57 protein-coding genes and 1 other annotated feature (1 of these 58 running past the window's edge) are annotated in these 56,342 nt (G+C 63.0%); of the genes, 28 read left to right on the top strand and 29 right to left on the bottom strand.

The features are described 5' to 3' along the window. The 4 genes from GRI65_RS14700 to GRI65_RS14685 all read left to right on the top strand — a co-directional run. Positions 1-493: the end of a sulfotransferase family protein gene (locus GRI65_RS14700; RefSeq protein ID WP_160757349.1), read on the top strand. 785 nt of this gene lie to the left of the window's left edge; only the last 493 of its 1,278 coding nucleotides appear in the window; its start codon lies beyond the left edge, outside the window; the stop codon is at positions 491-493. A gap of 262 nt (positions 494-755) precedes the next feature. Beyond that, positions 756-1,298, top strand: coding sequence for a hemerythrin domain-containing protein (locus tag GRI65_RS14695; RefSeq protein WP_160757348.1), 543 nt, complete (start codon positions 756-758; stop codon positions 1,296-1,298). A 143-nt stretch (positions 1,299-1,441) separates the two neighbouring features. After that, a complete protein-coding gene (locus GRI65_RS14690; RefSeq protein WP_160757347.1) occupies positions 1,442-1,876 on the top strand; it encodes an ion channel in 435 nt (144 codons plus the stop codon). A gap of 121 nt (positions 1,877-1,997) precedes the next feature. Next, a complete protein-coding gene (locus tag GRI65_RS14685) occupies positions 1,998-2,267 on the top strand; it encodes a hypothetical protein (RefSeq protein WP_160757346.1) in 270 nt (89 codons plus the stop codon). A gap of 240 nt (positions 2,268-2,507) precedes the next feature. On the opposite strand, the gene GRI65_RS14680 is transcribed toward GRI65_RS14685, so the two are convergent. The 9 genes from GRI65_RS14680 to GRI65_RS14640 form a co-directional block, all read right to left on the bottom strand. After that, positions 2,508-2,924 carry a hypothetical protein gene (locus GRI65_RS14680; RefSeq protein WP_160757345.1) on the bottom strand — a complete coding sequence of 139 codons (417 nt, stop codon included), beginning with the start codon at positions 2,922-2,924 and terminating at the stop codon, positions 2,508-2,510. A 46-nt stretch (positions 2,925-2,970) separates the two neighbouring features. Next, on the bottom strand, positions 2,971-3,438 hold the full coding sequence (locus GRI65_RS14675; protein WP_160757344.1) for a hypothetical protein: 468 nt from the start codon (positions 3,436-3,438) through the stop codon (positions 2,971-2,973). 73 nt (positions 3,439-3,511) lie between these two features. Further along, positions 3,512-4,609 carry an OmpA family protein gene (locus GRI65_RS14670; RefSeq protein ID WP_160757343.1) on the bottom strand — a complete coding sequence of 366 codons (1,098 nt, stop codon included), beginning with the start codon at positions 4,607-4,609 and terminating at the stop codon, positions 3,512-3,514. Between the two features lie 90 nt (positions 4,610-4,699). Beyond that, complete coding sequence (locus GRI65_RS14665) at positions 4,700-7,186, bottom strand: protein kinase domain-containing protein (protein WP_160757342.1); 2,487 nt, start codon at positions 7,184-7,186, stop codon at positions 4,700-4,702. A 44-nt stretch (positions 7,187-7,230) separates the two neighbouring features. Then, the gene (locus GRI65_RS14660; RefSeq protein ID WP_160757341.1) at positions 7,231-7,800 is read right to left on the bottom strand and encodes an ECF-type sigma factor; all 570 of its coding nucleotides are present in this window, start codon (positions 7,798-7,800) and stop codon (positions 7,231-7,233) included. Positions 7,801-7,924: 124 nt separating this feature from the next. Continuing rightward, positions 7,925-8,374 (bottom strand): hypothetical protein, encoded by a 450-nt coding sequence (locus GRI65_RS14655; protein ID WP_160757340.1) that lies wholly within the window; start codon positions 8,372-8,374, stop codon positions 7,925-7,927. 54 nt (positions 8,375-8,428) lie between these two features. After that, positions 8,429-9,589: a Yip1 family protein gene (locus GRI65_RS14650; RefSeq protein ID WP_160757339.1), complete on the bottom strand. Its 1,161-nt coding sequence runs from the start codon at positions 9,587-9,589 to the stop codon at positions 8,429-8,431. A 232-nt stretch (positions 9,590-9,821) separates the two neighbouring features. Then, positions 9,822-10,391 carry a hypothetical protein gene (locus tag GRI65_RS14645; protein WP_160757338.1) on the bottom strand — a complete coding sequence of 190 codons (570 nt, stop codon included), beginning with the start codon at positions 10,389-10,391 and terminating at the stop codon, positions 9,822-9,824. 235 nt (positions 10,392-10,626) lie between these two features. Then, the gene (locus GRI65_RS14640; RefSeq protein ID WP_160757337.1) at positions 10,627-11,568 is read right to left on the bottom strand and encodes a DUF5996 family protein; all 942 of its coding nucleotides are present in this window, start codon (positions 11,566-11,568) and stop codon (positions 10,627-10,629) included. A gap of 263 nt (positions 11,569-11,831) precedes the next feature. Here GRI65_RS14640 and GRI65_RS14635 point away from each other — a divergent pair, with 263 nt between their 5' ends. Beyond that, positions 11,832-12,245 (top strand): response regulator, encoded by a 414-nt coding sequence (locus GRI65_RS14635; RefSeq protein ID WP_160757336.1) that lies wholly within the window; start codon positions 11,832-11,834, stop codon positions 12,243-12,245. On the opposite strand, the gene GRI65_RS14630 is transcribed toward GRI65_RS14635, so the two are convergent. Then, a complete protein-coding gene (locus GRI65_RS14630) occupies positions 12,242-13,318 on the bottom strand; it encodes a sensor histidine kinase (protein ID WP_160757335.1) in 1,077 nt (358 codons plus the stop codon). The two genes, GRI65_RS14635 and GRI65_RS14630, sit on opposite strands and share 4 nt — an antisense overlap. Positions 13,319-13,629: 311 nt before the next feature. Here GRI65_RS14630 and GRI65_RS14625 point away from each other — a divergent pair, with 311 nt between their 5' ends. The 4 genes from GRI65_RS14625 (at position 13,630) to GRI65_RS14610 (ending at position 20,464) form a co-directional block, all read left to right on the top strand. Continuing rightward, positions 13,630-14,229, top strand: coding sequence for a TetR/AcrR family transcriptional regulator (locus GRI65_RS14625; RefSeq protein ID WP_160757334.1), 600 nt, complete (start codon positions 13,630-13,632; stop codon positions 14,227-14,229). A 227-nt stretch (positions 14,230-14,456) separates the two neighbouring features. Next, positions 14,457-15,779: an efflux RND transporter periplasmic adaptor subunit gene (locus tag GRI65_RS14620; protein ID WP_160757333.1), complete on the top strand. Its 1,323-nt coding sequence runs from the start codon at positions 14,457-14,459 to the stop codon at positions 15,777-15,779. Positions 15,780-15,830: 51 nt separating this feature from the next. Continuing rightward, positions 15,831-19,019 (top strand): efflux RND transporter permease subunit, encoded by a 3,189-nt coding sequence (locus tag GRI65_RS14615; protein ID WP_160757332.1) that lies wholly within the window; start codon positions 15,831-15,833, stop codon positions 19,017-19,019. Positions 19,020-19,030: 11 nt separating this feature from the next. Beyond that, a complete protein-coding gene (locus tag GRI65_RS14610; protein WP_160757331.1) occupies positions 19,031-20,464 on the top strand; it encodes an efflux transporter outer membrane subunit in 1,434 nt (477 codons plus the stop codon). 132 nt (positions 20,465-20,596) lie between these two features. Here the strand turns inward: GRI65_RS14610 and GRI65_RS14605 are convergent, their stop codons facing one another. Beyond that, positions 20,597-21,220, bottom strand: coding sequence for a TetR/AcrR family transcriptional regulator (locus tag GRI65_RS14605; protein WP_160757330.1), 624 nt, complete (start codon positions 21,218-21,220; stop codon positions 20,597-20,599). A 111-nt stretch (positions 21,221-21,331) separates the two neighbouring features. Here GRI65_RS14605 and GRI65_RS14600 point away from each other — a divergent pair, with 111 nt between their 5' ends. The 3 genes from GRI65_RS14600 to GRI65_RS14590 are packed head-to-tail and all read left to right on the top strand — an operon-like array spanning position 21,332 to position 25,860. Continuing rightward, complete coding sequence (locus GRI65_RS14600; protein WP_160757329.1) at positions 21,332-23,707, top strand: TonB-dependent receptor; 2,376 nt, start codon at positions 21,332-21,334, stop codon at positions 23,705-23,707. 22 nt (positions 23,708-23,729) lie between these two features. Continuing rightward, positions 23,730-24,602 (top strand): alpha/beta fold hydrolase, encoded by an 873-nt coding sequence (locus tag GRI65_RS14595; protein ID WP_160757328.1) that lies wholly within the window; start codon positions 23,730-23,732, stop codon positions 24,600-24,602. A 43-nt stretch (positions 24,603-24,645) separates the two neighbouring features. Then, the gene (locus GRI65_RS14590) at positions 24,646-25,860 is read left to right on the top strand and encodes a spinster family MFS transporter (RefSeq protein ID WP_232844206.1); all 1,215 of its coding nucleotides are present in this window, start codon (positions 24,646-24,648) and stop codon (positions 25,858-25,860) included. Positions 25,861-25,999: 139 nt separating this feature from the next. Here the strand turns inward: GRI65_RS14590 and GRI65_RS15460 are convergent, their stop codons facing one another. The 7 genes from GRI65_RS15460 to GRI65_RS14555 all read right to left on the bottom strand — a co-directional run bounded on the left by GRI65_RS15460 (position 26,000) and on the right by GRI65_RS14555 (position 34,858). Beyond that, on the bottom strand, positions 26,000-27,880 hold the full coding sequence (locus tag GRI65_RS15460; RefSeq protein ID WP_160757326.1) for an alpha/beta hydrolase family protein: 1,881 nt from the start codon (positions 27,878-27,880) through the stop codon (positions 26,000-26,002). 271 nt (positions 27,881-28,151) lie between these two features. Then, the gene (locus tag GRI65_RS14580) at positions 28,152-29,018 is read right to left on the bottom strand and encodes a universal stress protein (protein WP_232844205.1); all 867 of its coding nucleotides are present in this window, start codon (positions 29,016-29,018) and stop codon (positions 28,152-28,154) included. Further along, on the bottom strand, positions 29,018-30,502 hold the full coding sequence (locus GRI65_RS14575; protein WP_160757372.1) for a SulP family inorganic anion transporter: 1,485 nt from the start codon (positions 30,500-30,502) through the stop codon (positions 29,018-29,020). Before GRI65_RS14575 ends, GRI65_RS14580 begins: the two co-directional genes overlap by 1 nt. Before the next feature lie 95 nt (positions 30,503-30,597). After that, positions 30,598-30,650: a sequence feature (sul1 is cis-regulatory element that is thought to sense ions involved in sulfur or methionine metabolism; They are found in Alphaproteobacteria), on the bottom strand. 8 nt (positions 30,651-30,658) lie between these two features. Continuing rightward, positions 30,659-31,618 carry an NAD(P)/FAD-dependent oxidoreductase gene (locus GRI65_RS14570; protein WP_332872669.1) on the bottom strand — a complete coding sequence of 320 codons (960 nt, stop codon included), beginning with the start codon at positions 31,616-31,618 and terminating at the stop codon, positions 30,659-30,661. Between the two features lie 41 nt (positions 31,619-31,659). Next, entirely contained in the window at positions 31,660-32,778 is a 1,119-nt protein-coding gene (locus GRI65_RS14565) for an ATP-grasp domain-containing protein (RefSeq protein WP_202391363.1), read from the bottom strand. Beyond that, positions 32,775-33,986, bottom strand: coding sequence for a tyrosine/phenylalanine carboxypeptidase domain-containing protein (locus tag GRI65_RS14560; protein ID WP_160757325.1), 1,212 nt, complete (start codon positions 33,984-33,986; stop codon positions 32,775-32,777). The genes GRI65_RS14565 and GRI65_RS14560 overlap by 4 nt, the downstream gene beginning before the upstream one ends. After that, on the bottom strand, positions 33,983-34,858 hold the full coding sequence (locus GRI65_RS14555; RefSeq protein ID WP_160757324.1) for an N-formylglutamate amidohydrolase: 876 nt from the start codon (positions 34,856-34,858) through the stop codon (positions 33,983-33,985). Before GRI65_RS14555 ends, GRI65_RS14560 begins: the two co-directional genes overlap by 4 nt. Positions 34,859-35,181: 323 nt before the next feature. Here GRI65_RS14555 and GRI65_RS14550 point away from each other — a divergent pair, with 323 nt between their 5' ends. The 3 genes from GRI65_RS14550 (at position 35,182) to GRI65_RS14540 (ending at position 37,908) form a co-directional block, all read left to right on the top strand. Then, the gene (locus GRI65_RS14550; RefSeq protein ID WP_160757323.1) at positions 35,182-35,787 is read left to right on the top strand and encodes a CDP-alcohol phosphatidyltransferase family protein; all 606 of its coding nucleotides are present in this window, start codon (positions 35,182-35,184) and stop codon (positions 35,785-35,787) included. Positions 35,788-35,876: 89 nt separating this feature from the next. Beyond that, the gene (locus GRI65_RS14545) at positions 35,877-37,115 is read left to right on the top strand and encodes a potassium/proton antiporter (RefSeq protein WP_160757322.1); all 1,239 of its coding nucleotides are present in this window, start codon (positions 35,877-35,879) and stop codon (positions 37,113-37,115) included. 328 nt (positions 37,116-37,443) lie between these two features. Beyond that, entirely contained in the window at positions 37,444-37,908 is a 465-nt protein-coding gene (locus tag GRI65_RS14540; RefSeq protein WP_160757321.1) for a hypothetical protein, read from the top strand. Positions 37,909-37,928: 20 nt separating this feature from the next. Here GRI65_RS14540 and GRI65_RS14535 read toward each other — a convergent pair whose 3' ends face one another. The 10 genes from GRI65_RS14535 to GRI65_RS14490 form a co-directional block, all read right to left on the bottom strand. Beyond that, positions 37,929-39,188, bottom strand: coding sequence for a lipopolysaccharide biosynthesis protein (locus GRI65_RS14535; protein WP_160757320.1), 1,260 nt, complete (start codon positions 39,186-39,188; stop codon positions 37,929-37,931). Beyond that, complete coding sequence (locus GRI65_RS14530) at positions 39,185-39,994, bottom strand: NTP transferase domain-containing protein (protein ID WP_160757319.1); 810 nt, start codon at positions 39,992-39,994, stop codon at positions 39,185-39,187. The genes GRI65_RS14535 and GRI65_RS14530 overlap by 4 nt, the downstream gene beginning before the upstream one ends. Before the next feature lie 57 nt (positions 39,995-40,051). After that, the gene (locus GRI65_RS14525) at positions 40,052-40,768 is read right to left on the bottom strand and encodes a sigma-70 family RNA polymerase sigma factor (RefSeq protein ID WP_160757318.1); all 717 of its coding nucleotides are present in this window, start codon (positions 40,766-40,768) and stop codon (positions 40,052-40,054) included. Beyond that, complete coding sequence (locus tag GRI65_RS14520) at positions 40,765-42,837, bottom strand: flagellar biosynthesis protein FlhA (protein ID WP_160757369.1); 2,073 nt, start codon at positions 42,835-42,837, stop codon at positions 40,765-40,767. The genes GRI65_RS14525 and GRI65_RS14520 overlap by 4 nt, the downstream gene beginning before the upstream one ends. Positions 42,838-42,899: 62 nt before the next feature. Next, positions 42,900-43,790: a lytic transglycosylase domain-containing protein gene (locus tag GRI65_RS14515; RefSeq protein WP_202391362.1), complete on the bottom strand. Its 891-nt coding sequence runs from the start codon at positions 43,788-43,790 to the stop codon at positions 42,900-42,902. Positions 43,791-43,852: 62 nt separating this feature from the next. Further along, positions 43,853-44,212: a flagellar protein FlgN gene (locus GRI65_RS14510; protein ID WP_232844204.1), complete on the bottom strand. Its 360-nt coding sequence runs from the start codon at positions 44,210-44,212 to the stop codon at positions 43,853-43,855. Then, positions 44,209-44,499, bottom strand: a complete 291-nt coding sequence (locus tag GRI65_RS14505) for a flagellar biosynthesis anti-sigma factor FlgM (protein ID WP_160757317.1) — start codon at positions 44,497-44,499, stop codon at positions 44,209-44,211. The genes GRI65_RS14510 and GRI65_RS14505 overlap by 4 nt, the downstream gene beginning before the upstream one ends. 74 nt (positions 44,500-44,573) lie before the next feature. Next, complete coding sequence (locus GRI65_RS14500; RefSeq protein WP_232844203.1) at positions 44,574-45,104, bottom strand: flagella basal body P-ring formation protein FlgA; 531 nt, start codon at positions 45,102-45,104, stop codon at positions 44,574-44,576. 25 nt (positions 45,105-45,129) lie between these two features. Next, positions 45,130-45,579, bottom strand: a complete 450-nt coding sequence (locus GRI65_RS14495; RefSeq protein WP_160757316.1) for a hypothetical protein — start codon at positions 45,577-45,579, stop codon at positions 45,130-45,132. Further along, positions 45,576-46,229, bottom strand: coding sequence for a MotA/TolQ/ExbB proton channel family protein (locus tag GRI65_RS14490; protein ID WP_160757315.1), 654 nt, complete (start codon positions 46,227-46,229; stop codon positions 45,576-45,578). The genes GRI65_RS14495 and GRI65_RS14490 overlap by 4 nt, the downstream gene beginning before the upstream one ends. A 195-nt stretch (positions 46,230-46,424) precedes the next feature. Here GRI65_RS14490 and flgB point away from each other — a divergent pair, with 195 nt between their 5' ends. Genes flgB through GRI65_RS14425 form a run of 13 tightly spaced genes read left to right on the top strand, consistent with a single transcriptional unit; the run spans position 46,425 to position 56,007 of the window. Continuing rightward, complete coding sequence (gene flgB / locus GRI65_RS14485; RefSeq protein ID WP_160757314.1) at positions 46,425-46,772, top strand: flagellar basal body rod protein FlgB; 348 nt, start codon at positions 46,425-46,427, stop codon at positions 46,770-46,772. A 14-nt stretch (positions 46,773-46,786) separates the two neighbouring features. Then, on the top strand, positions 46,787-47,179 hold the full coding sequence (gene flgC / locus GRI65_RS14480; RefSeq protein WP_232844202.1) for a flagellar basal body rod protein FlgC: 393 nt from the start codon (positions 46,787-46,789) through the stop codon (positions 47,177-47,179). After that, positions 47,179-47,463, top strand: a complete 285-nt coding sequence (locus GRI65_RS14475; RefSeq protein WP_160757312.1) for a flagellar hook assembly protein FlgD — start codon at positions 47,179-47,181, stop codon at positions 47,461-47,463. Before flgC ends, GRI65_RS14475 begins: the two co-directional genes overlap by 1 nt. Positions 47,464-47,485: 22 nt before the next feature. Then, complete coding sequence (locus GRI65_RS14470) at positions 47,486-48,301, top strand: flagellar hook-basal body protein (protein WP_160757311.1); 816 nt, start codon at positions 47,486-47,488, stop codon at positions 48,299-48,301. A 5-nt stretch (positions 48,302-48,306) separates the two neighbouring features. Then, positions 48,307-49,050 carry a flagellar basal body rod protein FlgF gene (locus GRI65_RS14465; protein WP_160757310.1) on the top strand — a complete coding sequence of 248 codons (744 nt, stop codon included), beginning with the start codon at positions 48,307-48,309 and terminating at the stop codon, positions 49,048-49,050. Between the two features lie 28 nt (positions 49,051-49,078). Beyond that, positions 49,079-49,867 carry a flagellar basal-body rod protein FlgG gene (gene flgG / locus GRI65_RS14460; RefSeq protein ID WP_160757309.1) on the top strand — a complete coding sequence of 263 codons (789 nt, stop codon included), beginning with the start codon at positions 49,079-49,081 and terminating at the stop codon, positions 49,865-49,867. A 14-nt stretch (positions 49,868-49,881) separates the two neighbouring features. Next, entirely contained in the window at positions 49,882-50,550 is a 669-nt protein-coding gene (locus tag GRI65_RS14455; protein WP_160757308.1) for a flagellar basal body L-ring protein FlgH, read from the top strand. A gap of 14 nt (positions 50,551-50,564) precedes the next feature. After that, positions 50,565-51,662 (top strand): flagellar basal body P-ring protein FlgI, encoded by a 1,098-nt coding sequence (locus GRI65_RS14450; RefSeq protein WP_160757307.1) that lies wholly within the window; start codon positions 50,565-50,567, stop codon positions 51,660-51,662. Between the two features lie 5 nt (positions 51,663-51,667). Next, positions 51,668-51,991, top strand: a complete 324-nt coding sequence (locus tag GRI65_RS14445) for a rod-binding protein (RefSeq protein WP_160757306.1) — start codon at positions 51,668-51,670, stop codon at positions 51,989-51,991. 3 nt (positions 51,992-51,994) lie between these two features. Then, positions 51,995-53,332, top strand: coding sequence for a flagellar hook-associated protein FlgK (gene flgK / locus GRI65_RS14440; protein ID WP_160757305.1), 1,338 nt, complete (start codon positions 51,995-51,997; stop codon positions 53,330-53,332). Positions 53,333-53,336: 4 nt separating this feature from the next. After that, positions 53,337-54,254, top strand: coding sequence for a flagellin N-terminal helical domain-containing protein (locus GRI65_RS14435; RefSeq protein ID WP_160757304.1), 918 nt, complete (start codon positions 53,337-53,339; stop codon positions 54,252-54,254). A gap of 21 nt (positions 54,255-54,275) precedes the next feature. Further along, positions 54,276-55,139, top strand: a complete 864-nt coding sequence (gene motA, locus GRI65_RS14430; RefSeq protein WP_160757303.1) for a flagellar motor stator protein MotA — start codon at positions 54,276-54,278, stop codon at positions 55,137-55,139. A 1-nt stretch (position 55,140) separates the two neighbouring features. After that, positions 55,141-56,007: a flagellar motor protein MotB gene (locus tag GRI65_RS14425; RefSeq protein WP_160757302.1), complete on the top strand. Its 867-nt coding sequence runs from the start codon at positions 55,141-55,143 to the stop codon at positions 56,005-56,007. 116 nt (positions 56,008-56,123) lie between these two features. On the opposite strand, the gene GRI65_RS14420 is transcribed toward GRI65_RS14425, so the two are convergent. Next, on the bottom strand, positions 56,124-56,342 hold a 219-nt coding region (locus GRI65_RS14420; RefSeq protein ID WP_160757301.1), incomplete at its 5' end, for a hypothetical protein.

Here is a 56,342-nt window from a genome sequence, read left to right as displayed (position 1 = left end):
GGTTCCCCAGTTTGCCGAAGATTTGGGCAGCCTGCTCCGGGTCTTTCCCGATGCACGCGTTATCCATGCGACGCGCGACCGCGATGCGGTCGTTGCCTCGTCATCCTCGCTCGTGCGCAGCCAAATGATGCTGCAGTCTGAGCGCGTTGACCCCCGCGGGGTTGGACGGGAGTGGTCGCGCAAAGTCGCCCTTCGCATGGAACGTACCGAACGGGCGCTTGCCACGGCCGATGTGCCCCGGATCGAGGTAGCCTATCACGACGTCGATCAGGATTGGCGCAAAGAAATCGCTCGGATCTATGCAATGCTAGGGTTGCCGCGGTCGCATAGAACCGAGGAAAAGATGGGGCGATATCTCCGCGCCAGCGCGAACGGTCCGGTCCGCCGGCACCGCTATGATCCCGCGGACTATGGTCTGCCGGCACGCCGCCCCAGCTTTCAAAACCCGGCTGGCCCTGCAAATCAAGGCGGACGATATCCAGCGACAATATAGGTTTCGTGGCGCTGATCGTGGGACCGCTCACTCTGCCCGATCCGCTTGCCGATCCGTTAGTCCGGGCGAGCAGGCCCAAGTGAAATGATCGGCCACAAGAGCTAACTAATATCAACGGAACTGCGGCCAGCACCAACCATTAATTCAAATGACAATCCAAGAAGGCCGGTGATCACTGGCCACCGCGAGATCGAACGTTGAAAGGAGCAAAGGATGTCATTTCTGGATAGAATTGCCGCAGCCGTCACCCCTGCTGCGTCGGATGAGCAACGCGCTGTCGGATGAGCAACGCGCTGACGCTCGCCGCAAGGTCGAAGAACTTGCCGCTGGCGAAAACTGGCTAAGGATGATCGTGGACCAGCACAAGCGCATCGAAGCGCTTTTTGAACAGGCGAAGCAGGCCCATGGTGCCTCGACCCGCGCGCAAATTGTCAAACAGCTGGCTACCGAGCTGACTGGTCATGCTTCTGCCGAGGAAACTGTCGTTTATCCGATCGTGGCGGAAGACAGCGGAAAGACCCATGCAGGAATGGCCTATGAAGAACACGCCATGACCAAGATCCAATTGGCCAAGCTCGAAAAAATGGATCCGCTCACGCCGGAATGGGACGAAAAGCTCGAACATATCCGCGGCGCTGTGGCGCAGCATGTTTATCAGGAAGAAGATAGCTGGCTACCGGATCTCGTCGAGAACACCTCCTCGGAGGACAAGGCGCTGCTCAATCATCGCTATGCGGAAGAATACGGCCGCTATTGCGGCGGGGTAACGGCTGAACCCGGTTCCACGTTCGCTCAGCGAATGTGAATAAAGACCGTCTAGGGGTCGGCAACGTCGGCCCCGAATGGCCTGCCGCGCCGATTCCCCCCCCCTTCGGCGCGGCAGTGCCCGACCATCCATTCCTTGAACACATCGAGCCGGGTTGAAGGACCAGGAAGATTTTGCCGCACATGACCGACAATGAATTGACCGTTTTATCGTGGGGCATTGGACTGTTGTTTGCTTACGGTGCATTTCACATGGCCGGCCTCGAGCTGATCCGGCGGGCCAAACCGAAGCAAAAAAAACACCGGCACCTTGGATTGCTGTTCACTTTCTGGGGTCTCGCAATCTTACACCTGATCGAGATCGCGCTCGCAGCACTCTTGCTTGCGTACCTGCTATCATTCCCCGAGAATGGATCGCTGACCGAAGGCTTTGGAAGTTCTGCTGCAGATTTCCTGTATTTTGCCGGGGTCTCCTTTGCGACCTTGGGCTACACGCAACTGGAGGCACACGGAGCGATACGGCTGCTCGTCATGACGCTATCGTTGAGCGGTTTCATGCTGATCACATGGTCCGCCACGTTCATCTACACGATTTGGGGCGAGAGCTTCCGGGACTAGTTATAAGCCTTGGTACGATTGGCTGGTTGGTGCGAAGTTGGTAATTGGTCTGCGATCGCCTGGCGAGCAAGGACACTAAAATCGTCCTGCTTCGCTCAACTCAACCACAAAGGACATCCTCATGCGATCACGTCGTGAACAGGCCCGCCGCGATTTCAAGAGGATGTTGCTTGTCATTCTCGCTATCAGTGTAGTTATGGTTTTTGCAGTTTTGTGGTGGATGAGCACGCAAGGCGAACTGAAACTGCATATGGTAATCGCCACCATCATAGGGGTGTTCGTGTCGGTGTTGCTCGGTACCGGACTTATGGCTTTAGCCTTCTTCAGCGACAAAAGTGGTCACGATGATGACGTGACCGGCGCGACCCGCGACAGAGACGAGACCAAGTAGCCGCGATCCCGAGCGGCAGGATACGAAGCCTCCCGGAGGCGGGACCCGCTGGCAATTCGAAAGTTGGATGCGCGAAGCTATCGGGCTAATGGGCAAGACAGCCTTATTAAGCGCGCATAGCCGTAGGAAGCCTGCCGATCTAGCCAAGCGTAAGGCTGGCATCTTCGCGTGCGAATTGCTCAGGGTGCTGGCGGTTGCCTGCTGCGCTGATGCAGGCGTGGCGAAACAGGTTCGTCCCACCTATGCGGCGCAGGTGCCGCGTTCCCAGTAGGCCAGGCCATAGGCCATCTTCAGGACCATTGCGTCGGGGTCGATGGATTCAATGGTGAAGTCGAAAAAGCGCAAGGTCGGGATGATCTTCAGGTGACCCTCTTCGATGGTGTAGGTGCCGGGCTTTTCAATCTCCGTCTCCGGATTGACCTGATAGAGCAAGGTGCCATCATCCGAGAAGATGTAGGACATCATTTCATCGCTTCGTTCATCCCCCATGACATTGTGGGAGTAGCACCAGCCGCCTTGCAGATAGGCTGGCGTAAGCGCCGCTGCCGTGTCACCCTCGGCCAGGGAAACGGGCGAGGCCTGCTCGCCGCCTTCGGCACCGCCTTGACCGCAGGCGGCGAGCAGAAGGGCGGAAGGGAAAATTGCGCGCGAGATCATGGCTTGTTTCCTGATTTGGAGAGAGTGCTGGAAATTCGAACGCGGCCTATTGGCCCGATGCGTTTTCGACGCTGATCACCAGTTCGCGGCCGGTAGTCGCTTCGCTGACCGTGATCACGATTGTACCATGCCCGTTCCCGCGAAACATCAGCCGCCCGGGTTTGGGTTTCCAGGGTTCATAGGGTTCATAATTTGCCGCCGTCATCTTGGTTGAAATTGCTTCCGCGAGGGCTGCGCTGCTCATCTGCGTGATACCGCGCAGCACATAGGTGTCCGCCACAGGAGATATTTTCTGGCTCTGGCGCGGCTCGAAATCATCGGGCAACCAGATATCCGCCGGCATCCAGGACATGTCCTTCGGCAAGAAATCGGGGCTGTCGTCGGCAACGAGCGGGGCCTGCATCGCGGTGGCTCCAGCGGCTGGCGAGCTCGCTCCGTCGTGCGCCTCGTCGGCTTCATTACACGCTGCCAGCACGCACATTGCCGCAAACGGCGCCAAGATCAGCTTATTCACAATCGAATCCCCCAGTATTTAGATGATGCCTGTATCTCAGAAAATTGATGCCTGACCCGACACGCCGGCCCGGTCACTGCCTGACCAGCATCACGCGACGGTTGTTAGCCCGGCCATCGGCAGTACTGTTGGTGGCGATGGGCTGCTCGCTGCCCATGCCAACCACGCTCAGGCGATCCGGCGCGACCCCGCGGCTGATGAGGCTGTTGCGAACGCTGGTTGCCCGGTCCAGCGACAGGCGCCGGTTGCGGCGGGGATCGCCCGTGCTGTCGGTATGCCCAATGATCGTAAGGCGAAGCTGCGGCTGTAACCTCATCAGCGCCTCGACATTGTCCAGGGCAGGATCGGATTCCGGCTTCAGCGCATAATTTCCGGTGTCGAAATAGATGCCCTGCAGATTGATCTGCCCGTCCCGTTCCAGATCGGCAGCCATGGCCGAAGGATCGACGCCGACCATGCCCACATCCATATCTGCAGTTTCCAGAACGTGGATGTTGGTTCGCCCGAAACCGGACCCCTCGCGATAGACCAGGATCGATACATAAGCTGTGCCGTTATTATACTTCAGCTTCCCGGTGAAATACCGCACATCCTGGCCATAGGCGGTCATACCATTGTACTTGCGGATATCACCCATCCAGTGGACGATGCCGCCTTTGTCGTAATCAATCCGGAAGCCCCGCGCTGCCAGAGCCGACTTGTAATTGCGCTCCAATTCCAGAGTGGAGCGGCCCTCCGGGTTGCGGTAGAGCAATTTCGTGAGACGGCCTTCCACGCGCTGGACCACAGCCTGCCTTTTCTGGTCCATCCCGATCACGCGGTTGTAATCGGTGAAATCCTGACGATCCTCGCGTTCGAGGACCGAACCTTGGTAAGGCGTGATCAGCGGATGGTCGCCCTTCCCCCCACCACCGCCGCCGCCCTCGCCGCCGCCGCTAGCCGACTGTTGGCCGGTCCCGTTCGGGCGGCAATTGCTGCCGTTCAGTGCACAGCGCGCGGCATCGCGTGCCTCTTGCTCGACTTGGCGCTCGACTTCGCTCTGGACCGCATTCTTCACTCGCTTGAGCAAGTCCTGCGCCGAGGCATTCGAAGGCATGATCATGGCCAGGCCCGCAGCTGCGAGCAACGGTTTAACGAACGCGCGCCAGCTGAATGTGACGTGGGTGTGCATAAGACAGGGTTCCTACCGATGGTCGAGCCGCTTCTGGATCGTCAGCAGGATAAACGTGGTCCGGCAGCAGAACCCGCCACTTCGCCGCCATCAAAGACCCAGTGCTGCCCTTCTGCACGGTTCGATATACCTCGGCAGGACCGGTGTGGTCGACGCCGCGAGTGTCCGGCTGGCGGTTTGCACGAACGGCCGCGCCAGCGCTGGCCGGCCTTGTCCGATCAGTGCGATCCCGACCCGGCACCGGGCTACTTCGGTGGCGAAATGTCCTTGCGGAAAGGCGACCGTCAGGATCGACAAGGCGCGGACGGCGTCGGCCTGTGCCTCGGCGAAACGGGACTGTGCGATGCGCATTTCCGCGCGGGTCAACGAGGGGAACGCTCGCCGGGGATGACCGTCAGGCAGATGCGCGGCGAAGATTGCATCGGCCCGGCCCAGGGCGCTCTCGGCAGCGGCAAACTGACCCGCCTGGACCTGCGCGGCGCCGAGATTTTGCAGGACTTCCCCCGCCTCCAGCGAATTCGGCCCGGATTTTTCCGAGGTCTGCCCGAGGAGCAGCCGGAATTGCGCGACCGCCTCCCCGATCCGGTCGGTCTCGGCCAGCGCGGTCGCAAGGTTATTTCGATGCGAGATGTTCCGCGAATATCCCGGGCCGAAAGCTTCGATCGAAAGTTCGAGTGCCTTGCGGTGGTGCCGGATCGCGAGTTCCGGCTGGCCGCGATCCTTGGCCAGGCGGCCAAGATCGGAAAACACCAACGCCAAGCGCGGGTGGCCAGAACCGTATTTGGCCATAGCCAGCGCGAGCGCCTGGTCCAGCTGGATTTGTGCAGCATCATGTTCGCCGAGGCCGGTGAGACTTCGCCCGAGCCCTGCGCCAGCTTCCACTTGGGCGGATATCTGGCCCAATTGCTGCGCCAGAACCATGGCCCGGGTGAACAGGACGCGCTGGCGTTCCCAGTCACCCTCATGGCTCCAGGCCAAAGCCAGCAGGGCATCGAGGACGTGCCGGTCCGGTACGGCAATTCCGCCGAGCAGCGACATCGCCCGTTCAACGGTATTTCGCCCGCCTGCCGCGTCATCACCGAGGGTTTGCAGATATCCCTGGAAAGCCAGCGCGGAAACGTAATTGCTGGATTGCGAGCCGGAGCGGCGGAGGATCATCGCAGCGCTGTCTGCCGCCAACGCCTGGGCACCCGGCAAATCGTCGGCGCGGTGGTGGGCGCGCGCTGTCCAGCCAATCAGGTCGGCAACCAGCTCGGGGTCTTGCGACAAATTGAGCCGTGCGTCTTCGAGCGCACTATCCAGCATCTTGAGGGTTCCGGCAGGCTGCGGTCCGGCGGCGTCGAGTTCGAGGGGATCGGCCCGCCGGAACAGGTTGAGCAGCATCGCCCGCCCACGTTCCGCGCGGTCGGTGGCAGCAACCGCGGCATTGCGCTGCCGTTCGATTTCGCCGGCATAGATTGATGCCGACACGCCCCAGCCAATCAGGCCAAGCACAGCCGTGAGAGCCAGCGTCGCAGCCATCCGATTGTTCCGGATCACCCGGACGGCGCTTTCCATGCGGCTGTCCGGAAGCGCCATGACCGGCCTTTCTGCGGCAAGGTTGCGCAAGTCAGCGGCCAATTCCGCGGCCGACGCATATTGCGCGGAAGTACCGCTTCCCAGCGCCATCCTGACAACCGCCGCATGTCTCGGTTCGGCGGTGCCGGAAGCCAGAATTTGCTGCAGGATCAGGCCGAGCTGATAGATGTCGCTGGCAGTGGTCATCGGTATGCCCGCGCGTTGTTCGGGGGATGCGATTGCCGGCGTCACCGCCAATGCGGCCGCACCGGTTCCGTTATCGTCAAGCAATTGGGCAATGCCGAAATCGAGCAGTTTGATGCTGCCGCTTTCCGCGACGACCACCACGTGATCGGGCTTGATATCGCCATGCAGGATCAACCGGGCATGGGCTGCCTGAAGCGCATCGGCAGCCTGTGCCATCAACTCAAGGCTTGCGGAGTTTGCCAGGCCCTCACACCACACATTGATCGGAACGCCGTCCACATGTTCCATGACCAGCCACGGCGCGCCGGTTGCCGTTTCGCCGCCATCGATGATCCGTATGAGGCCGGGATGGTCGAGGCTCGCCAGAACCCGCCGTTCACGCTTGAACAGATCCAGCGCGTCGGCGCCGAGCAGCGATGCGCGCATGATCTTGAGCGCGGCCTTCTGGTCATAGCGGCCATCGTCGCGCTCGACCTCGTAAACCTCGGCGAGGCCGCCCGCCCCGATGCGCCGGATCACCTTCCAGGGCCCGTAATGTCTGCCGATCCGCACATCCGCAGCATCCTTGTCGCCGGTTCGGGTATCAGGAAGGAGGTTGGCAAAGACGGTGTCGCGCCGCCGCCCGAGATCTTCGAACAGCCGATCCGCCGCCATCGCTCGCTCGAGCAGCAGGCGGGTGCGCATGCGGAGTTCGGGTTCCCCTGCAAAATGCCGGTCGATCCACCCTGTTTGGTCGCCTTCGGGCAGGGAAAGCGCGAAATCGAAGGCGGAATCCACCTTCGTCCATTCGGAAAGATTCACTTCCTGCGTCATCGTACCGTTTCGGTCGTTCCCGTTAATTCATGCGTCCATCAGTCCTAACGCGGCCCCGGTGCATCATCCGCCACGAAATGCTCCGCGAGATACGTACGGGCGCGCGTCCATTGCCGCTCCACCGTGCGGACCGAACGGTTTAGCGCTTGCGCCGTTTCCTCCACTGTCAGCCCTGCGAAGAAACGGCATTCCACTACCGGTTCAAGCTCGGGAGCATGGGCCGACAGCAGCGCAAGTGCCTCGTTCACCGTCACGATCGAATCGAAGGTGGCCGTGTCGGCGACCAGGTTTTCGTCCATCTGGACATGCACCGCGCCGGCGCCTCGCTTGTCTGCCAGTTTCCGCCGTGCATGATCGACCAGGATCTGGCGCATGGCCCGCGATGCGGTTGCCAGGTAATGATTGCGGTCGGCGTAATTCGACCCTTCAGAAGTGGACAATTTGAGCCACGCTTCGTGCACGATCATGGTGGTGTTGAGCGAGGGGGTCGAGGTTTGCCGGCTGAGCTGCCGGGATGCGATCCGGCGCAGGGCATCGTAGGTTTCGGCCAGCAATTCTTCTGACAAGTCCAGACGGCGCCCAACGGCTTCGTCATCTGCCCCGGCTCTCGCCATTTACGCTGCCCCCATACGAAAACCCGGCGCGCCCCCGCTTACCGGATGGCCATCAGTCCCCGTATGCCGCCCCTATGGCAAGTGATTTCGTCCCATCGCAGCCACCGAATAGGTGTAAAATGCGCTATTTCTCCTGTTCGATGAGAAACATCTGAATACTGGTCTCTCCTTCTGCGGCACCAGCGCCGATCAGCACTGAACCGTCATCGACTTCGGGGCCGCTGAAACGCAGCAGCCAGTAATTTCCCTGTTCTTCATCAATAATCGAAAAGCCCTGTTGCGGCAGAATACAGCGGTAGAAGCTTTTGATTTCCTCGATATCGGACATCGAATGCGCGACGATCTGGTAATTACGGCTCGCGAACTCGGGCGGAGAACCGCTTGACTTGTCGTCCAGAACCGCCCCGGCGGGCAGCATGATCGAATTCGGGAAACCGGCAATTTCCGCGGCAGGCCCCCCGGCGCAGATTACCGCCGCAGTTTCATTCGCCACAATCTTGTCGGGCACGGCACAGCCACCGGCGATCAGGGTAAGTGCAGGCAAGCCGGCGAACCCGTAAAGCAAAGTTTTCATAGTCCCGAAGCCCTGTTTCCTGAAAATGTCGACGGTATGAAATTTCGCCCGGGCTTATTCCGCCAGGCGTTCAATACCGGCGATGTCGACCCGCGCTGCCAAGCCCTTGATCGCTTCGAAACTCTCCGCATCGCCCTTCACACTCAGGATGAACCGGCCCCCGAACGTGGTGGAATATTCGCCCCGGCCCGACACACTGTTCCACTTCTCGGTCACCATTTGTCCATTTTGGGTGCGAGTGCGCTCGAAGCCGGTCTCGGTTTCCTGTTCGTTCTGCACGTTGAGCGCTGCCCCCATCCCCGCGAACGCCCCGGCGGCCGCCAGATCGATCAATTCGACTTTCACCGTCCGGTCACCGCCTTCATAGGTCGCGCCGACCTGGGAGCCGCCGATGCCGCCTGTGCCCATGCTGGAGCTTTCCAGCGTTGTTCGCGAGTAATTGCCGAGCGTCTGGGGCAGGAACGCCTTCAGCCGGGCCGCGTCAATCGGAGTTTCCTGCGCCTTGGTTGCGGCGGCTTCCATGTCCCTGCCAGCCTGTTCCAGCTTGCCAAGGTCGATCGACCCGACGCCGGGGACGCTGACCGATCCGCCGGAAACCACTTCCGTCCGATCCGGTGATCCGGAAGAGAAGATAGCGGAAACAGGCGCGAGGACTGCCGCCGCCGCCAGATTGACGACCAGCACGGCAAGCAGGATCACCGCTGTGCAGGCGAGAGCCTTCTCGCGCGGGACCTGCATCAGCGGGGTCAGGCCGAGATACACCAGATAGAGGCTGTAAAGGCCGAGCAGTCCCAGCACGCCGAGCCCGGGAATCAACTGGAAGATGCCGCTCAGCCACGCCGCGGTGGATCCGTAGATCGCCAGCTTGAAGGCGGCGTTACGGTTCGCGTGACCGTCAAACTTGGTCACCACGAAATCGGTCACAAAGGCGATGATCGCCACAGAGATGAGGGACAGGAGATATTGGCTGATCCCGGCCCCGAGCGATGCGGTGAAGCCGGGCCGGTAGCTGAACCCGAGGGCGCCATAGCCAAACAGTGCCGAACGCAGGAACTGGGCAATCGCAGGAATCGCCGCAAGAATTGCCGCATAGCCGAGAAACATCCCGGCGATGGAGGTTTTCTCTGACGAGATAACGGGCCATTCCTCGCGCGGTTTCAGAACGATTGCCTTCGCCCGCGCAACCAGACCCCGATGCACCAATGCCTGATCCATCAGAGCTGTCCTCGTTCCGCGGCGGAAGCGGTGCCAGCCTGGGGCGCCGCGAACGACGGATCAGCGAAATCGCGACCATTTAAAGCGAGCATCAGCTTGTCCTTCCAGATCCAGGTTCCAATCCCCGCATCAGAAATACGGGCAATCCTGACGCTCCTTGGACAAAACCTGCGGATTACCAGCGATCACTCCAGAGAACGCAATGCGGTCGCGAAACCCGCCATGTCCGTCGTCATGCCGCGAGCGCGTAGCGGGCGGCACCGGGCGAGCGGCACATGCGTTTGTTGGCGGTCGTCTCCTCACCTCCGACGATGATCACGTCGCTTACCGTGATGCATTCAAGACCGGCCCCCTGGTTATCGTCGCGCGCCACAACGGTGGAGCTTCCCGAGACGTCCTTGCGCGTGCTGGAGGTCCAGCCGGCGGTCGAACCGACGACCGTGTCGGAGCCAGTCTCGCCGCCCCGGGTTGCGATCAGGGTCGCTTCGGCGGCCTGCTTCTGCTCCTCCGGATCGAGGCGGCAGGCGATCGCATTTGTCAGTTGGTCCGAAACCTCCGACATCGGCAGCCAGCGCGATACTCCTGCATCACTCGCCACATTCCTGGCGACCTTGCCAAACACGCTGCCCAGCAGCGACGAACCAATGCTCTTCTTCTTACCCTTGGGGCAACCGTCGGGCGCTGCCTTGCCGTTGCTCGAAGCTGGGGCAAGGCTGCCGAGGCCGCTGAACTGTGCTGCCGCCGGAGTTGCGGCGAATGAAAATAATGCGGCTAACGCTATGGATCTGAGTGTGTAACTCATCGATTGACTGGCCACGAATTTCCTTCCGCCGTGTTCGTCAAATGCAACCGGCTTGCGGAACGACCCTTGAGTAATTTCGCTACGAAGCTTGGGTGGAATTTGCGTTGGTGAGCCGGCTCTTACCGCCCAGCCAGGTAAACGCGGTCGGAATGGAGAAACCGCCACACGGTTTATCGTGAAATGCTCGCTCGACGTCTTTACGAGCGCCCGGATAATTAGGCGGAGTGGCTGAAACCTATGCGGCGTCGGCCGGGCGGACAATCGCGGGTTCGCCCAAACCGCACTCCAGAATGTCCCTGTCCCAACGCCCCAGATCGGCGGCGGCATCGTAAGTGGATTGCAGGAACGCCAGCAATGCGGCGTCACCATCTTCGGCCGATTGAACGGCTTCGTAAGGCAGGACGAACTCCGACAAGCCTTCGTGCCAGAACGCTGCATCCGGCCGAACCGACGCGGAACTAAAACCGGCCGGCGCCGGGTAGGCGTAAGCATAGAAAGCCGGGTAATCCAGGCCGCCGCCGCCAGGCCAAAATCCTGCTGAAGAGACTTCGCGATCATAGGCTTCCTGAGCCACGTCATCCGGCAGGGCCGGAACACCTCCGCCATGCAGGGGCGCGCGGCGTCCCGAAAAACGGGTAACAGCCATGTCGAAACTGCCCCAGAACAGGTGAACGGGGCTGCATTTGCCCAGGAATGCGGTACGGAATTTGTTGAACGTACGGTCTATGGCCACGAGCGCCTGATGAAAGTCCTGCACGGCATTGCGGTCATAAGGGCGGTCCCGATGATCTTCGCTGAACGGCACCGGATCAAGCACCTCGTTCGGGCTGCCGTCAAAATGCGGTGTGCCGCCGAGTTCGGCGACCATGCGCCTGAAGCTGCCGTGAAATTCCGCGACCGTCATCGGTTGCAGAGAAAAGGAAGCCTCGCGGCCATCGCCACTATTTCCGATAACCCGGTGGTCGAGGAAGTCGAACAGGATCTCGATGCCTGGTCCGTCGGGAATGATCGAGGAGGTCAATCCGCGCGGCCGCACATAGAAGGTGGCATGCCACGAATGGTTGAGCCACGGCGTGTGGGCGAGTCGGTACTTGCCGGCAATCTGGAGATAGAGATGCAGGGCGGAACCCGTATCCCGCCAGGGGAGGTACTCAAGTTTCGGCCATTTCGTGCTCATCTGCTGGTCCTGCCTTCGAAGTGAAAATCAACCGTCCGCCAATGGGTCCTCATTCGTGATTCCGTGCTGAATTGTGTCGGCACCAGATAGATGTATCGCCTGACAACGCCCCCGTCGAGGTGACGCAGCCATCAACCGGTTGCGCCATTCCGTGGCATTCCCGACTGTCCGTCCCCCGAACGGCGACAACTGGTTAACACCATTTGGAACCGTAAGCTGCCGGCTACGTTCCCAATGCACGCGCGATCACCTAAGCAAACGATATGAGGCCAATGACCACATCCATCCTGATTGTTGAAGACGAGTTTCTGATCGCTTTGGAAATGGAGGAGGTCATCAAGGAACTGGGCTATCTGTGCGCGGGAATCGCGGACGATATGCAATCTGCAATGGAAAAAGCGTCGGATACGATCGATGTCGCACTGGTCGACGTCAATCTCATGGACGGCGCTACCGGTCCGATAATCGCCGAAAAGCTCGCTTCCGAGTTCGGCATCGAAGTGATCTTCGTGACCGCCAACCCGACGCAGCTCGGGGACGGCGTTCGCGGTGCGATCGGAGCTCTCGAAAAGCCGGTTGATCTGACGATCCTGCAGCAGGTGCTCGATTATGTCCTCGCTTTGCGCAAGGGCAGAAGCGTGGCCCCGCCCGAGTGCCTGCGTCTGTTCGAGAGCTAAGCTGCTTGTTCAAGCCTGTCGCGTTTGACTTCCATCACCAGCTCCATGCCGTCAGCAGTCCAGGTCCGTTCATAGTGTCCGCCAAGCTGCTGTCTTATCGCCAGGTCAATCAACCGGCTTCCGAACCCCGATGTGGGCTCCGCGTCCAGCACGGTCGGTGAGTTTCGTTCGGCCCAGGCAATTCGCACGGTTTCCTCGTTAGCGGAAAGGTCGAGCGTAATGCGCCCGTCCGGGACCGATAACGCGCCGTATTTCATCGCGTTGGTCGCCAACTCGTGGAAAATGAGCGCTACCGGTGTCGCGGCTTTGCTGTCGATGGTGATGTCCGGTCCGCCGATCTTGATCCGCCCCTCGGAATAAGCGGGATAAGACCCGAAGATTGTCGCCAACAGGGAGGAAAGCGTCACATCGCCTATTTGAGGGCGCGACTTCTCGCTGTGCGGGCGGACGAATTCGTGCGCTCGTCCCAAGGCTGAAATTCGGCCCTGCAGATCTTTGGCGGCGTTCTGGAAGCCCTTGTTGGCCCGTGCCGTCAGGCTGATCAGGCTCGAGACGATTGCGAAGATGTTCTTGATCCGGTGGCTGAGTTCCTGGCTCAGGATCTCGTTCTGGAGCGATGCCTGCTTCTGGTCTTCGATATCGGTGCAGGTACCGATCCAGCGCTGGATTGCCCCATTCTCGTCCAGGACGGGCAGTGCGCGCCCGATCATCCAGCGATATTCACCCGAGCGATGACGCAGCCGATATTCGACTTCGTACGGTTCGCCCGTACTCAGACTGTGGCTCCACTTTTCCCACGCGTCGGGCTGGTCTTCGGGGTGAAACATCCCCGCCCAGCCGTCGCCATCTGTCGATCCCACGGTAACGCCGGTGAACTCGTACCACCGTGCGTTGTAGTAATCGTGCGATCCGTCGGACAAGGTCGACCAGACCATTTGCGGCATCGTGTCAGCAAGCGCGTGAAACGCAGGACCTGCCGATTGAAGTGCGTGTTCGCGTGACAGCGGAAGCATGTCCGCAGCCGCCTTGTGCCGTGCGTCGAGCTGGAACCTGGTAATAGGTTTGGAATTCATGGACTGTGTGCGACCTTGAAAAGGGAAACGTGCCCGCAACGCTTAGGTTTTGCGGCGTTCGAGATTAGCCCGGCCAAGTGGCGATAATGGGGCGAAAAAGAACATAAAGAACTGGCGTGACGGGGAAACTGGACAAGGTCCTAGCAGTAAATTTCGCTCGCATATACTGTGATTTATAGATCAGCCGCTGCGTCAGTCGCGGTTTTCGGGTAACTCTGCGCTTCGGGCAGCACGGCCGCGGTTCATTCGAGCCTGCAGGTCCGGACCCAGACCGCCTTGCAAACACGGATGGATGTTCTATACTCCTCGGTATGGAAAAGATTGCAACAAGGGGCCGCCCGAGAGAATTCGACAAGGATGAAGTTCTCGGGGCCGCGCTCCAGGTATTCTGGCAGAAAGGCTACGAAGGCGCGTCGCTTTCCGATCTGACCGATGCCATGGGCATCACCCGCCCCAGCCTGTACGCCGCGTTCGGTAACAAGGAAGCGCTTTTCCTGCAGGCCTTGGACCGATACGAAAAGGATAAGCTGGCCTATATCGGCGAGGCGGTTGACGCGTTGACAGCGCGCGCCGTTGCCGAGAACCTGCTGCTGGGCGCGGTCGAAGTCGCCACCGGGGGCGAATCCCGCGGCTGCATGGGCGTAATTTCCTCGGTCGCGTGCCAGAGTATCGAACCATCCATCCGGGACGATGTGAACAGCCGCACCGAATCGGCGCGGAACCTGATCATCGAGCGGATGCAGCGTGCGATCGATGCGGGCGAATTCGTCATCGATGCCGACGCAGCCGCAATGACGCGATACCTGCTGGCAATCATGCAGGGAATGTCGGTCCAGGCCCAATCGGGCGCTACTCGCGAGGAACTCTTGCAAGTGGCTGAATCGGCACTGCTTTCTTGGCCTTCCCGGTAACCAGTCTGCCGGTTGCGGGAAAATAAATACCAAGCGGTACATAAAAATCGCTTGACCTGAACCTCACATTACATACTTAGCGGTACATATTAACGGTTGAGCCGGTTCGTCCGGTTCTGCAAGGCAGGTCCCTCGCGTCCGGTCCGTCAGATTACCGTGTGTTCAACCTCGAAAGCGCCGCGCTTCCGGGAACGATGCCGCTTGGCATGTGAAGGTCAGGGATTACCATGTTCGAAACACCATTCGATCGCTATAATGATGCAGCGACGGCCGAGCGCCGGGAGCAGGAGGCGCTCGAGCCGACCGGCGACCATGACGGTGCCGGTGACCAGCCGGATGCGCCGAAAACATTGCGCCGCTCAGTCCTCTGGACGGGTGCTCTGATTATCCTGTCGCTGGTTGCTGCATGGTGGCTGTTCGCGGGGGGCACACCCTCCCCCGCAGCGCTTCCCCTTCCGGTCGTCACCATTGCGGAGCCGTTGCAGCGCGAGATCACGGAATGGGATGAATTCGTTGGCCGCTTCGAAGCGAGCCGCAGCGTCGAGATCCGCCCGCAGGTGAGCGGGCAGATCACCCGCATCCACTTCACCGACGGTCAGTACGTCCGCCAGGGCGCACCGCTCTTCACCATCGATGCCCGGTCCTATGGCGCCATGCTCGCCGAAGCGAAGGCTGAGGCCGCAAGAGCCGAGAGCGCACTGGCGCTGTCGCGTGATAATCTTGCCCGTGCGGGGCGCCTCGTCGCCGAAGACGCGATCGCCGCGACCGAGATCGACCGACTCAAGGCCGAAGTTCGTAACAACGAAGCCAGTCTCGCGGCGGCCCGTGCCCGGGTTTCGTCACGTTCGCTGGACATGAGCTTCACCACCGTTCGTGCGCCGATCTCCGGCCGCATCTCGGATCGCCGCATCGATGCGGGCAATCTCGTTTCCGGGGGAGGCGGCGCCGAGGCCACCCTGCTGACAACGATCAACGCGGTGGACCCGGTCTATTTCGAGTTCGCCGGGTCGGAAGCCCTGTTCCTCAAGGCGCGCCGGGAGGGCCTGGACAAGGGCACCCCGATCGAAATCCGCCTGCAGGACGAGACCGAATACACGTGGCAGGGCACGCTCGATTTCACCGACAACGCGCTCGATAGCGCCTCGGGGACAATCCGTGCCCGTGCGGTTGTGACCAATGGCGAAGGCTTTCTGGCACCGGGCCTCTTCGGGCGCATGCGGCTGGCGACCGGGGGAACGCATCAGGCGTTGCTGGTGCCCGACACCGCGGTAACCACCGACCAGACGCGCAAGTTGCTGCTGGTTGTGCAGAAGGACGGAACGGTTGCGACCAGGACCGTCGAACTGGGGCCGTTGATCGGCAATCTGCGGGTCGTGGAACGGGGACTGAAACCCTCCGACAAGGTCGTCATCGAGGGCGTCCAGATGGCCATGCCCGGCCAAAAAGTTACCGCCAAGCAGGGCCGCATCACCGCCGCAAGCCCGGACGTCGTTTCAACTGCTGCCGCCCCGAGGGTGTCCCGCGCCGCATCGGCGACCCTCGCCAAGTAGCTTCGCGCTCGAAGTATCCGCCAAGCGCCAATTCACGCCCGGAGTGCGTCCATGCAAATTTCCCGCTTCTTTATCGACCGACCGATCTTCGCCAGCGTACTCGCGGTGCTGATCACGCTCGTGGGTGCGATTTCCTACTTCTTCCTTCCGGTGAGCCAGTACCCGGACATCGTTCCGCCGACGGTCACCGTCACCGCCGCCTATCCGGGCGCGTCGGCGGAGACAGTCGCCGATACCGTGGCCAATCCGATCGAACAGGAAATCAACGGCGTCGACGGGATGCTCTACCAATCGAGCGAATCCACCGGCGACGGACGGATGACGATCACCGTCACCTTCGCTGCGGGGACCGACCTGGATGAAGCGCAGGTGCTGGTGCAGAACCGCGTCGCGATTGCCGAAGCGAGGCTGCCCGAAGAAGTACGGCGGCTGGGCATCGTTACCCGCAAGACCACGCCGGACTTCCTGATGGTGGTGAACCTCGTTTCGCCCGACGGTTCGCTCGACCGCGAGTATATCTCCAATTACGCGCAGACCCGCATCAAGGACCGCCTGGCACGGCTCGAAGGCGTCGGCGATGTGCAGTTGTTCGGCCAGAGGGAACTGGCGATGCGCGTCTGGATCGATCCGGGCCGCGCCGCTGCGCTCGGACTGACCGGGAGCGATGTGGTGCAGGCGCTGCGGGCGCAGAACGTCCAGGTCGCCGCCGGCACCCTGGGCCAGCAGCCCAGCCCCGACAGCGCCTTCCAACTGAATGTCGAAACGCAGGGCCGCTTCACCGACCCGGCACAATTCGGACAAGTCGTTCTCCGGACTGATGACCAAGGCCGCCAGATCCATGTCAACGATGTCGCCCGGGTGGAAATCGGTGCTGCGGATTACGCGACCTCCGCCTATTTGAACGACCTGGATTCCGTGATCCTGCCGGTTTTCCAGAAGCCGGGATCGAATGCACTGGCCGCCGCCGAAGGCGTGAAGACCGCCATGGACGAATTGTCGGCCTCCTTCCCGCAAGGGATGGAATACCGGATCGTCTACAACCCGACCGAATTCATCTCGCAAAGTATCGACGCGGTGCTGCACACGCTGCTCGAGGCGGTGGTGCTGGTGGTGTTGGTAATAATCGTCTTCCTGCAGAAGGCGCGGGCCTCGATCATCCCGGTGCTGGCGATCCCGATTTCGCTGGTGGGCACTTTTGCCGTGCTCGCGATGCTCGGATACTCACTTAACAACCTGTCGCTGTTCGGGCTGGTGCTCGCCATCGGGATCGTGGTCGACGATGCGATCGTGGTGGTGGAGAATGTCGAGCGCAATCTCGAGGCGGGGTTCAGTCCGCTCGAAGCCGCACGGCGGTCGATGGACGAGGTCGGTTCGGCGCTGATCGCAATCGTGCTCGTGCTGTGCGCGGTTTTCGTCCCGACACTTTTCATGGGCGGCCTTTCGGGCGAATTCTACAAGCAGTTCGCGGTGACGATTTCGGCGGCAACCGTCATTTCGCTACTGGTGTCGCTCACGCTGTCGCCGGCGCTTTCGGCGCTCCTGCTGCGCCCGCACCAGAAGCTGCCCGAGAACGCGCCCCGTTGGCGCCGGGTGGCCGAGCGAGCCGGTGACGCGTTCAATGCCGGTTTCGAGCGTTTCAGCGAACGCTATGCTCGGTTAACGCACAATCTTCTCGGCATGCCCCGCCGGATGATGGGGGCGTATGTAGTCCTTATCGCCGTGACCGGACTGACGCTGGCGGCGACGCCGACCGGCTTCATCCCCCAGCAGGACCAGGGGTACTTCGTCTCGGTCATCCAACTGCCCCCTGGCTCCGCCACCACCCGCACCGATGCGGTGATGAAGAAAGTCGCCGAACGCGTTCTTCCGATTGAGGGAATTAAAGGCGTAGTTATGCTGTCTGGCTTCGACGGGACGACGCAGACGCAATCCGCCAGTTCGGCTGCGGCCTACTGGGTGCTCGACGAATTCGGCGATCGGGACGGCGAGGGCCAGTCGGTCGATGAACTGATCGCTAAAGCCCAGGCCGCGACAGCCGATATCAACGAAGCGCGCCTGATGATCGTCAAACCACCGGTGATCCAGGGTATCGGTTCGGCGGGCGGTTTCCGGATGATGCTGAAGAACACTTCCGGCGAGGGTTACCGCGCCATGCAGGACGTCGCCAACGCGGTCATCGCGGAAGCAAACCAGCAACCAGCGCTCGCCGGTGTCTATACTTTCTTCGACACCGGGACGCCGCGAATTCGCACCGATATCGACCGGGAGAAAGCGCAGATGCTGGGCGTCGCGCCCGGCGATATCTTCGACACGCTGTCCGTCTACCTCGGCAGCGCCTTCGTGAACGACTTCAACCTGCTGGGGCGCACCTACCGGGTGACCGCCCAGGCGGACGGCGATTACCGCAACGATGTCAGCGATATCGGCAACCTCTATGCGCGGTCGGGCAACGGTTCGATGGTTCCGCTCGCCTCGGTCGCGACGTTTACCGACACCACCGGCCCCTACCGCGTGTCGCGCTACAACCTCGCCCCCGCCGTTGCGATCGACGGCGATACCGCGCCCGGCGGATCGACCGGCCAGTCGCTGACCGTGATGGAAACGGCCGCGGCCAGGACGGTACCCCAGGGTTACTCCACCGAATGGACCGGTATCGCCTACCAGCAGGCCGCCACCGGGAACACTGCGGTGTATGTTTTCGGCCTGGCGGTGTTGCTCGTCTTCCTGGTGCTGGCGGCGCAGTACGAAAGCCTGATCATGCCGCTGGCGATAATCCTTATCGTGCCGATGTGCCTGCTGGCGGCGATGATCGGGGTGAATTTGATGGGGATGGACAACAACGTCCTGACCCAGATCGGCATGGTCGTCCTGATAGCCCTGTCGGCGAAGAACGCCATCCTGATCGTGGAATTCGCCCGGCAGGGCGAGCACCTGCACGGCCTGTCGCCGGTGGACGCCGCAATCGAGGCGGCACGAACCCGTCTGCGCCCGATCCTGATGACGAGCTTCGCGTTCATCCTCGGGTCGGTGCCGCTGGTCCTTGCCACCGGCGCCGGTGCCGAACTGCGGCAGGCGCTGGGCACGGCGGTTTGTTTCGGGATGCTGGGCGTAACCGGCTTCGGCCTCCTGTTTACGCCGACATTCTACGTCGTCTGCCGGGCTCTCGGTGACCGGATCGCCGCATTTCGCGGCCCATCCCGGCGGGACACGTTGCCGCATCCTCTCCAGCCCGCCGAATAAGGATCCAGGCCATGGCTAACCGTATCTCCCTGCTCTCCGCCGTTGCCGCGCTCGCCCTTTCGGGGTGCGCGGCGGGGCCGGATGGTGTCGCATCCCTCCCCCAATACTCTGATGCGACCTCCGGCCCCTTCCTTTCCGCCGAGGCGGGTCTGACTACGCCCAGTCCCTTGCCGGACGAGTGGTGGCGCATGTACCGCGACCCCGTGCTCGACGGTCTGGTTGTCGACGCGCTGGCCGCCAACACCGATATCCGCCAGGCGGTGGGCCGGATCGACCGCGCACGCGCCGCCTTGCGCAGCGCGCGGTCGGACCGGCTGCCGCAGGTCGGGCTGAACTCCTCCTCCACCTACGGCCAGACTTCCCAAAGCCAGACCGCGCCCGGATCGGATCGCCGCGGCGCAAGCTTTTCTGTCGGAGCGGACCTCGCCTACGAGGTCGATCTCTTCGGACGGGTAAGCAGCAACGTGGACGCCGCCCAAGGCGACGTCGCCACTGCCCGGGCCGATGCCGATGCGGTGCGGGTGATGGTGGTCGCCGATACGACGCTCGCCTATGCAAACGCCGCCAGCGCAGCGGCACGGATCGAGGTCGCCCGGTCGATCGTCGAATTGCTGGACAGCAGCCTCCGCCTGACCCGTTTGCGGCACGATGCCGGGATGGCCGATGGCCTCGCGGTAGCCCGGATCGAAAGCCTGCGCCAACAGCGCGCGGCGGCGATCCCGGAAATCGAGGCGGAACGCAGCGCCGCCCTGTTCGCATTGGCTACCCTGACAGGCCGTGCTCCCTCCCAGCTTCCTGCAATATCGGGCGAGCGTTCGCTACCGCTGGAGATAACCACCCCGCTGCCGGTGGGTGACGGCGCCCAATTGCTGCAGCGCCGGCCGGACGTTCGCGCGGCAGAACAGCGGGTTCTTTCCGACAGCGCACGCATCGGTGTGGCGCGCGCCGATCTTTACCCGCGGATTACCATGGGCGGATCGGTCGGGACGTCCGCATCCAGCCTGGGCAATATATTTTCAGGGGGCGCGCTTGGATTCCTGCTCGGACCGCTGGTCGAATGGGCGTTGCCAAACCGCGAACCGGTTCGTGCCCGGATCGACGCAGCGGAGGCCGATGCCGACATCTCTCTCGCAGCGTTCGACGGCACCGTGCTTGTTGCCATACAGGAAACCGAGACCGCGTTGTCGAACTATGCGCGATCGATCGAACAACGGCGCGCGCTCGTTTTGGCGGTGGACGCGGCGGTGCGGGCAGCGCGCATTACCCGGGCGCAGCACCGCGAGGGCGTGATCAATTCGCTCGATACTCTCGATGCGGAGCGAACCATGGCCGAGGCCCGCGCCGCGCTTGCCGATCAGGATGCCCGCGTTTCGGAGCGCCAGATAGCGGTCTTCCGCGCACTCGGAGGCGGGTGGAGCAATGACGGACCGGGTGCAGGCGCATGAAGGCGCCCGGATGGTGGGGCCGCCACGCGGACGCGGTCTACTTCGGAGGCTTCGGGTTCCTCGCGGCAGCGATGCTGCTTGGAATGAATTTCGCCGGCATCTTGTGATAGCCGGGCAGACCGAGTGCGGAAATTACCGCCTTGAGGCGATACCTGTCGCCAGCATCGCGTTGGCGGCCCGCGAAACTTCGGTGTGGTCGGCATCTGCACCCCAGACGCTGAAGCGAAGGCCCAGGAACACGTTCATCCCCATGATCGCCCACGCTTCGACTTCGCCGATGTCGGGGCGCAAGTCACCGGACTTGATACCTTCCGCCAGCCTTTCCTCGATGCGCTGCGCCGTGCGTTCGTAATGCTCGCGGTAGCTTTGCGGATCAACGAATTCGGCTTCGTCGATGATCCGGTAGATTTCCTTGTGATCCCGCGCGAATTCGAGGAAGGCCGCCAGCGCTGACCGTTCCGCATCCAGCGCCGATTGATTGGGCACCAGCGCGAGCGCCGCGCGCTCCTTGACCGCGTCGCTCAGTTCCTGAACCAGCGAGCGGAAGATTTCGTCCTTGGAATCGAAATAGGTGTAGAAACTGCCGAGCGCCGTACCGGCCCTGCCGGTGATCCCGATGATCGACGCGTCGTGAAATCCTTTCTCGCCGAATTCCGCGGTCGCCGCATCAATCAGCTTCTGCCGCGTTCGCCGACCTCGGTCGGTTCTCGGCTGCTTTGTTGTGGGCCGTTCGAGGGCGCTTGTCCGGGTGATCATGAGGTATTTCTATACACGCAATCGCCGGGTTGCAATAAAGGAGTTGAATAGTGATTCAACATGCAATAAACCGGTCGCATTAGAACGATAATGTTCGATGGGAGATGATGGATGAACGCGATTTTCGCTTTGAAGAGCGGTACCAGCAAGATCGTACTCGGCACTGCGCTGGCTTTTGGCAGCTGCCTGACGCAGCCGGTCCTTGCGCAGGAAGCGCCGGCCGAATTGCCGGATGCCGTGGAAACCGACGACGGCGAAGGCATGATCATCGTTACCGCCCGCCGCCGTGAAGAACGGCTGATCGATGTGCCGATCGCGGTCACTTCCATTTCCGGTGAACAGCTTGCGCAGCGCGGCGCGCTCGACATTACCGATGTCGCCCAGTCCGTTCCCAACGTGACACTGGAAGCCTCCCGCGGGACCAATTCGACGCTCAGCGCCTTCATCCGCGGCGTCGGCCAGCAGGACCCGGTTTCGGGCTTCGAGCAGGGCGTCGGCATCTATCTCGATGACGTCTACCTCAACCGTCCGCAGGCCGCCGTCCTTGATATCTACGATGTCGAGCGCGTCGAAGTGCTGCGCGGGCCGCAGGGCACGCTTTACGGACGCAACACCATCGGCGGAGCGGTGAAATACGTCACCCGCCAGCTGCCACAGGAATTCGCGCTCAAGGCGCGCGCGACATACGGCACCTATAACCAGCTGGAAGGCGTCGTGACCACTTCGGCCCCGATCAGCGACCTCGTTCGCGTCGGCGGTTCGATCGCGCGACTGACCCGCGACGGCTTCGGCGAGAACCTCACCACCGGCCTCGACAATTATGACAAGGACCTTTGGGGTGCGCGCGCCAGCCTCGAAATCGGCGGCTACGGCGAACCCGGACTGATCCGCATCACCGGCGACTATACCCGCGACAAGAGCAATCCGCGCGGCGGACACCGGTTGATCCCGGGCCTGGTTTCGGGCGCACCGGTCCTCGACGATGTTTACGATACCCGCGGCGGGCTGAACGATCCAGTCCAGGATATCGAAGCCTACGGTCTTGCAATGAACGTTTCGCTGGAACTGAGCGAAGCGCTCACATTCCGCTCGATCAGCGCCTGGCGCAAGGATGACACGGCGACCCCGATCGATTTCGACGCACTTCCCGCGGTCGATCTCGACGTGCCGGGCCTCTACCTCAACGAACAGCTGAGCCAGGAAGTACAGCTGCTGTATGATGACGGCGGGCCGCTACAGGGGCTGCTCGGTTTCTACTATCTCGACGCGAAGGCCGACACCCTGTTCGATGTCCGGCTGTTCACGACAGTGGCCGGCCTGACCGCGTTCACGCAGGCTGAGGTCGATACCGAAACCTACGCCGTGTTCGGCGATTTCACGTTCGATTTCTCCGAACAGCTGAGCGCATCGCTCGGCGGACGGTACACCTGGGATGAACGCACCGCCGATATCCTTCGCCAGAATTACGTCGGCGGCGGTTCGCCAACCTTCGGCGGTCTCGGCATCGCGGCCGGTGCCCCGGCCACAAATTTCCAGGGCAGCGCCAAATTCAAGAAGTTCACCCCTCGCGCTTCGCTTAGCTTCAAGCCGACCGAAGATCACAATTTCTATGTGAGTTACTCGGAAGGCTTCAAAGGCGGCGGCTTCGATCCGCGCGGAGTTGGCAGCAACGCACCCGCCGCGATCCCCGGGCGGCCCACCGACGCCGAGATAACCGACTTCCTCAGCTTCGCGCCGGAAAGCGTCAAGAATTACGAGATCGGCTATAAGGGCAATCTGTTCGACGGCGCGCTATATGTCGCGGCCGCCGCATTCCGGATGGACTATACAGACGTCCAGATCCCCGGGTCGGTTGCATGCGAAGTTGCCGGACTGCCCAGCTTCTGCGGGGTAATTTCCAACGCCGGTGAAGCGCGGCTGCAAGGTCTCGAGCTGGAAGCGACCGCGCAACTGGGCCGCGACGTGCTGGCAGGCGGGGACCGGCTAACCCTGTCGGGGGCACTTGGCTATATCGATGCCGAGTACAAGGAATACATCACCAACATTGGCGGCATTCCGACCGACGTGGCCGATTTCCGCGAGGTGCAGAACACGCCGACCTGGACCGGAAATGCCGCACTTTCCTACCTCACCCCGGTCGGCGCGGGCGATCTCGCGCTGAACACTTCGGTTTCCTACCGCAGCAAGACCTTCCAGTTCGAACTGCCCAACCCCTACATCGACCAGAAGGGATATGCCCTCTGGGACGCCAGCATAGTCTATAGCGCTCCGGGCGATGTTTGGAGCATCGGGATCTTCGGCAAGAACCTGCTCGACAAGCAGTACAAGACGTCGGGCTACACCTTCATTGCCGCCAACGCGGTTACAGGCGAAATCCCGCTCGGAGCGACCGGTTTCCCGATACCGACCTTGGGCCCCGAGGGGACGTTGACCGCATTTTACGGCAATCCCCGCCAGGTGTTCGTGACTGCGACGGTCCAGTTCTGAACGCGTCCCGCCGGGACTCCGAATGACTGGATATCGTGAACACCGTTACGGCAGTGCCGACCAGCGCCTGACCCTGTTCGCCCGGGGTTACCCGGGCGAACAGGCCGGCGCTCCGGCGCTGCTGCTGATGCACGGACTGACCCGCAACTCGGCCGACTTCGAGGCGCTTGCGGACCATCTGGCGGGCAAGTACCGCCTTGTCGTTGCCGACCAGCGCGGGCGCGGATTGTCCGACTACGATCCGGAACCGGCCAACTATCGCCCGGACGTCTATGCGAAGGACATGTGGGCTCTCCTCGACAGCCTGGATATCCGCCAGGCCGGGCTGATCGGAACGTCGCTCGGCGGGCTGATGGCGATGCTGATGGCGGCGACCGAACCCGCTCGGGTCCGCGCGATCGTGCTGAACGATGTCGGCGCTGAATTGATGGAGGAAGGGATCGAGCGGATCAGGTCCTATGCCGGCCAGGACACACCGATGGCCAACTGGAACGACGCCGCCGATCGGTGCAAGCAGATCAACGCCGCCGCCCTGCCGGACCTCGGCAATGAGGACTGGCTGGCCTTCGCGCGCCGCACCTGCGCCCAGCAAGCGGACGGCACCATCGCGTTCAATTACGACCCGGCGATCTCGCAGGAATTCGGCAGCGACGCGCCCGATCCCGAACCTGCCGATCTGTGGCACGTCTGGGACACGATCAAACAGGTCCCGGCTCTGGTTTTGCGAGGGCAATCGAGCGACGTCCTGTCGCCGGACACCGTGAACGAAATGCACCGCCGCCACGACGGCCCCTTCGTGAGTGTCACCGTGCCCAACCGCGGTCATGCCCCGCTTTTGGACGAACCGGAAGCTGTGGCCGAAATCGAAGGGTTCCTCCAAAATCACCTCACCTGATTTGTCCGCAAAGTCGCCGACGCGGCCAGGTGTTGTCCTGGCCATGCTGCTGCTCGTCTACATTTTCAACTTCGTCGACCGCCAGGTCCTCGCCATCCTCGCCGCGCCGATCCAGGCCGAGCTGAAGCTGTCGGATGGACAGATGGGGCTACTCGGCGGGGTCGCGTTTGCCCTGCTCTATTCGACCTTCGCCGTGCCCCTGGCTTTCCTCGCCGATCGCACCAGCCGTTCCTGGGTCATAACGGTCAGCCTGGTCCTATGGAGCGGGTTCACCGCAGTGTGCGGCTTCGCGCAGGGGTTCTGGCACATCTTCCTCGCCCGGCTCGGCGTCGGGATCGGAGAGGCCGGCGGCGTCGCGCCGTCCTACGCCCTGATCGGCGACTATTTTCCCAGCAACCGTCGCGCCTTCGCGTTGTCGATCTATTCGCTCGGAATCCCGATCGGTTCGGCAACAGGGGTTATCGCGGGGGGTTATATTGCCAGCACGGTCGACTGGCGCATCGCCTTTTTCGTGGTCGGGATTGCCGGAGTACTGATCGCCCCGTTGTTCAAGTTCGTCGTGCGTGACCGCCCCAAGCCCGCGCCGTCTGGACCCGCCGTCACCGCATCGCCGTTCATGGACACCGTGCGGATCCTCGCGCGCAAACCTGCCTTCTGGTTCCTCGCGTTCGGTGCCGCGTCCTCTTCCATGCTCGGGTATGGAATCGCGTTCTGGCTGCCAAGCCTGCTGCAACGAAGTTTCGGGCTGAGCTTGCTCGAAACCTCGCTTTTTTACGGCAGCGTCCTGCTGCTTGGCGGCGTAGTGGGAGTGCTCGCAGGCGGCTGGCTGGGTGACAGGGTCGGTTCGCGCGACCGGGCCTACTTCGGCTATATTCCGGCGCTCGCCTTCGTGCTCGGCGTGCCGTTTTTTGCCGCCGGGATCATGACCGACAGCGTTCCGCTGGCCTTCGCACTGTTTCTGCTGCCACAGGCGCTCGCCTACATCTGGCTCGGCCCGGTCCTGTCTGCCGTACAACACCTCGTCGAGCCGCCATTTCGCGCGACCGCATCGGCATTGTTCCTGCTGATCAACAATCTGATCGGCCTCGGCGGCGGTATCTACGCACTCGGCGCATTTTCGGATTGGCTGGTGCCGTTTTACGGGGATTCGGCGCTACGCTACTCGATGCTCTATTCGCTCGCGCTCTACGGCCTCGCCGCGCTCCTGATGGCACTGGCCGGGCCGCACCTCCGCCGCAATTGGGTGGAAGAAGCCTGACGGATCCCTGCCTGCGTGCATGATGCCGACAAGTTGACAGACGCCATCGGTCGGTTGGAGATAGCTCGGACCGCGTGGCGTGGCAGATAAGCAAGGCCAGCCGGGGCCCTGTCATCACCGGCTTTAGCTGACAAGCGCCTCAATCGGCAGGGTTATGCTTTGCAAGAAATGCTTCCATCGATTGCAGGAGAAGCAACCTGTCTGGCTCACGCGTAAAGTAGTGGTCCGCATTTTCCAGAGACACGAACTCGCTTGGCTTCCCGGCCTTGACCATCGCCTTCTGCATCAGGACCGATTGTTTATGGTCGACCGTTACGTCCTTCATGCCGTGGATGAGCAGGAGCGGAGCCTTTATGCGATCGACAGCATAGAGCGGTGACACCGCGTTAAAATCGGGCGTCATTTTCTTCCATTGGTCCGTGTAGAGATTTTCGCGAAGGCTGCCCCCGAAATCGTTCACTTCTCGCCTGAGCGCAGAGACACCGGAAATCGAAATGGCGCAGCGATAAAGATCGGGGTCTTTTATAAGGTCCCACATTGCAGCATACCCACCGTATGACGCGCCGACGATGCACACGCGGGCGGGATCTGCAATTCCCTGGCTTGCCGCCCACTTGACCCCGTCGGTGATATCGTCCTGCATCGCGAAGCCCAATTGACCTTGTCCCTTGTTGACAAAGTCATCGCCGTAACCGGTGGATCCGCGAAAATTGGGTTGCAGCACTGCATACCCCCGGTCGGCGAGAAACTGGGCCCAGTAATCGTATGTCAGACTGTCATGCCCCCAAGGTCCGCCATGCGGCATGACGACCAGTGGCAGGTTCTTGGCCGCCCGGCCCCTCGGCAGGGTGAGCACCCCCTCTATTTCGAGACCATCCCTGGCTTCATACTGCACGAATTTTGTAGGGGCGAGGCGGCGACCCTCAATCGACTGGTTCACCGCGGCGATTCTCGACAGGATCTGGCCTTCGGCATCGAAGAAGTAAATCAGGCCGGGATTGTCCGATGATCCGATATGGACCAGCATCTTGCTCTGATCACGGCTGAAGCTTTGTATCTGGACCTCTGCCATCGGAGCGGCCTCGTCGAGGTATGCCTGGGCTTTCTTGAGGTCTGGATCGAGCCAGTCGACATCCTTCTCCCGCCCGCTGAGGCGAACCCCCAGAAGTCTTGAACCGTCGAATGACAGCACCACCCCGGCAATATCGTCATCAGGGGCTTCGTAGACCGTGCGGATGTCCTGTTCGGTGAGGAGGTTTCGCTCGATTACAACAGATTTCCCGCGGCTGTCCTCCTTGATCACAAAACCGTTGTCGGTCCCGGGAACAAACAGGAAGGGGAGGTTCAAATTTTCTTCTTCTCCCATATCGGCCCGTTCCACGGTTCGAAACGAACGACTTCCTTCCTGGGCATAGAGCATTCGCGACTGCTGGCTCCGGTCGTTGTAACCGACGCCGATCCGGACCTTGCCGGTGTGATCGGCGCTCCAGTCCATGACATATTCAATGCCCCGGGTCTCGACGCGCTTTTTGCCGGTTTCAACGTTGAGGCGGTAAACCGTGGGCCAGAAAGTCGCGTCGCTGGAATAGATTGATCCCTGCGCCGCAGCCAGGATGTCGGAACTTCCATCGGACGAGATCCACAAGATATCACCAGAGTTTTGCCCCGCCTTGTCCCACAGCAGCTTGGTGAGTTTTCCGCTGCTGCGATTTACCGACAATATGCGCGAAAGGTACCATTGGTCTCTTTCGACAGCTGCCAATCCATACACGCTGACCAGGATATTATCGTCGTTGGCCCAGCGGATGTGACTGACCTGGGTGCCATCGGGCACTCCAACATTCCTGATTTTATCCATGTCGAAGTTCAGCGGTGCAATCAGGATCTGCTGTACGCCGCCGATGGCGAACAAGCCGGCGATATGGGTGCCATCGGGCGATATCTCGGCCAATTCGATAAATGGCAGTCTTGCAAACGCTTCGGTAGGAAGCTTCGCGGGAGCCTGTTCAGGCTTTTCCACCGAAACAGTGGTGGGTGGATTTTTTTCGGCCGGCTCTAACGCAGGTGTCGTTAGCGCAGCCGAAGCAGCCAACATCAAGGATACCAGATCGAGCACCTCATCCCCCCCAGAACGATATAATCAATCGGTTATAGAAGCCGCGTCGGGTTGCACAAGAAATAGCGTGTTTTCAAAAAGGAATTCGGGAGTTTAGGCAATCGTCCCGATCGCGGCGGTGCAAATTCTTCCGCCTGCCATGCATTCGCGGCAAGCATAATTGTGAGGGCGCTGACTACCTCACCATCAGCACCGGCGCCTTGACCGTGCGCACCATCTCGGTGGTCGTGCTGCCGACGATCATGCGGCGGATCGGGGAATGGCCATAGGCACCCATCAGCAGCAAGGGCTGGCCGGTTGATGCCACGACATGGGGGATTACGTGTTCGGCCTTCCCCCGCTCCATGATCACAGTGACCGGATGGCCCGATGCGAAAACCGCCTCGGCCTTGGCCAATTGCGCGCGTTTCGCTTCGCCGTCCGCTTCCGCCATCACGATAGTGACCGGCAGGCCGTCGAACAGCGGCGAATTGGCCAGCCGTTCGAGCGCGCGTTCGGCAGCCGGGCTGGCGTCATAGGCGAACACGACGTGCCGTGGTTCCGCGAATTCACGTGAGGCGACCAGCACCGGCCGGGCGCTTGCCCTGACGACGCGCTCAATCATCGAACCGATGTGGTCGGACGCGAATTCGTGACCGACGCCGCGCTTGCCCATCACTACCAGGCGCGCATGGTCTTCGCGCTCGAGGATTGTCTCGACAATGCCGCCATGCCGGTGAAGGATCGTGACATCGGCAACACCCGCCTCCCGCAGCAACTGTTCGCCGGCCTTGAGCAGGATGCGCCCCTTTTCGATCTCGGTCCGGCTGCTTTCTTCCGACAACCGGACAAGCTCTTCCATCAGGTCGCTCTTCACCCCGAGGCCGATTGCGCCGGACAAATCCCTGCGCGCGGTCACCGGGTCCTGCCGCTGGACGACGTGAAGCAGTTCAACGGGTAGCGACAGCCTCTTTGCCGCCCAGCCGGCATAGCCGCACACGCTGGCAGCATAGGCCGAGGCGTCGATTGCCGCGAGGATGTTTTCCATCGTTGTCTCTCCCATCAGTGACCTCCAGCCTGAGCTTCCGCGCCGGGTTTGTCATGGACTGCGTAGCGTTCAATCATGGCCGCGCTCGCGTCGTTCAGTCCGATAATCTCGACCATTGTACCTTCGCGCCGGAATTTGAGGATCGCCTTGTCCAGCGTGCCCACGGCCGAGATATCCCAGAAGTGCGCCTGGCTGACGTCGATCACCACGCGGTCCAGCACTTCCCTGTAATCGAATGCTTCCACGAAACGGTCGGAAGACGCGAAGAATACCTGCCCTTCGATCCGGTAAGTCCGGGTGGCCGCGTCCGCCGAAAGCTCGGTCGCGACGGTGAACATCCGCTTGACCTTGCTGGCGAAGAACAGTCCGGAAAGGATGACACCGGCGAGGACGCCTTGCGCCAGGTCGTGGGTCCAGACCACCACCACGACAGTCACGATCATCACCACCGACGATTGCCACGGATAATGGCGGATGTCCTTGATCGAGCGCCACGAGAACGTGCCGATCGACACCATGATCATCACCGCGACGAGCGATGCCATCGGGATCTGCGCAACCAGCGGACCGAGGACCAGCAGCAGGAACAACAGGAACACGCCGGCCACGAAGGTCGACAGGCGGGTCTCGCCGCCGGATTTCACGTTGATCACAGACTGGCCGATCATCGCGCAGCCGCCCATGCCGCCAAGGAAACCGGTGAAGAAGTTGGCGATGCCCTGCCCTTTCATCTCGCGCTGCTTGTTCGAGCCGGTGTCGGTCAGATCGTCCACGATCTGCGCCGTCAACATCGATTCGAGCAGGCCGACCGCCGCCATCGTGGCGGAGAAAGGCAGGATGATCCGGAGGGTTTCGAGCGTGAACGGCACATCGGGGATGAACCATGCGGGCAGCGACGATGGCAGCTCGCCCATGTCCCCCACCGTGCGCACGTCGAAGCCGGCATAGTAGACCAGCGCCGTCAGCACGGCGATGGCCACCAGCGGCGAAGGGACTGCCCTTGTCAGTCGCGGCAGGAGGTAGATGATCGCAAGACCGGCGGCGACCAGCGCATAGGTCAGCATCGGAACGCCGGTCAGTTCGGGCAGCTGGGCGATGAAGATCAGGATCGCCAGCGCGTTGACGAAGCCGGTGATGACCGAACGCGACACGTACTGCATCAGCAGGTTCAACCGGAGGAAGCCTGCGATGACCTGGATCACGCCCATCAGGATCGTCGCGGCGAACAGGTAGTCCACCCCATAATCCCGGACGAGCGGCACTACGAGCACGGCAACCGCCGCGGTCGCAGCCGAGATCATGCCGGGACGCCCACCGACGAGCGAAATGATCACCGCGATGGAGAAGGAGGCGTAGAGGCCAACACGCGGATCGACCCCGGCGATGATCGAGAATCCGATTGCCTCCGGGATAAGCGCCAGCGCGACGACGATGCCGGCCAGGATATCCCGCCGGGGATTTGAAAGCCATTCGTGCCGGAGCGCAGCTGTATCGAACATGGAAACCCTGGTCTGACCCGCAAGGCCGCCAAGGTCCACCGGCATGATGTTGCGGGTGCGACCACGATGTGCGGCACTGGAATACTGGTCTGGTATGTTGTCCCGGGGATAGGCGCCGGGCCGAGCCACCCGGCGGGCCGGGTCCGATGATGGCGGTCAGGTAACGGCAGATGGACCGGCTTGCAAGTCCGGACGCCGCAAGGGCGACAATTTGGCCAGATCATTGCGGATCGTCGTTGCGGCGACACCCCCTTCACCGATCGCGTGGCTGAGCTGGTCGAGCCCGAGCACGACATCCCCGGCAGCGTATAGCCCCTCGATATCCGTCCGCTGGTGCGCGTCGACGACCAGGCACCCTTCCTCGCCGAGTTCGACGCCGAGATTGCCGGCCAATTCGGAGCGGATCTCGGACCCGAGCGCTGGATACAGCGTGTCGAATGGCCGCTGGTCGCCGTCCAGATCGAGAACGATTTGATCGCGATCCAGCGATATCGCGCGGCACGCACCTGCCAGTTTGATACCGGCATCCGCCAGCCGGGCCCGCATCTCGTCATCGAGATCGTGCCCACCAGCCGGCGCGGCCAGCGTGATGTCGGCAGAATAGCTGCGCAGGAAAACCGCCTCGTCCACTCCGCGTTGTCCGCTGCCGAGGACGGCGATCCGCTTGTCGGTGACTTCGTAGCCGTCGCAAATCGGGCAATACCGCAGCAGGCCGTTGGCGAGCGCGCGGTCATGGACGCCGGCATCCATCATCTCGGGGCGGCGGTTGACCACCCCGGTCGCCAGCAACACCGACTTTGCGGAAAACTCGCCGCACTCCGTTTGCGCCACGAACCGGCCATTCGGGCGCGCGATATCCGTCACCATCCCGTGATGGAGGCTTGCGCCGTAACGAACCGCCTGATCGCGCATCCGCGACAGCAGTTCGTTACCGGAAATACCCTCCGGGAATCCGGCATGGTTGCGCGAGCACGGGATCAGCCCGGCCCGGCTGTGCCCACTATCGATCACCGATACCGAAAGGTGAAAGCGCGCAAGGTAGATGGCCGCGGTCAGCCCGGCCGGACCTCCGCCGACGATCAGACAGTCACAGGTCTGGCACCCAGTATCGGTCACCGAATTCTCGCTCAACCCAGACCGCGGGCTTGGCCGCAAGCCTATAACACGGCCAACTGGCGGTTGGTGAGGGTGCCGCCATACTGCCCCTGAAGCCGGACCTTGCGCTCCAGATCATCGAGGATCGCACCGCTGAAATCCACCCCGCTGAGATCTTCCATGAAATTGAGGCCGCCGGGCGTGTCGACATTAATCTCCATCATCTTGTCGCCCGCGATGTCGAGCCCGGTCAGATACATCCCGTCGTCGATCAGCTTGGGTCCGACGATTTCCGCGATCTGGAGGGCAACCTCGTCGGGAACGACCATCTCGACGCCGCCGCCGGCGGAAATGTTGGAGCGGTGATCGTCGGTCTGGCTGAACCGGTGGATGCAGGCGTAGGTGTCATCAACTTTCAGCGGCCTTCCGTTGAGGGTGATCATCCTTAAATCGCCCTTCTTGGCAGCGGGCAGGTATTCCTGGACGATCGCATAGCCGTCGCGAATGACGGCTTCGACGATCTGGTTGAGGTTCTGGCGGTTGTCCTCGTCGATCAGGAACACACCCTGCCCGCCCGATCCCTGCAGCGGCTTGATCACACCCTTCCCGTCATGCGCATCGAGGAACCGGCTGATTTCATCGGGTTCACGGGTGATACTGGTCTCGGGCCGGACCGCTTCGGGGAAGCCCTGAAAATACGTTTTGTTGACCGCATCGGTCAGCTGTTTCGGGTCATTCAGGACGATCGTGTTCCTCAAGGAAGCAAGCTGCGCGAACAGCAGTCCGGAGGACGGAGCCCAGTTACGGGTCGTCAGTTCCGCTGCCGGATCACTGCGCAGCATCAGGATGTCGTACTCGGAAAGATTGATGCGCTCGCGGGCCATTTTGGGGTCCTGCAGATGCGCGAGATAGGTCGTATCGTCGTCGAACTTGGCGATCTTGCTGATGGTTGCCATCGCGCAGATGCCATCCTGCCAATCGTAAATGAAATCCCCGAGCCCGATCAGCGCCACCGTGTGGCCCCGCGCGACCGCTTTGCGGGCCAGCCGGATGGTGGTGTAATCGTCCTGCTCGGTCGCGACCCGGTTGACCACGAAAGCGATCTTGATGGTCTCGCCCCCGTTCTTGGCTCGCGCTTTGGCTTTGGTTTTGGCTTTTTTCTTGGGCTTGGCGTCGGTCATGCGAGGGGGCTTTCGTGGTAAAATTCGGTGATGGGGATAGTGCGGGCCTCGGCTAGCCGTTTCTGGACAGAAGGGTTGCCGAGGTAGGAAGGCAGGATTTCGGGCGGATGGAGGATGCCGTCGTCGAGCAATGTTTCGAGGCTGTGCAGATGCTTGAGCGCGAATTTACCAAGAAAGAGGATTTCGAAATCCCCGCCGTTGCGCAGATAGGCAAGCAGTTCCGCGAGTCCCTTGAGATAGAGCGCGTCCTTGGTCAGGCCGCCGCCCCGCTTGGCGCGTAAAGCCGTGTCGAAAGCGACCGCGGAACCGATCTGATAGTCTTCCATCAGGCAGCCGTATATTTCCGGACCGGTGCTTTCCTCGACCGCCATGTGGGCCGCGACGACCCGGGCGCCCAGCGTTCGAAGCCGCTGCGCCGGAAGGTAGCCGACCAGATATTCTGCCAGCACCGCGAGGCCTTCCTGCAATTCGTCGTAATCGGCCAGACCCCCGGCGAGCGTATGGAGGGGCTGGCGCCGACCGTTGTGCCGGGTCACCGCGTGCGTCCCGATTTCGTGCTGGATCAGCGGATCGATCCGCGAACCGGATGTGCGGAAATCATGGGCGACGTGAAAATTACCCTGCGACACGTACAACGACGTTCCGAGAGTTGGATCGACAATGACCTCGCATTCAAATTGTGGATGAAGCGCCTGGTAGCCACGCACCTCGGCGCGCGCGGCTTCGCACATTTCGGTCGCGCCCGCATCGTCGGGATCGGGCTCGACCAGCGGGACCCCGTTCAGCAGGTCCTGCGCATCCCGCAGCGCTTGTTCGCTAACGTGCCCGAACAGGTCGATACTGGCGAGGATGAACCCGTCCTTGTCGCGCATCCGGACCAACTCGATCTGCTGGTCGATCTCGCGCTGCTTTTCGAGCAGCAATGCCTGCAGCAAATGATTCTCGACCTCTCGGACAGGCAAGGCGAACAATTCGCTGCGAAGGACGGGGGCATCGTTTTCCAGCCCTTCGCTGAAGCGGCTGTCGGGCATGTCACGGTAACCGGAAGCGCGGAAGCCGTCCCAGATTTCGGTAATGTTGACGGGCGTCAGGCGGCGGAGCCAGTCCACCTTGGCGTCCATGAGCGACAGCGCGCGGTCGACTTCAACCGCCGCAGGGCACAGCGTTTCCATGCCTTGGGATTGCTTGCTGGGAGCTGCAGCGTTCATCGAGCGCCTGCAGGCCGCGCTAGCCAGCGCCGGGCCCTGGACACCGCTTCGATGAAACCCTCGCGCAATTCTTGCAGCGCTGCGATGTCGGCGGAATGGCTCCATTCATCCATAAATATCTTCTTGTATTCAAGGGTGATGACGCAGGCCGCATCGCCGTACCGCGCATACAGCCATTCGGGGAAATTGCCTCCATCCTCCCACCGGACATTCACCCGCACGTCGGGTGATTTGCCCCGCACTGGCCGCGACCGTAACCCTTCCGCGAACTCGTCGAGCAATCCGCCAAACACGGATTTGTCGAGAGTGGTTGCGCCGAGATCGATATCCGGGCTGTCTTCCTGCTTGTCCGCGGGCTCGTTTGGCCCGCCGCGCCGGTGGTTGTAACTGTGAATATCGAGCACAAGGATCTGGCCGTGCTCTGCGATCATCGCTTCCGCGCGTTCGGCCATCAGGCGATAGAATTGCTCGTGGAGCGCCAGGGAGGCATCGATTTCCTCCTGTGGCAGATCGCGTTCCCAGACCTTCAGGCCCCAGGTATCCTTCGGATCGACCGACATCGCCTTGTTCGCGGGACGATTGAGGTCGAATTCAAAGCGCGAGCGGTTGGCGCGGAAAATCGTGTCGCCGGCGGGAAGGAAAAAGTCGGTCAGCGGGTCTTCTTCACGCAATCGCGCCTGATCATCGATCTCGAGCCAGGGCAGGAGGGAATCCCGAATTGTATGCCCGGCATGGATCGCGGTGATCATCACCGGCCCCGGTTGCGCGATCATGTCCCAGGCCAGATCGCTTTTTGCCGAATGCATGGTGGCTGCCGAAATCGATTGGTCTTCGGCCGCGGACCGGCCCTCGTCGGTTAAAATGTGCTCCATGCACGTTCCAACGGAAAAGCGCCGGTCCCGTTCCTAGGATTGCGGTATGGACTGTCATCGGTTCGGCAGGACGGCGGCGTGCCCGGTCTTCGCCGCCGAGGTGTCCTGGAGCTTCTATCGGCTAGACGCTCCGCACATGCGCCTTGCCGAGTTGGTTTTATGACAGGTTTCCTGTAGAAGCCCTGCCCTAGCGGGCTGTTACCCGGCTACGATAAAGGGTTGCCGTGAGCGAGAAACCAGTTGCACTTAAGCCGATTGACCGGATTCAGGAGAATGTATTAGCTCGCTCGGAGCGCCGGCTGCTAAACTGGATTTGCGCACGCATGCCGCGCTGGGTTACGCCCGACATGCTGACCTACCTCGGCATCGCCGGGGCCATCGTGATCTTCCTTGGCTATGTGCTGAGCAACCTTGCGGAGGAATGGCTATGGCTCGCGATTGCGGGCTATGCGGTGCAGTGGTTCGGCGACAGCACGGATGGCAGCCTCGCCCGCTTCCGCAAGATCGAGCGGCCACGATACGGATACTTTCTCGACCATAGCTGCGACGGTGTGGCCACGACTATGTTGGTGATCGGCATCGGCCTCAGCCCGTATGTGGTGCTCGAAGTCGCCCTGATCGCCCTGGCAGGCTATCTCCTCCTCTCGATCCATGCGTTTCTGTCCGTACGGGTCCTCGGCGAACTCAAGCTTTCCTACCTGAATGCAGGGCCGACCGAACTGCGCTTCATGCTCATCGGCCTGACCCTCGCGATGATGGGCTTCGGCCCCGGCCCCGGTTGGTTCGGCAATGTCTCGGGCTTCGACATATTCGTCGGCGCTGTCGGCGCGATCCTGATTCTGCTCTTCATAACCCAGACAGCGGTCATCTCGCGGCGGCTGGCCAAAGAGGAACCGGCGCGCAACGAGGAATGGCGAAAGCGGGGCTGACGCCTCGGAATTCATGCGGCCCGACAAGTCAGCAGCGGGCATCCGTCAATAAGGCGTGCGGCCGTCGTCCGGCGTGCTAGGGCGGGCTGATGGCATTCCTCGACACTGAATCGACGCTCCTGCTGCTGGGCGTACTTCTGCTGACCACCGTCCTTGCCGGGAGCTTGTCGAGCCGGTTTGGCATGCCCGCTCTTATCGGATTTCTAGGCCTCGGTATGCTCGCAGGCGTCGATGGTCCCGGGGGGATCGCGTTCGACAATTTCGAAGTCGCCCAGGCCGTCGGAATGGCTTCGTTGGTGTTCATACTGTTTTCCGGCGGGCTCGACACCGACTGGAAAGACGCGCGCCGTGTGGCTGCACCGGCACTGGTGCTCGCTTCGGCCGGGGTAATGATCAGCGCGGGCATCGTGGCCGTGTCGGCGGTTTTCCTGCTTGACGTCGATCCGGCCCAGGCGGCGCTACTGGGCGCGATCATCGCATCCACCGATGCGGCCGCCGTTTTCGCGATTCTCCGGTCGACCGGCCTCGACCTGCACGGCGATGTGGCGGCACTGATCGAAGTCGAATCCGGTTCGAACGATCCGATGGCGATTTTCCTGGTCGGTGCGGTCCTGCTATTCATGGCTGAACCCGGTGCTTCTGCCTTTAAGCTGGTACCCGATTTCATCGTCCAGATGCTGATGGGTGCGCTGGTCGGCGTGGGAGCCGGTTATGCAATGCCGGCCATCCTGAAACGCGGTGGCTACCGGCAGGGCGGCCTCGCGTTCGTGATTTCGATCGCCGCGGCGCTCATCGCCTTCGGAGCCGCCGAGCTGCTGTCCGGCAACGGCTTTCTGGCTGCCTATCTTGCCGGTCTGGTGGCGGGCAACCAGCATTATGCTGCGAAACGCACGGTTTCGACATTTCAGGACGGCATGGCGTGGCTGGCGCAGGTCACGATGTTCCTCACGCTCGGGCTTCTGGTCACCCCGTCTCAGATCGAACCGGTGATCCTCCCCGGACTGGCAATTACCGCCATCCTGATGTTTGTGGCCCGGCCCCTCAGCGTATTTCTCTGCCTCGCCCCGTTCCGCGGCTTCGGATGGCGGGCGAAGCTGTTTGTTTCATGGGCCGGGCTACGCGGCGCGGTACCGATTGTCCTGGCCACATTCCCCATCGTCGCCGGTGTGGAAGGTGCATTCGCAATCTTCAATGTCGTCTTTTTCGTCGTGCTGTTGTCGAGCCTGATACAGGGTCCGACCATCAAATGGGCGGCGAAGCGTTTGGCAATCGCGGATCATGACAGCCGCGCTCTGCAGCGACTGGCGCCAACGCCCGTAGGGGATTGAGTTTGGTTCCGATCGGCGCAGCGGTGCTGCTCGGTGTTGATCCATTCGGGAGCAAGTCCCATCCCCGCGGTGACAAGAAATGTGACCTAAGCGGTGCCGAATTTGACCTGGGCATCCGAAGGGGCGGGCGAGGGATTTCGGGATCCTCTATGCGTACGACCCGCCAATCCGGCCGAGCCCTGATCTTTATTGCAAACAATTCTCAACAGTCTTGACAGACTGGGCGATCTCGTGGAAACAATTCGCTAATGAGACGCAATCGCAATTGGTAGTAGGTGCTCATGCGAATCAGGCGATCCCGCCGCTAGCCCAGAAAGGATGTGCCCCCATGTACGCATTTGTCGATCGCCCGGTGACATCTCTCGATCGCGGCGGGCGGTTCATGGTCTGGGCGATCCGTAGCTGGGTCAAATCGGTGCATGAAATCCGATGCCCTTGCACGGCGATCGGTCCAGCCTTCGCGCAAGGGGGCATAATCGCCGGCCTGCCGCATTTCCATATGTTCATGCTGGTCCTGAGCCGGAATTCGCTGGAAACTTTTCGTTACGGCCAGTTGCAGTGCAACCGGGTCCACGAACATGAGGCCCTCGTGCTGAGCCTCATTTCCGGTATCCGCTTGTCGCGGCCAACAGCCCTACGCTCAACGGCGGCGCTGATGATCGAGGAGGACGCCGTCAACGACCTGATCGACGCAGCCGTGTCGCTTGGAAGCGTCGTTTCGGGCGCGGGATTGCTCCCCGGGTTGCCCGGACCGGCGTGCATGAATCCGGATTCGCGCCGCCAAAGCTTCTGAAAGGCGCGGCTGAACTGCGTCTAGACTGGCCCCGCCGGGCGGGAAATCTGGCGAACGAAGATATAGAACCCGCCTACCGCCAAGGTGCTGGCGAACAGCGCCGTCGCCGCCGCACCCGGTGCGCCCGCCAGGGCGATCGCCCACGGCACCAGCGCGAGTGACACCGCCATCGGCACGGCGCGCAGGGCAAGGACCACTCCGGCCCGTTGCCGCGCCACCAGCAGCGCGTCCCAGGTTGCGCCCACCAACTCGATGGCGGATGCCGCGGCCAGGATGATCATCGGAATATAGGCTGCAGAGAATTCCGGGCCGGCAACTGCGGCGATGAGCAGTTCCCCGCCCGCCACGGCGAGAGCAATGCTTGCAAGCGCGGTGACCGCCGCCACCCGTGCGATCCGTCCCGCCAGCACATGGTCCTGCGGACCTGCCCGAACGAGATCGGGGAAAATTGCCTGCAGGACCGCCTGCCCCAACTTCAGCACCGCCAGCCCCAGTTGCGCCGCGACCCGGTAAATTCCCGCCATGGTCGCGCCGCCGAACGCGCCAACCAGCAGCAGCAACACCTGCCGTCCCGCGACGCTGGTGCTGGAAGTGAAATTGGTCGACAGCACGAACGGCCACACCCCGGCTTCCTTTCGCGGCAGCCGGGTCAGACTGATGGCCGACAGCTGCGGCCGGCCGAACCGCGCCGCGGCCGCCCAGCATGCCAGCGCCGCCGCCAGTTCCGCCGCCGCCCAAGCCAGCAGGAACCCGAGGATCGTTGGCATGAACAGCGCGGCCAGTCCTGCCCCGATTGCGCGGGTGATCGGTATCGCGGTCTCCGCGCTGGCCGCCCGGGCGTACCGATCATGCAGCCGCAGGATCCCCGTTGGGGTCGACCGGATGGCAAGCATCGAAACGGCGCAGAACAGGAATGCGGGCCACGCGAGATCCGCCGGCAGGCCAACCCAGTGCAGGGCGGACAAAGCCAACGCCGCGGCGATCAGTATGCCGAGCACCATGCTCATCAGGTCGAGCGCGGTCGCAAAACCGATCACATCGCGGGCCGCCTCCGCGCTGCTCTGTGCCGCGCTGTTGCCCCATCGAACCACGAACAGCCAGGTCTGGAAGCTGGCGATGCCCGTCAGCGCCTGCGCCAACGCGACCACCAGGGTGAACTGGCCGAACTCCGCAAGCCCGAGCGCACGTGTCGCGATCGCCAGGTAAACCAGGCTGAGCGCCGCGTTGACGCCCTTGCCGCCGAGCAGCCACCCGGCATTTGCGAGAATCCGGCGCATCATCCTGCCAGGGTGGCAGCGTTCCTCTGTTCGAGCAATTTCGCGGTCACGCGGTGCGAACGTTCGTTATCGACATCGATTGCCATTGCCCCGTCGCTGAGTTCGACCATCCGCACCGGAAATCCGAGCTTTCGCCCGATGCCGTCGAAACAGGCCTGCACGCTGCCAAGCCCGAAATAGAACTTGAACAGGTTCCATAGACCGAAGGTCTTGGCAATGCGCGAGGGATATTTGATGAACTGCCCGCCGCTGCGGAAGGTTTCAGCGCCGGACAGGGCGGCCCGCGATCCGATCCAATAGGTGTTGCAGTTTGAGAACTCGCCGTCGCTGAAGCGGTAGAACCGGCGCTGCCCCTCCGGATGGGCGGTCATCACCGCTTCGCGCCGCGCCATCGCCAGCGCGACACCGCCGGTGTTTCGGCCAGGGCCGCCGGCTCCGGCGACGAATTCCTCCACGCTTTGCGGAGTGAGCATGACGTTGTCGGCGGTGGTGATCAGGAGCGGATAGGCTGCGCCCTCGGCACCGGCGACGATGCTGTCGACCAGATTATGCGCGGCCGGAAGCACCTCGATCGGAATGTTGGCGGCCGGGAAGGCTTCGGCGATGTGCGATCGGAGCAGTTCGGCCTCGTCCGCCACCACCCTGACCGACGTAATCGGCGGGCTCGACAGCAGTGCCGCGATGACATGGTCGATCAGCGGCTTCCCGCCGACCGGAACGAGACACTTGAGTGGAACGCCCGCGTCGGCTGCAAGGGGGTCGAGGACCCCGCTTCGCCGCCCGGCGAGCACGATTGCTGTTACCGTCATTTCGGGGCTTTTATGATCGTTCCTTTACAACTGGATGAACATTTTGTTGTTTCAGGTTCACATTTCAAGTCCTTCGCGCGCCCGCTTGAGCGCATCCGCCTTGAGCTGGTGCACCCGGGGTACGCTTACTTCCAGCACCGCGGCGATCTCCGCCAGGTTCAGCTCCTCGACAAAATACAGCTGCAAAACCAGTTGCAGGCGCTCCGGCAAGGTCGCCAGGACATCGGCGAGTTCGCCGCTTTGCTCTCTCTCCGCCAGCGCTTCGAACGGGCTGGGAACGTCCTGCGCGAATGCCGGGCTGTGTTCGTCATACTCGTCATCGATCGACACGAGGCGGATCGGTTCGGCGAGGTATTTCACCAGATCGGACTGGGCGACTCCCAGAATTGCGGCGAGTTCATCCGCGCCGGGTTCGCGGCCATGCAGTGCCTGGAATTGGCTGCGGGCAGCGTCATGGCGCTGACGCCGCTTCATCGACCCGCGCGTTTCCGGGGCCATCTTGCGCAGCACATCCACCATCGCCCCGCGCACGCGCATCTTGGCGTAGGCGGCAAAGCCATCCTCCGTCGGGCCTGAGTGGCGGCGGGCACATTCAGTCAGCGCGATCAGGCCAACCTGCAGCAGGTCGTCAATCTCCAGCCCATCACGGCCAGAGCCATGGATATGCCAGGCGGCCTTGCGGACCATCGGCATGAATCGGCGGACCTTGTCCTCCACCTCGGCCTGGCTGCAATAGGCGGCCGCGGGTGAAAATACGGATTGGTCGTGTTTCATGAGGGCACAAATTCCTTCGGCTGGTTTCCGGGCATCTCTGCCGACTGGAGGGGAGCGGCTGGCTCGACGCCGATCACGGCAATCACCTCGATCGGCTGGGACGCAGGCAATTCGGAGATCGACAGGACCATGCAGTCCGGCGCGCGCTGGGACAGCAGGCGGGCAACCGCGCGGCGTACCGGCGGCTGGACAATCAGGGCGAGTGCCCCCGGATTGCCGCCAGCAACCATCCGGTCCGCCATCAGGCGGCTGACTTCTTGCCCGATCATCTGCGCCAGGTCGGGTTCCACCAGCGGCTGGCCCGTCGCTGGATCGCGCAGTCCCTGCAGGATCGAACTTTCGAGCTGCGCATCGAGCGTTATGACCGGCAGCGGTACCGTGGGACCGCAAATCTTCGCGACGATGCTGGCACCGAGATCCACCCGGATATGGTCGATCAGCTGGTTGATATCCTGCGTCTGCTGCAAACCCGCGGCGATGCTGGAAAACAGCGGCACCGGATGGGTCAGCGCGATACCGTCCGCCAGCAGCGCGCGAAGCAAGCGGGTCAGCGCCGAGAGACTCAGCGGTTCGGGATAGATCGCATCGACCAGCCCCGGCGCCTTGTCCTTCAGCGCATCCAGCAACGCCCGCACTTCCTCGGGGCCGAGCAGCATTTCGCTGCGCTGACCGAGCAGGTGGTTGAGATGGGTCGCGATTACGGTGCCGGGATCGACTGTCAGGAACCCTTCAGCCACCGCGTTGTCGCGCTCGTTCGCGTCGATCCACAGCGCTGGGCAGCCAAAACTCGGGTCGACCGCCGGATCGCCCCGCAGCCCGTGGTGCGGGCCGACGTCGCCGGTATCGATGGCCAGGAGACGGTTCGGCTGCAGGCTCGCTCCGCCGATCACCACGCCGCCGAACACGATGCGATAATCGTTGGGCGCGATGTCGAGCGAATCGCGCACCCGGAATTGCGGCACGATGAACCCGCATTCGAGCGATAGCTGCTTGCGCACCCCGGTCACCCGCGCGACCAGCGGTGCTCCGCGCTTCTCGTCGACCAGATGCACTAGGCCGTACCCCAATTCGATGGTCACCAGCGTATGATCGCTGACGTCCTCGATGGAGATCGCCTCGGCCGAACGCACCGCTTCGACCGGAGCCGGCAACGCGGCGAGTGTCCGGCGGCGCTTCAATATCCAGGTAAGCCATCCGGCGAGAGCGGCGGCGGGCAGGAAGATGCTTTGCGGCATGGCCGGGATCATCCCCATCGCGCCCAGCACGATGGCCACCGGCAGCCAGCTGCGCGGGTCGGAAAACTGGCCGCCGATATGGCCGGTAAGATCGCTCTTGTCCGCGACGCGGGTGACGATCACGGCGGCGGCGATGGACAGCAGTAAGGCCGGAACTTGCGCCACCAGCGCGTCGCCCACCGCCAGGGTGACATAGCGTTCCGCTGCTTCCCCCATCGACAGGCCGTGACTAATCATGCCGAGCGAGAAGCCGGCGATGATGTTGATCCCCAGGATCAGCAATGCGGCAATCGCGTCGCCCTTCACGAACTTGGAAGCGCCGTCCATCGCACCGTAGAAATCGGCCTCGGTCGACACTTCGGTCCGCCGCGCCTTGGCTTCTTCGGCGGTCATCAGCCCGGCGGCGATATCGCTGTCGATCGCCATCTGCTTGCCCGGCAGCGCGTCGAGCGTGAACCGCGCGGACACTTCCGACACCCGCCCGGCGCCCTTGGTCACCACGACCATGTTGATGATCAGCAGGATGATGAAGACGAACAGGCCGACCGCGAAATTCCCGTCGATCAGGAAGCGTCCGAAACTCTCGATCACCTGTCCCGCCGCGGCGTCGCCTTCGTGGCCATTGACCAGCACGATCCGGGTGGACGCGACATTCAGCGCCAGCCGCAGCAGCGTGGCAAACAGCAACACAGAAGGAAAGGAGGAGAAATCGAGCGGCTTGGCGGCGTTCATTGCCGCCATCAGGATCGCCACCGAAAGCGCGATGTTGAGCACGAAGAAAGCGTCCAGCATCATCGTCGGGATGGGCAGGACCATCAGCACGATCAGCATCATGATGCCGACCGGAAGCGCCAGCGTCGCGGGCGAGAAGCCCGCGCTGGCCGGGACCGGAGCCGTCACAGCTTGAAGGCCCGCAGCGCCGCATAGGCACCGCGCACATGGTCGCGTGCCCGTTCCGGCATCAAATCACTGGTCACCGCAAAAGTGGATTTTAGCGTATCGGCCATCGACAGCGGGGCTGCCGCTCCGCTGCCCGATGCCGAAATCGAACGCTGCGTTACCGGCTGGAAGGAACCAAACCCCCTCGCGGCCAGCGGATACGAGCCGGATTGGAAGGATGCACTGGCAGCGCCAGTTTCCATTGCGCCCGCCATCTTCTCCCGGATCAAATCCATCACCCCGCCAACCGACCGCGCCGAACCGCCGGGTGCGTAGAAAATGCCCCGATTGGCGGCGGCGGCCTTCGGCAGGATGGAAGCGGCGGAAATATCGGGATTGGCACCAAGCTGGCCCAGGAACTTGCCGGCTCCCGAAGCGCCGAGGAAATGCGCGAGGTACAGCTCGGCGGAATCGGGTTCGCGGCCGAGCACCCCGGACAGGGCGGCGCGGTTGTCGTTCGCCAGCGATCCGGCCATCAGCGCGGAAACATCGGGGTCGAATCGCAGCGCCATGATCGCCTCGCGCTGCGCCGGATCGGCCACCCGTGAGCGTCCGCCGGCACTGTCGATAGCGGCGGCGGCACCGCCCAGCCCCAAGCCCTCCCCGTGTCGGTCGAGGGTGTGGAGCCAAGTCGAATCGATGAACTGGTACAAGCCGCTGGCGCTGGATGTCCTCGCCTTCGCCGACGGGTCTAGGCTGGATTCCAGCTTTGCCTGGGCCAGCAAATAATCGAAGTCGGCCCCGGTCCGGTTGGCTGCGCGTGCAATCGCCTGGCGGGCGCGCGCCTCGGCTGCAGCCGGGGGCTGGCCCGAGGGACTAGTGGTGGAAAGTCGTAGCGGGTCGCTCACGTGCAGGGTCCGTTCGGTTGGTTACGAACCGAGTTCTGCAACTACCGTGCCAGATCGGCAGCTTAGGCGCGGTGACGCCCGAAATGCTGGCTGCCAGCCTGACGCCGGTAAAGCCCTGCGGAGCCCGTCAGTGCGTCCAGCCGTGCGGCGACATTCACCGCCAGCAGGTTGCGCACGCGGCGGTTCACTTCGTTGAGCTGCCGGGCAGAGCGGAGCAGGCCCTCGCATTCCTGGTCGAGACCCGTGGGGGCGGCCTGTTGGAGGTCGTCGCACAGTCCTTGCTTGCCTATCGCGCTGACCATCAGCGCGTCGATGTCCATTTCGGCAAGCGCTTGCCGCTCTGCCTGCAGCACGGCAACCATCTGCCGTAGCTGGTCTGCCAATCTTGCCCCCGAGGGTTGGCCTGCCGAAGCGGCGGTCATGCCTCGATCGCCAGCAGCATGCGTGCCGCGATCATGGCGTCGGCGGTTTTAGCGGGAAGGAGCGGATAGGTGCCGTCCTGCAAGGCGCCGCGGATCAGCGCGACCCGTTCGGCATCGACCGGAATCTGGCGGATATCCACGTCCCCCGCGGTTTCGACCTTCACCGCTGACGAATCCGTGGCGTCGTGTTCCGTACGCTTGGGTGCCACATTGGTGCCCTGCGTCTCGCGGCTCACCGGACGTGCTGCAGAGAGACCATGGATTCGAGAAATTTCGTTGGCGGGCATAATCCCTGTCCTTATTGTTCCTGTTCAGCAGAACGTCCGCTTTCCGGAAAGTTTAAGGGCGCAGGGAAAACTCCCTACCCGGCCGGAATGGTCACCCGCCCCGGGCTGACGACCTTGGCGCGGATCGGTTCGCTGGCGCCGGGCGGCTTGATCCGGATCCAGTCGCCCTCCCCGCCAGCCTCCATCGCCTCGCCCGACTGGGTGACCGAGAAGCCGCGCCCTTGGAGCACAATGCTTACACGGTCGCCGCGGCCAACGAGGTCTGCTCCGCCGCTGGGCTCGGTTCCGCGGGAAAGCGGCACGAAAATTCGCCAGCTGCCAGGACATTGCACGGACACGCTGTCCTGGCGGATACCGTAGGGCGACAATTGCAGGGCAGCGGCACAGCGGGCCAGCCGCATCCGCCGATCGACCGGAGCGCGGGCGCCGCCGGAAGTGCCGATGGCTGCGCCGGTAAAGGCGGCAACCTCGCGGTCGATCTGGTCGAGGTCAGCACTAGCCTCGGATTGGGCGGCGGCGGATTGGGCGGCGGCGGATTGGGCTATGATGGCGGCAGGCATTGCGACGAGCGCCATGACGGCAGCAAGCGTTAGGGGAAGGCGCATGGTAAACTCCATCATCCGTTGCGGATCACGGAGTGTTCAGCAATTTCCGTGCCACTACGGTGTTGCCGCTGAAACCGAACGATGCGGTGATGCCCTCGCCCTGGTCCGCCTCAAAGGTAATCCGCGGTTCCTGTCCGCCCTCCTGCGCCTGCCTCATCAGCACCCGCGCGCGGTCCGCCGCCGCGTCGAACCGGTGAGGGTGATAGCCGATGGTGATGTCCAGGCTCTCGCGCGGATCGGGGGAATAGGCGGAAATCCATGCGCGCAGATCGTCTGGGCCGTCACCGGTTTCGACGCGGTAGACCGCGGCGGGCAAGGTGTCGCCGCCGGGGCTGAACCGGATGGTTTGCTGCGCAAGCCGGTCCGGCGCGGCTTCGGTGCCCGGCTGGCTGATCGTGGCGGCAGCAGTGATGAACAGGATCAGCGAAAGATCCGCCAGCAGCACCTGCCACCCATGGACCTGACGCAGGATCATGCGGAAATCCGCTCGATGCGCCTGACCGGTGGGCAATACGGGCCGACCTGCGCCGCCAGCCAGTCGATCAGGTGCTGGCGCTCGGCTTCCTCCGCATCGGCGCGCCGTTCGACCCAGCGGGCCAGCGGCTGGATCATCAGGTGCGCCAGCAGCAGGCCATAGAACGTGCTGACCACCGCCATCGCGACGACGCCCATCATGCCGCTGCGCGCCAGCCCGTCTGCCGGCAATTGGGCCAGCGCGAGCAAGGTCCCTGCAAGGCCCGCGATCGGCGCAAGCTCGCTCGCCTGTTCCAGCACCCGCAGCGCCTTGATACGCTGGTCCATACGGGCGGATTTGTAATCCTCGTGCGTGGCCAGCGCCGCGCCGATCGAACGGTGCCGGATCAGCGCCGCGGTTGCGTCGGCGATCTCCTCGTCGGAAGAGCTGTTTGGCCCGGCGCACAGGATCCCGTCGTGGCGAATTTCCTCGACCTGCCCGGCGATCTGCGCCCGCGCCGCCGAATAATCGAACGGCGAGCGGCCCAGGGTCGCGATCGATACCAGCGCCGCACGAAGTTCGCCCCCGCCGGACCGCAGCATCGTGGCGAGCGCGGTTCCGCCGAACACCACCGCCGCGCCTTCCGCATTCCACAACACTGTCAGATCCATCGCCGGTCACTCCTGTTCCTGGTGATCAGAACGACCTCCTGGCACCGGGTTTCAGTCCGGCAGGCGGCGAATTGCCGCATGCGGCAGCATTTTGCCGCCTGGACCCGGTGCCCACGCGTAAAGCCTAAGCGAAATCGCAACTGGCACGGCCCTTGCTGATCATCCGGCACTGACTTCACGCAAAAGGATTTGCAGATGGCTGGTTCGATCTTCGGAATTCACGGTGCGGCGCTGGAACTGCGTTCGCAGCGCATGGGGCTGCTGACGTCCAACATCGCGAACGCCGCGACGCCTGGATACAAGGCGCGCGACATTGATTTCGCCGCTGCGCTCGGTGCCCGGATGCAGGGCGCGGATAGCGGCAACGCCGTGGCCGGGGCGACCCGTTACCGCGTGCCGGTGATGCCCTCGCTGGATGGCAACACGGTCGAACTTGCCAACGAACAGATGGCCTTTGCCGAAAACGCCGTCGCCTATTCCGCCACCCTGTCCTTCGTCCAGGGCCGTGCCGAGCGGATCACCCGCGCATTGCGGGGCGAATGATCATGGCGCAGCCTATGAACCTGTTCACCGTTGCCCAGCGCGGCATGTCGGCCCAGCTCGTGCGGATGAACGCCGCCGCGTCCAACCTCGCCAATGCGGGTGCCGTGGCGGGCAGCGAAAGCGCCGTCTACCGGCCCGTGCGCCCCGTGTTCAGCGCGGAAACGGACGCAAGCTCCGGCCTCTCTACTGTCCGCGTGGACCGGATGATGCGCGAAAACACCGCCCCGATCCGCCGCCATGCGCCCGATCATCCGCTTGCCGATGCCAACGGCGATGTGTGGGACAGCCCGGTCAACGAAACCGCCGAGATGGTCGAGATCATGGAAAGCAGCCGCCAGTACCAGAACCTGGTCGAGGCGATCCAGACCGCCAAGCAACTGATGCTCGAAACCATGAGGAGCAAATAATGCCCGATACGTCCGTCATAAGTACTTTCGCCCCGGCTGCCGTGCGGCAGGGTGCCGTCACCGCCAATTCTCTGAGCGAACTGGGCGAAGGGGATTTCCTGCGCCTGCTGACCGTCCAGCTGCAGCAGCAGGACCCTTTCGAGCCGGTCGATAATTCGCAGATGCTGGCCCAGATGGCGCAGTTCACTAGCTTGGCCAGCGCGACCAAGTCCAACGACACGCTGCAGCAGATTTCCGACAAGCTCGACGCGCTGATCGCCGCACAGACACTTCCCACACCCTGAATTTTTCCAAGGAGTAGATACGATGTCCTTTTACACCTCGCTTTCGGGCCTCAAGAACGCCCAGACCGACCTGGGCGTAATCGCCCACAACATCGCCAACGCCGAAACCACCGCGTTCAAGAAGAGCAAGGCGGAATTCGCCGACCTGGTAGCGGGCGGCGCGAACACCGCGCCCAACCAGGTTCGCGGGATTGGCGCGACATTGTCCGGCATCAAGCAGGATTTCGGCCTCGGCGCGATCGAACAGACCGGCACGTCGACGGATTTCTCGATCATCGGGGACGGCTTCTTCGCCACCCGCAACGGCGAAAGCGGCAAGACCCTCTACACCCGTGACGGGTCTTTCGGGATCGACGGGACCGGCTATCTGCAGGATGGTTTCAACAACCGGATACAGGTCTTCGAGCTCGATGCCGCCGGCGCGGTAGTCAATCCCGGCACCACCATCGACGCGCTGATCCCGACCGCCAACGGCGCAGGCGCAGCGCTGTCGGGCGTCACCGTCGAAGCCGATGGCCGTCTCAACGCCGCTTACACCGACGGCACCGTCGATACGGTTGGCCGCCTTGCCCTCGCCAGCTTCATCGCGCCGACCGGCCTGCGGCAAACCGGATCGTCCAGCTGGGAAGCCACCGGCACCTCCGGCGCGCCCGATCTCGGCCTGCCGGGCGTCGGCCAGTACGGCAATATCCTGTCGGGATCACTGGAACGCTCCAATGTCGACTTAGCGGAAGAAATGGTCGGACTGATTTCCGCCCAGCGCAACTTCCAGGCCAACGCGAAGGCGATCGACACCGCCTCGCAACTGTCCCAGACCATCATCAACCTGCGGACCTGACCGTCATGGACCGCATGATCTACACCGCCTTTTCGGGGATGGAATCGGCCATGACCCGCCAGCGGGTGACCGCCAGCAATCTCGCCAATGCGCAGACGACCGGATTTCGGGCAGAGACCTTTACGGTCGATCCCCGGGCATTGGTCGGCCCTTCGCTGGAAGCGCGCGCGGTCAGCCGCGGCGGTGTTTACGGCGCGGACATGCGGGCCGGAACCACCATACGCACCGGGCAGCCGCTTGACATCGCCATCAATGGCGCGGCCCTGATCACCCTGCAAGCGGCCGACGGCGAGGAAGTCTATTCCCGCCGCGGCGACTTGTCGGTCAGCGCCAGCGGCCTGCTGCAAAACGGCGACGGCCTTCCAGTCATGGGCGAAGCGGGACCGATTACCGTGCCCGCCGGACGGAGCCTATCGATCGGCGCCGATGGATCGGTCTTCGCCGCCGATCCCGCGCTGCCGGAAGCGCCGCCGGAAACGGTGGGCCAAATCAAGCTCGCCAGCGCCGAAGGCAGCGGTATCGCCAAGGATCTCGACGGTTTCCTGCGGGTGATCGGCGGCGGCATCCTGCCGGCCGATGCCGAAGCGACCATCACCGCAGGCGCGCTCGAGAGTTCCAACGTCGACACCACCGAAGTGCTGGTCGACATGATCGAGGTCCAGCGCGGTTTCGAACGGCGCGCCAAATTGTTCTCCACCGCTAGCGAAATCGACCAGGCCGGTTCACGCCTGATGTCGCTCCGCGGCTAATCCGCCCTAACCATATAGGAATTACGCCATGCCCACATCAGCCTTGCAAGTCGCCCGCACCGGACTGGAAGCGCAGGATACGCGGATGCGTGTCATCGCCAACAATCTCGCCAATATCGGCACCACCGGATACAAGCGCGACCGCGCCGATTTCGCCACCCTGGCGTATCAGGACACCCGTGTCGCCGGCCAGCAATCGACCAGCGAAACCGCCTATGCCGTTGGCCTTAACCTCGGAACCGGCGTGGCCGTGCAGGGCACCAGCCGGATCGGCACACAGGGTACGCTGAACACCACCGGCAACGCGCTCGACATGGCGCTGGACGGCGCTGGCTTCTTCGCGGTCGAGATGCCCGGCGGCGGCACCGGTTACACCCGCGCCGGCAATTTCACCCTGTCGGCGGAGGGCAATCTGGTCACATCGCAGGGCTACGCCGTCCAGCCGCAGATCGCCGTTCCGCAAGGGGCGACATCCGTCAGCGTCGCGCCCGATGGCACCGTGTCCGCCATTCTAGAGGGTGAAGCCGCCCCCGCCGAACTGGGCCAGCTGACCATCGCCAGTTTTGCCAATCCGAACGGATTACGCGCCACGGGCGACAACTTCCTGATGGAAACTGCCGCCAGCGGCGCGGCCGAAACCGGCCCCGCGGGCCAGGACGGGCGCGGCAACATCCGCCAGGGAATGCTGGAGGCGTCCAACGTCAACGTGGTCGAGGAGCTGGTCGAGATGATCGAGGCCCAGCGGTCCTATGAAATCAATTCCAAGATGATCAGCGCGGTCGACGAAATGCTCCGCAACGCGAACCAGACGCTGTGATCCGGAGACACGCCATGAAGCATTTCCATTCGCTCACATTCCTTGCGCTCGGCTTGCCGTTGGCATCCTGTGTCGGCGGCGGCCAGCCCGAAGTCGGCTTCCAGGCCGCTTTGCCGCCGCCCCCGGTGGTGCAGAAAATCGCCGCCAGCGACGGCGCGATCTTCCGCATCAACGAAGGCTTTGCCGGTTATCACGAGGGCACCCGCGCGCGCAAAGTGGGCGACGCGCTGACCATCCTGCTGATCGAAAGCACCACCACTACAAAATCTGCCACCGGCAGCACCAACCGCGCCGGTTCGGCCTCGATCACCCCGCCATCCGCCGGGCCGCTCTCGTTCCTCAACCCAGCGGCCCTTAATGCCGGGGCCGGCGGGTCGTTCTCCGGGAAAGGCAATGCGGCCCAGACCAGTTCGCTGAACGGCGCGGTTGCGGTGACGATTGCCGAAGTCCGTCCGAACGGGACCGCGTTGGTCCATGGAGAAAAGCTGATGACATTGAGCCAGGGGCGCGAATGGGTCCAGTTTTCCGGGATCATCCGGCTGGCCGACATCGACGTCGATAACCGGGTCCTGTCGTCGCAAGTCGCGGACAGCCGGATCATCTATTCCGGCGCGGGCGCGGTGCAGCAGGCGAGCAAGCCGGGCTGGCTGTCGCGGTTCTTTTCCGCCGTCAGCCCCTTTTGACCGGAGCGGAGCGCATGAAAAATCTTCTCAGACTGTTCCTGATCCTCGCCGCGCTGATGGCGCCGGTGACCGCCCAAGCCGAACGGATGCGCGATCTTGGCGCGTTCCAGGGCGTCCGGCCCAACCAGCTGACCGGCTACGGCGTGGTGGTGGGCCTCCAAGGCACCGGTGACGACAATCTCGCCTATCTGACCGAGGCGATGAAAGGCGTGTCAGGCAGGCTCGGCCTGACGCTGCCCGCCGGGGTTAGCCCCGGGCTCAAAAATGCCGCCGCGGTAATCATCACAGCCGAACTTCCTGCCTTCGCCAAGCCCGGCCAGCGGATCGACATCACCGTGTCGACCATGGGCAAGGCCAAGTCCCTGCGCGGCGGAGCGTTGATCCTCGCCCCGCTCTACGGCGCGGACGGCCAGGTTTACGCGATGGCGCAAGGCAATATTGCGGTCGGCGGACTGGGCGTTTCGGGCCGTGACGGTTCGCAGCTGTCCGTCAACATCGCCACCGTCGGGCGAATCGCCGACGGCGCTTCGGTGGAGCGCGCGGTATCGACCGGCTTCACCGACGAAGGCACGCTTCGATTCAACCTCCACAATTCCGATTTCCTGACCGCCCAGCGGCTGCGCGATGCGATCAACAAACGCTATCCCTTCGCCGCGACCATCGTCGACGGGGTGACGCTGGAACTGGTGATGCCCGCGGGCGCGGACCAGCGGTCTTCAATGATGGCCGGGATCGAGATGATCGAGATAACCCCGGCGGAAACCCCCGCGCGCGTCATCGTCAACAGCCGCACCGGCACGGTGGTGATCAACCAGGCCGTCCGGCTCGCGCCTGCCGCGATCAGCCACGGCAAGCTGATCGTGCGGATCGAGGAAAGCCCCCGCATAATCCAGCCCGCGCCGTTTTCGGACGGCCGGACCGCCGTCGAGCAATCGAGCGAACTCTCGGTCGAGGACCAGGGCAGCCGCGTCAGCGTGATGAACGGCGGCGCCAATTTGTCCGAAATCGTCGATGCGCTGAACCGCCTGGGCGTGGGCGCTGCCGACCTGGTGGTAATCCTCGAAGCGTTGAAACAGGCGGGCGCGCTGCAGGCCGAAATGGTCGTGCTGTAATGGGCGTGACCCTTCCTCCTATCACCCTGCCCGCCGGACTGGCGATCAAACCCGCGCCGACCGAGCTGGCGCCGGACGCGATCAATTCGCCCAAGGAATTGAAAGCCGCCGCGCAGAAATTCGAGGCGATCTTCATCCGTCAGTTCCTTAGCGCCGCGCGGGCGACCGAATTCGGTGGCGAAGAACCGCTGTTCGGCGGGCCCGGCCTCGAACAGTTCAACGCGATGCAGGACGAGAACCTCGCCGAGATCGCTTCGCAAAGCGGCGCGTTCGGCTTCGCGAAACTGATCGAGGCGCAATTGTCCGCCCGCATGAAGCCGGGGGGCTAGGCCGTGGCGACCGATCTCATCAACATCGGCCAGACCGGCGCCAACGCGGCGCGTTCCGCCCTGTCGGTGACGGCGCAGAACATCGCCAATGCCAACAACCCCGCCTACTCGCGGCGGACAATTGAACTGGCCGAAGTGACCGCAACAGGCGGAATCGGCCGGATGGGCGATGCACGGCTGTCGGGCGTCCGGGTCGAGGGCATCGGGCGGAGCACCTCCACCTTCCTGCAAGTCGAAGCCCGCCGCACCGGCAGCGATCTTGCCCGCGCCGATGTGCAGCTTGCGGGCCTCAAGGCGGCCGAAACCTCGCTCGAACAGGCCGGGGTTTACCCTGCGCTGGTGGAATTCGAGGCCGGACTTTCCGCGCTCGCCGCCGATCCGCTCAGCGCTCCGCTCCGCACGCAATTATTGGAAAACGCGGGCACCCTCGCCAGCAGTTTTTCGCTTGCCGCGCAGGGGCTGGACAGCGCGGCGGATCAGGCCCGCTTTGCCGCGGCGGACGATGTCGCGCGCGTCAATGTCCTGACCGCCGAGATTGCCCGCACCAACAGCGGCCTCGCCCGGGCGCAGGATGGCAGCGTCAGCAAGGCCGCGCTGCTCGACCAGCGAGACAGCTTGCTGGCCGATCTGTCCGCGCGCACCGGGATCACCACCGAATTCGACGCCGCGGGGCGCGCCACCGTGCGGCTGGGCGGCAGCGCCGGGCCGCTGATGGTCAGCGGGGAAGCCAGCGATACGCTCGCCATGACTGTGGAGCCCGCGGGCACGATCAGTTTCACGCTGGGCGGCAATCCCGTCTCTCCCGGCGCGGGATCGCTGGCGGGTCAGGCGCAATTGCTGGACCGGCTCGGCACGCTGCGCGGAGAACTCGATACCGTCGCCGCCGACGTCATCGCGCGGGTCAACGCCGCGCAGGCAAGCGGCGCCGCGCCCGATGGCACCACCGGACAGTCGATGTTTTCCGGCACGGGCGCGGGCGATATCGCAGTCATCATGAGCAGCGGCGCTGGTATTGCCACCGCTCCCGCTGGCAGCGCGCCCAACAGCCGCAACATTGCCAACCTCACCGCCTTGCAAGCCAGCCTTGCCAATGGCGGCCCGACCTCCGCAATGGACAATGTCCTGTTCGCGCTGTCGAGCGAGATCAGCAGCCGCGGGATCACGCGCGACGCGCTCGCGACCATCGCGGGCAGCGCGGCGAGCCAGCTCGCCAGCGAAACGGCGGTCGATCTCGACAACGAGGCGGCCAATCTGATCCGCTACCAGCAGGCGTTCCAGGCGTCGGGCCGGGTGATCCAGACCGCCGCCGACATCTTCGATTCCATCCTGTCGATAAGGTAACGCCATGGACAGCAGCATCAACAGCACCGCCGGTTTCTACCAGCGATCGGTCGACCAGATGGCCGGGCTGCGCCGCAATGCGGAAGGGCTGCAGGCGCAGATTTCCACCGGCGAGCGCCTGTCCGCCGCGTCAGACGATCCGGTGGCGGCGGCGAGCCTGCGGCGGCTGTCCCGGATGGACCGGCTGGCCGAGGTGGATAGCGCCAACGCCGCCCGCGCCAGCAGTGATCTGCAACTGGCGGACGGCGCGCTGCAGACAATCGCGAACGATTTCGCCCGCGCCCGGGAACTGGCCGTCTATGCAGGCACCGGCAGCCTTTCGCCGGACCAGCGGGCGATCGTCGGCGTGGAACTCGCCGCGATCCAGGAAAGCCTGCTCGGGACGATCAACATTCGCGGGATCGGCGGAAACGCGCTGTTCGCGGGACAGGGCGACGGCCCGGCCTATGTCGCCGACGCGGCGGGCAACGCGGCCTATACCGGCACCGGCGCGGCAAGCACCCTCGCGCTCGGCGAAGGGCTCACCGTCACCGCCGGCATTACCGGGCCCGAAGCGCTCGGCTTTGCCAACGGCGGCGTCTCCACCGACATGCTGGCTTTCATCAAGGGTCTCGCCGATACGCTGCAGGACACCGCACTGGACGGCGCGGCGGCGGCGCGTGCCTCCCTCGGCGGGTTCGACGAGGGCCTCGAGGTACTCACCCGCGCGCAAACCGCTATCGGCGTCCGGGTGGCGTGGATCGAGACCGTGCAGGTCCGCCACGCCGACAATTCCGAAGCGCGCGCCCAGGAGGCGACCAGCCAAGGCGGCGTCGATCTCGCGACCACCATCAGCAATCTGCAGCAAACGCTCACCGTTCTCGAAGCCAGCCAGGCGGGCTTTGTCCGCATCGGTCAGCTCAGCCTGTTCAATTCGATCTGATCGCTCAAAAGGAAATTTACCGTGGTACAGGCGATTGGAATCGTGATCCTGCTGGTGCTGGTTTTCGGCGGCTTTGCCTTGACGGGCGGGGCGCTGGGGCCAGTGATGCACGCCTTGCCGCACGAGATGCTGATCATCGGCGGCGCCGCCATCGGCGCGACGGTGGCGGGCAATTCGGTGCATGAACTCAAAGCCATCGGCGGCGGTTTCGCCCGCGTGTTCAAGGGCCCCGGCTTCACCCGGCAGGACCATATCGACGCGATTGCGGTGACCAGCAAGCTGATGAAGATGCTCAAGACTGAAGGCCCGGTCGCGCTGGAAGGGCACGTGATGCAGCCGCAGGAATCGGCCATCTTCGCCGAATATCCGCGTATTTTGGCGCGGCAACAACTGCTCAGCCTGATCACCGACACCCTGACCTTGCTGGTCGTTTCCTCCGGGTCGATGGAAAACCACGCGGTCGAGGAAGTGATGGACAACGCGATCAAGACCCATCTCCACGACATGGACGAACCCGCCCACGCACTGCAGAACCTGGCCGACGCGCTGCCTGCGCTGGGTATCGTCGCCGCGGTACTGGGTATCGTCAAGACCATGGGTTCGATCGACCAGCCGCCATCGGTGCTGGGCGGCATGATCGGTTCGGCGCTGGTCGGAACCTTCCTCGGCGTGCTGCTCGCTTACGGCATCGTCGGCCCGCTGGCCGGACGGCTGAAGCAGATCAACACGCAGGACAGCCAGATCTTCCACTCGGTCAAACAGGTGATGATCGCCTCGCTCAACGGCTATCCCCACGCGCTCGCGGTCGAAAGCGCAAGGTCCGGACTGCCCGAAGCGGTCCGCCCCGCGCTGATCGAATTGCTCGATTTGCTCAAGGGCAAATAGCATGGCCGCCGCCCTGGCCCAATCCGCACCGGCGCCAGCTGCGGAACCCGTCCGTCCGATCATCGTCAAGAAGATCACCATAGTCGCCGCGGGCCATCACGGCGGCGCTTGGAAGGTCGCCTATGCCGATTTCGTGACCGCGATGATGGCGTTCTTCCTGATGCTGTGGCTGCTCGGCGCGACGGACGAGACGCAGCGGAAGGGGCTGGCCGACTACTTCACCCCCACGCTGGTCCAGTACCGCGAAAACAGCGCCGGATCGGACGGGCTGCTCACCGGCAGTTCGCTCGTCGATGTCGACAATTATCCCCACGCCGCCGGGCAGACCGGCACCCAGTCCCTGACCATCCCGCGCGACACCTCGGGCGGCGCCAAAGAAGGCGCTATGCCGGACAGCAAGGCGATTGCGCGTGTCAAATCCCTGCGCGAGGAAATCGCCCGCAAACTGGCAGCGTCCCGGCGCGCCGCACGACTCGCCAACCAGGTGCGGGTGATGCAGACGCCCGAAGGCATCCGGATTGACCTAGTCGACAACGCCGATTTCTCGATGTTTGCGCTCGGCACCACTGTGCTAGTGCCCGACGCTCAGGAATTGCTGCGGGTGATCGCGGAAAGCATTGCCGGAGATACCGCCCCACTCGCGGTGCGCGGACACACCGACGCGCTGCCGTGGCGAGCGGGCGTAGTGGCGAACAACTGGTCGCTTTCAACCGGTCGCGCGGAAGCGACCCGCCAAGCCCTGATGCGCTACGGTACCCCCCAATCCCGCTTCCGCCGCATTGAAGGCGTCGCAGACCGGGAGCTGCTGGTCACCGCGGACCCCGCCGACCCACGAAATCGGAGGATCTCGATCTTGTTGATGGAGTGAGGGGTAGTTGGGAGCGAATTGATGGCGGCGTGGCAGCTTTCGGGCGTCGCGTTCTGAGTGGTTGAATGTCAGAAACGTCGCCGTGGGTTCAACCCGCCGAAAACGGAACTCCCCAACTACTCGGCTTCCGCCGCTACCTTTTGAGCGATCTGCCGCGTCTTCTGATCGAAAGTAAATCCGTTGCTGCCGCTGTAGAGCGCCGAAAGATATGCGCGGTCGAAACCGGCCATCTCCGCGACCGCGCCGCCACCTTCGAACAGCGAAAGGATTGTCTCGTAACCGATCCGATGGGTCTGCGGATTCCGCGTCGACGAAAGACCACGCATGACGGCGAA

It is taken from the genome of Allopontixanthobacter sediminis (genome assembly GCF_009828115.1).
Taxonomy (GTDB): Bacteria; Pseudomonadota; Alphaproteobacteria; order Sphingomonadales; family Sphingomonadaceae; genus Allopontixanthobacter; species Allopontixanthobacter sediminis.
Note: the sequence above shows the minus strand (reverse complement) of the source record. Positions and strands in the feature narration are given on the sequence as shown.

Coding starts and splice junctions, on each gene's coding strand:
- GRI65_RS14695 (WP_160757348.1), top strand. CDS start 756: ATGAGCAACGCGCTGTCGGATGAGCAACGCGCTGACGCTCGCCGCAAG.
- GRI65_RS14690 (WP_160757347.1), top strand. CDS start 1,442: ATGACCGACAATGAATTGACCGTTTTATCGTGGGGCATTGGACTGTTG.
- GRI65_RS14685 (WP_160757346.1), top strand. CDS start 1,998: ATGCGATCACGTCGTGAACAGGCCCGCCGCGATTTCAAGAGGATGTTG.
- GRI65_RS14680 (WP_160757345.1), bottom strand. CDS start 2,924: ATGATCTCGCGCGCAATTTTCCCTTCCGCCCTTCTGCTCGCCGCCTGC.
- GRI65_RS14670 (WP_160757343.1), bottom strand. CDS start 4,609: ATGCACACCCACGTCACATTCAGCTGGCGCGCGTTCGTTAAACCGTTG.
- GRI65_RS14665 (WP_160757342.1), bottom strand. CDS start 7,186: ATGACGCAGGAAGTGAATCTTTCCGAATGGACGAAGGTGGATTCCGCC.
- GRI65_RS14660 (WP_160757341.1), bottom strand. CDS start 7,800: ATGGCGAGAGCCGGGGCAGATGACGAAGCCGTTGGGCGCCGTCTGGAC.
- GRI65_RS14655 (WP_160757340.1), bottom strand. CDS start 8,374: ATGAAAACTTTGCTTTACGGGTTCGCCGGCTTGCCTGCACTTACCCTG.
- GRI65_RS14650 (WP_160757339.1), bottom strand. CDS start 9,589: ATGGATCAGGCATTGGTGCATCGGGGTCTGGTTGCGCGGGCGAAGGCA.
- GRI65_RS14645 (WP_160757338.1), bottom strand. CDS start 10,391: ATGAGTTACACACTCAGATCCATAGCGTTAGCCGCATTATTTTCATTC.
- GRI65_RS14640 (WP_160757337.1), bottom strand. CDS start 11,568: ATGAGCACGAAATGGCCGAAACTTGAGTACCTCCCCTGGCGGGATACG.
- GRI65_RS14635 (WP_160757336.1), top strand. CDS start 11,832: ATGAGGCCAATGACCACATCCATCCTGATTGTTGAAGACGAGTTTCTG.
- GRI65_RS14630 (WP_160757335.1), bottom strand. CDS start 13,318: ATGAATTCCAAACCTATTACCAGGTTCCAGCTCGACGCACGGCACAAG.
- GRI65_RS14625 (WP_160757334.1), top strand. CDS start 13,630: ATGGAAAAGATTGCAACAAGGGGCCGCCCGAGAGAATTCGACAAGGAT.
- GRI65_RS14620 (WP_160757333.1), top strand. CDS start 14,457: ATGTTCGAAACACCATTCGATCGCTATAATGATGCAGCGACGGCCGAG.
- GRI65_RS14615 (WP_160757332.1), top strand. CDS start 15,831: ATGCAAATTTCCCGCTTCTTTATCGACCGACCGATCTTCGCCAGCGTA.
- GRI65_RS14610 (WP_160757331.1), top strand. CDS start 19,031: ATGGCTAACCGTATCTCCCTGCTCTCCGCCGTTGCCGCGCTCGCCCTT.
- GRI65_RS14605 (WP_160757330.1), bottom strand. CDS start 21,220: ATGATCACCCGGACAAGCGCCCTCGAACGGCCCACAACAAAGCAGCCG.
- GRI65_RS14600 (WP_160757329.1), top strand. CDS start 21,332: ATGAACGCGATTTTCGCTTTGAAGAGCGGTACCAGCAAGATCGTACTC.
- GRI65_RS14595 (WP_160757328.1), top strand. CDS start 23,730: ATGACTGGATATCGTGAACACCGTTACGGCAGTGCCGACCAGCGCCTG.
- GRI65_RS14590 (WP_232844206.1), top strand. CDS start 24,646: ATGCTGCTGCTCGTCTACATTTTCAACTTCGTCGACCGCCAGGTCCTC.
- GRI65_RS14580 (WP_232844205.1), bottom strand. CDS start 29,018: ATGGGAGAGACAACGATGGAAAACATCCTCGCGGCAATCGACGCCTCG.
- GRI65_RS14575 (WP_160757372.1), bottom strand. CDS start 30,502: ATGTTCGATACAGCTGCGCTCCGGCACGAATGGCTTTCAAATCCCCGG.
- GRI65_RS14565 (WP_202391363.1), bottom strand. CDS start 32,778: ATGACCGACGCCAAGCCCAAGAAAAAAGCCAAAACCAAAGCCAAAGCG.
- GRI65_RS14560 (WP_160757325.1), bottom strand. CDS start 33,986: ATGAACGCTGCAGCTCCCAGCAAGCAATCCCAAGGCATGGAAACGCTG.
- GRI65_RS14555 (WP_160757324.1), bottom strand. CDS start 34,858: ATGGAGCACATTTTAACCGACGAGGGCCGGTCCGCGGCCGAAGACCAA.
- GRI65_RS14550 (WP_160757323.1), top strand. CDS start 35,182: ATGCCGCGCTGGGTTACGCCCGACATGCTGACCTACCTCGGCATCGCC.
- GRI65_RS14545 (WP_160757322.1), top strand. CDS start 35,877: ATGGCATTCCTCGACACTGAATCGACGCTCCTGCTGCTGGGCGTACTT.
- GRI65_RS14540 (WP_160757321.1), top strand. CDS start 37,444: ATGTACGCATTTGTCGATCGCCCGGTGACATCTCTCGATCGCGGCGGG.
- GRI65_RS14535 (WP_160757320.1), bottom strand. CDS start 39,188: ATGATGCGCCGGATTCTCGCAAATGCCGGGTGGCTGCTCGGCGGCAAG.
- GRI65_RS14530 (WP_160757319.1), bottom strand. CDS start 39,994: ATGACGGTAACAGCAATCGTGCTCGCCGGGCGGCGAAGCGGGGTCCTC.
- GRI65_RS14525 (WP_160757318.1), bottom strand. CDS start 40,768: ATGAAACACGACCAATCCGTATTTTCACCCGCGGCCGCCTATTGCAGC.
- GRI65_RS14520 (WP_160757369.1), bottom strand. CDS start 42,837: ATGATGCTGATCGTGCTGATGGTCCTGCCCATCCCGACGATGATGCTG.
- GRI65_RS14510 (WP_232844204.1), bottom strand. CDS start 44,212: ATGACCGCCGCTTCGGCAGGCCAACCCTCGGGGGCAAGATTGGCAGAC.
- GRI65_RS14505 (WP_160757317.1), bottom strand. CDS start 44,499: ATGCCCGCCAACGAAATTTCTCGAATCCATGGTCTCTCTGCAGCACGT.
- GRI65_RS14500 (WP_232844203.1), bottom strand. CDS start 45,104: ATGCGCCTTCCCCTAACGCTTGCTGCCGTCATGGCGCTCGTCGCAATG.
- GRI65_RS14495 (WP_160757316.1), bottom strand. CDS start 45,579: ATGATCCTGCGTCAGGTCCATGGGTGGCAGGTGCTGCTGGCGGATCTT.
- GRI65_RS14490 (WP_160757315.1), bottom strand. CDS start 46,229: ATGGATCTGACAGTGTTGTGGAATGCGGAAGGCGCGGCGGTGGTGTTC.
- flgB (WP_160757314.1), top strand. CDS start 46,425: ATGGCTGGTTCGATCTTCGGAATTCACGGTGCGGCGCTGGAACTGCGT.
- flgC (WP_232844202.1), top strand. CDS start 46,787: ATGAACCTGTTCACCGTTGCCCAGCGCGGCATGTCGGCCCAGCTCGTG.
- GRI65_RS14475 (WP_160757312.1), top strand. CDS start 47,179: ATGCCCGATACGTCCGTCATAAGTACTTTCGCCCCGGCTGCCGTGCGG.
- GRI65_RS14470 (WP_160757311.1), top strand. CDS start 47,486: ATGTCCTTTTACACCTCGCTTTCGGGCCTCAAGAACGCCCAGACCGAC.
- GRI65_RS14465 (WP_160757310.1), top strand. CDS start 48,307: ATGGACCGCATGATCTACACCGCCTTTTCGGGGATGGAATCGGCCATG.
- flgG (WP_160757309.1), top strand. CDS start 49,079: ATGCCCACATCAGCCTTGCAAGTCGCCCGCACCGGACTGGAAGCGCAG.
- GRI65_RS14455 (WP_160757308.1), top strand. CDS start 49,882: ATGAAGCATTTCCATTCGCTCACATTCCTTGCGCTCGGCTTGCCGTTG.
- GRI65_RS14450 (WP_160757307.1), top strand. CDS start 50,565: ATGAAAAATCTTCTCAGACTGTTCCTGATCCTCGCCGCGCTGATGGCG.
- GRI65_RS14435 (WP_160757304.1), top strand. CDS start 53,337: ATGGACAGCAGCATCAACAGCACCGCCGGTTTCTACCAGCGATCGGTC.
- GRI65_RS14425 (WP_160757302.1), top strand. CDS start 55,141: ATGGCCGCCGCCCTGGCCCAATCCGCACCGGCGCCAGCTGCGGAACCC.